General features: G+C 63.2%; 54 protein-coding genes and 1 riboswitch (1 of these 55 running past the window's edge). Of the genes, 22 read left to right on the forward strand and 32 right to left on the reverse strand.

The window, feature by feature from the left end:
• Nucleotides 1-168: 168 nt before the first annotated feature.
• Nucleotides 169-1,164 carry an aldo/keto reductase gene (locus AC0L24_RS15940; RefSeq protein ID WP_127808254.1) on the reverse strand — a complete coding sequence of 332 codons (996 nt, stop codon included), beginning with the start codon at nucleotides 1,162-1,164 and terminating at the stop codon, nucleotides 169-171.
• 96 nt (nucleotides 1,165-1,260) lie between these two features.
• Between AC0L24_RS15940 and AC0L24_RS15945 the strand changes: the two genes are divergently transcribed.
• From AC0L24_RS15945 to AC0L24_RS15965, 5 genes are all read left to right on the forward strand, one after another.
• A complete protein-coding gene (locus AC0L24_RS15945) occupies nucleotides 1,261-2,151 on the forward strand; it encodes a LysR family transcriptional regulator (RefSeq protein ID WP_127266811.1) in 891 nt (296 codons plus the stop codon).
• Between the two features lie 57 nt (nucleotides 2,152-2,208).
• The gene (locus AC0L24_RS15950) at nucleotides 2,209-2,781 is read left to right on the forward strand and encodes a cytochrome b (RefSeq protein WP_127319124.1); all 573 of its coding nucleotides are present in this window, start codon (nucleotides 2,209-2,211) and stop codon (nucleotides 2,779-2,781) included.
• Nucleotides 2,782-2,850: 69 nt separating this feature from the next.
• Nucleotides 2,851-3,426 carry a YceI family protein gene (locus AC0L24_RS15955; RefSeq protein WP_127808252.1) on the forward strand — a complete coding sequence of 192 codons (576 nt, stop codon included), beginning with the start codon at nucleotides 2,851-2,853 and terminating at the stop codon, nucleotides 3,424-3,426.
• Nucleotides 3,427-3,495: 69 nt separating this feature from the next.
• A complete protein-coding gene (locus AC0L24_RS15960; RefSeq protein WP_127321839.1) occupies nucleotides 3,496-4,482 on the forward strand; it encodes a Gfo/Idh/MocA family protein in 987 nt (328 codons plus the stop codon).
• A 41-nt stretch (nucleotides 4,483-4,523) separates the two neighbouring features.
• Nucleotides 4,524-6,182 (forward strand): FAD-binding dehydrogenase, encoded by a 1,659-nt coding sequence (locus AC0L24_RS15965; RefSeq protein WP_127808251.1) that lies wholly within the window; start codon nucleotides 4,524-4,526, stop codon nucleotides 6,180-6,182.
• Nucleotides 6,183-6,217: 35 nt separating this feature from the next.
• Here the strand turns inward: AC0L24_RS15965 and AC0L24_RS15970 are convergent, their stop codons facing one another.
• The 7 genes from AC0L24_RS15970 to bcoG form a co-directional block, all read right to left on the reverse strand.
• A complete protein-coding gene (locus AC0L24_RS15970) occupies nucleotides 6,218-7,156 on the reverse strand; it encodes an alpha/beta hydrolase (protein ID WP_127808250.1) in 939 nt (312 codons plus the stop codon).
• Nucleotides 7,157-7,373: 217 nt separating this feature from the next.
• Complete coding sequence (locus AC0L24_RS15975) at nucleotides 7,374-8,156, reverse strand: carnitinyl-CoA dehydratase (protein WP_127270028.1); 783 nt, start codon at nucleotides 8,154-8,156, stop codon at nucleotides 7,374-7,376.
• Nucleotides 8,149-10,227, reverse strand: coding sequence for an acetate--CoA ligase family protein (locus AC0L24_RS15980; protein WP_128363911.1), 2,079 nt, complete (start codon nucleotides 10,225-10,227; stop codon nucleotides 8,149-8,151). The genes AC0L24_RS15975 and AC0L24_RS15980 overlap by 8 nt, the downstream gene beginning before the upstream one ends.
• Before the next feature lie 3 nt (nucleotides 10,228-10,230).
• A complete protein-coding gene (locus tag AC0L24_RS15985) occupies nucleotides 10,231-11,394 on the reverse strand; it encodes an acyl-CoA dehydrogenase family protein (RefSeq protein WP_127398681.1) in 1,164 nt (387 codons plus the stop codon).
• A 4-nt stretch (nucleotides 11,395-11,398) separates the two neighbouring features.
• Nucleotides 11,399-12,502, reverse strand: a complete 1,104-nt coding sequence (locus AC0L24_RS15990; RefSeq protein WP_127269385.1) for a carnitine 3-dehydrogenase — start codon at nucleotides 12,500-12,502, stop codon at nucleotides 11,399-11,401.
• On the reverse strand, nucleotides 12,499-13,128 hold the full coding sequence (locus AC0L24_RS15995) for an HD domain-containing protein (protein ID WP_127269384.1): 630 nt from the start codon (nucleotides 13,126-13,128) through the stop codon (nucleotides 12,499-12,501). Before AC0L24_RS15995 ends, AC0L24_RS15990 begins: the two co-directional genes overlap by 4 nt.
• Before the next feature lie 22 nt (nucleotides 13,129-13,150).
• Nucleotides 13,151-14,068, reverse strand: a complete 918-nt coding sequence (bcoG, locus tag AC0L24_RS16000; protein ID WP_473563957.1) for a 3-dehydrocarnitine:acetyl-CoA trimethylamine transferase BcoG — start codon at nucleotides 14,066-14,068, stop codon at nucleotides 13,151-13,153.
• A gap of 128 nt (nucleotides 14,069-14,196) precedes the next feature.
• Here bcoG and AC0L24_RS16005 point away from each other — a divergent pair, with 128 nt between their 5' ends.
• A complete protein-coding gene (locus tag AC0L24_RS16005; RefSeq protein ID WP_127398053.1) occupies nucleotides 14,197-15,177 on the forward strand; it encodes a GlxA family transcriptional regulator in 981 nt (326 codons plus the stop codon).
• A gap of 14 nt (nucleotides 15,178-15,191) precedes the next feature.
• Here AC0L24_RS16005 and AC0L24_RS16010 read toward each other — a convergent pair whose 3' ends face one another.
• The 3 genes from AC0L24_RS16010 to xylA all read right to left on the reverse strand — a co-directional run bounded on the left by AC0L24_RS16010 (nucleotide 15,192) and on the right by xylA (nucleotide 17,628).
• Complete coding sequence (locus tag AC0L24_RS16010; protein ID WP_127398055.1) at nucleotides 15,192-15,395, reverse strand: hypothetical protein; 204 nt, start codon at nucleotides 15,393-15,395, stop codon at nucleotides 15,192-15,194.
• 160 nt (nucleotides 15,396-15,555) lie between these two features.
• Complete coding sequence (locus tag AC0L24_RS16015; RefSeq protein ID WP_164873729.1) at nucleotides 15,556-16,050, reverse strand: GNAT family N-acetyltransferase; 495 nt, start codon at nucleotides 16,048-16,050, stop codon at nucleotides 15,556-15,558.
• Between the two features lie 252 nt (nucleotides 16,051-16,302).
• Nucleotides 16,303-17,628 carry a xylose isomerase gene (gene xylA / locus AC0L24_RS16020; protein ID WP_127328551.1) on the reverse strand — a complete coding sequence of 442 codons (1,326 nt, stop codon included), beginning with the start codon at nucleotides 17,626-17,628 and terminating at the stop codon, nucleotides 16,303-16,305.
• Between the two features lie 112 nt (nucleotides 17,629-17,740).
• Between xylA and AC0L24_RS16025 the strand changes: the two genes are divergently transcribed.
• Nucleotides 17,741-18,103, forward strand: coding sequence for a nuclear transport factor 2 family protein (locus AC0L24_RS16025; RefSeq protein WP_127269938.1), 363 nt, complete (start codon nucleotides 17,741-17,743; stop codon nucleotides 18,101-18,103).
• Nucleotides 18,104-18,300: 197 nt separating this feature from the next.
• Here AC0L24_RS16025 and xylB read toward each other — a convergent pair whose 3' ends face one another.
• Together xylB and AC0L24_RS16035 are read right to left on the reverse strand one after the other, a co-directional pair.
• On the reverse strand, nucleotides 18,301-19,755 hold the full coding sequence (gene xylB / locus AC0L24_RS16030; RefSeq protein WP_127808247.1) for a xylulokinase: 1,455 nt from the start codon (nucleotides 19,753-19,755) through the stop codon (nucleotides 18,301-18,303).
• Nucleotides 19,756-19,837: 82 nt separating this feature from the next.
• Entirely contained in the window at nucleotides 19,838-21,160 is a 1,323-nt protein-coding gene (locus AC0L24_RS16035; protein WP_127396580.1) for a tetratricopeptide repeat protein, read from the reverse strand.
• A gap of 226 nt (nucleotides 21,161-21,386) precedes the next feature.
• Between AC0L24_RS16035 and AC0L24_RS16040 the strand changes: the two genes are divergently transcribed.
• Entirely contained in the window at nucleotides 21,387-24,176 is a 2,790-nt protein-coding gene (locus AC0L24_RS16040; protein ID WP_127808245.1) for an autotransporter family protein, read from the forward strand.
• A 49-nt stretch (nucleotides 24,177-24,225) separates the two neighbouring features.
• Here AC0L24_RS16040 and AC0L24_RS16045 read toward each other — a convergent pair whose 3' ends face one another.
• Nucleotides 24,226-24,849, reverse strand: a complete 624-nt coding sequence (locus AC0L24_RS16045; RefSeq protein ID WP_127270197.1) for a LysE family translocator — start codon at nucleotides 24,847-24,849, stop codon at nucleotides 24,226-24,228.
• Between the two features lie 96 nt (nucleotides 24,850-24,945).
• Complete coding sequence (locus AC0L24_RS16050) at nucleotides 24,946-25,068, reverse strand: hypothetical protein (protein ID WP_127270199.1); 123 nt, start codon at nucleotides 25,066-25,068, stop codon at nucleotides 24,946-24,948.
• Nucleotides 25,069-25,306: 238 nt separating this feature from the next.
• Between AC0L24_RS16050 and AC0L24_RS16055 the strand changes: the two genes are divergently transcribed.
• The 8 genes from AC0L24_RS16055 (at nucleotide 25,307) to AC0L24_RS16090 (ending at nucleotide 32,108) form a co-directional block, all read left to right on the forward strand.
• The gene (locus AC0L24_RS16055) at nucleotides 25,307-26,074 is read left to right on the forward strand and encodes a L,D-transpeptidase (protein WP_127322091.1); all 768 of its coding nucleotides are present in this window, start codon (nucleotides 25,307-25,309) and stop codon (nucleotides 26,072-26,074) included.
• A 100-nt stretch (nucleotides 26,075-26,174) separates the two neighbouring features.
• Nucleotides 26,175-27,341 (forward strand): diphosphate--fructose-6-phosphate 1-phosphotransferase, encoded by a 1,167-nt coding sequence (locus AC0L24_RS16060; protein WP_127808243.1) that lies wholly within the window; start codon nucleotides 26,175-26,177, stop codon nucleotides 27,339-27,341.
• 35 nt (nucleotides 27,342-27,376) lie between these two features.
• Nucleotides 27,377-28,096, forward strand: coding sequence for an MBL fold metallo-hydrolase (locus tag AC0L24_RS16065; RefSeq protein ID WP_127328591.1), 720 nt, complete (start codon nucleotides 27,377-27,379; stop codon nucleotides 28,094-28,096).
• A gap of 248 nt (nucleotides 28,097-28,344) precedes the next feature.
• Nucleotides 28,345-29,865, forward strand: a complete 1,521-nt coding sequence (locus AC0L24_RS16070; RefSeq protein WP_127395762.1) for a DegQ family serine endoprotease — start codon at nucleotides 28,345-28,347, stop codon at nucleotides 29,863-29,865.
• Nucleotides 29,866-30,015: 150 nt separating this feature from the next.
• Nucleotides 30,016-30,627 (forward strand): molybdopterin-dependent oxidoreductase, encoded by a 612-nt coding sequence (locus AC0L24_RS16075; protein ID WP_127395761.1) that lies wholly within the window; start codon nucleotides 30,016-30,018, stop codon nucleotides 30,625-30,627.
• Nucleotides 30,624-31,370 carry an FAD-binding oxidoreductase gene (locus tag AC0L24_RS16080; protein ID WP_127320468.1) on the forward strand — a complete coding sequence of 249 codons (747 nt, stop codon included), beginning with the start codon at nucleotides 30,624-30,626 and terminating at the stop codon, nucleotides 31,368-31,370. Before AC0L24_RS16075 ends, AC0L24_RS16080 begins: the two co-directional genes overlap by 4 nt.
• A gap of 100 nt (nucleotides 31,371-31,470) precedes the next feature.
• Nucleotides 31,471-31,704, forward strand: coding sequence for an AbrB/MazE/SpoVT family DNA-binding domain-containing protein (locus tag AC0L24_RS16085; protein ID WP_127267350.1), 234 nt, complete (start codon nucleotides 31,471-31,473; stop codon nucleotides 31,702-31,704).
• Nucleotides 31,701-32,108: a type II toxin-antitoxin system VapC family toxin gene (locus AC0L24_RS16090; RefSeq protein WP_127267349.1), complete on the forward strand. Its 408-nt coding sequence runs from the start codon at nucleotides 31,701-31,703 to the stop codon at nucleotides 32,106-32,108. Before AC0L24_RS16085 ends, AC0L24_RS16090 begins: the two co-directional genes overlap by 4 nt.
• Before the next feature lie 19 nt (nucleotides 32,109-32,127).
• On the opposite strand, the gene AC0L24_RS16095 is transcribed toward AC0L24_RS16090, so the two are convergent.
• From AC0L24_RS16095 to AC0L24_RS16130, 8 genes are all read right to left on the reverse strand, one after another.
• Complete coding sequence (locus AC0L24_RS16095) at nucleotides 32,128-33,603, reverse strand: nucleotidyltransferase family protein (protein WP_127808242.1); 1,476 nt, start codon at nucleotides 33,601-33,603, stop codon at nucleotides 32,128-32,130.
• Nucleotides 33,600-34,277 carry a glycosyltransferase family 2 protein gene (locus AC0L24_RS16100; RefSeq protein WP_127808241.1) on the reverse strand — a complete coding sequence of 226 codons (678 nt, stop codon included), beginning with the start codon at nucleotides 34,275-34,277 and terminating at the stop codon, nucleotides 33,600-33,602. Before AC0L24_RS16100 ends, AC0L24_RS16095 begins: the two co-directional genes overlap by 4 nt.
• The gene (locus AC0L24_RS16105; protein ID WP_127808240.1) at nucleotides 34,277-35,029 is read right to left on the reverse strand and encodes a glycosyltransferase family 2 protein; all 753 of its coding nucleotides are present in this window, start codon (nucleotides 35,027-35,029) and stop codon (nucleotides 34,277-34,279) included. Before AC0L24_RS16105 ends, AC0L24_RS16100 begins: the two co-directional genes overlap by 1 nt.
• 55 nt (nucleotides 35,030-35,084) lie before the next feature.
• Nucleotides 35,085-35,819 (reverse strand): glycosyltransferase family 2 protein, encoded by a 735-nt coding sequence (locus AC0L24_RS16110; RefSeq protein WP_127395755.1) that lies wholly within the window; start codon nucleotides 35,817-35,819, stop codon nucleotides 35,085-35,087.
• 14 nt (nucleotides 35,820-35,833) lie between these two features.
• Nucleotides 35,834-36,883, reverse strand: a complete 1,050-nt coding sequence (locus AC0L24_RS16115) for a serine kinase (RefSeq protein ID WP_473563958.1) — start codon at nucleotides 36,881-36,883, stop codon at nucleotides 35,834-35,836.
• A 49-nt stretch (nucleotides 36,884-36,932) separates the two neighbouring features.
• A complete protein-coding gene (locus AC0L24_RS16120) occupies nucleotides 36,933-37,364 on the reverse strand; it encodes a PqqD family protein (RefSeq protein ID WP_127808238.1) in 432 nt (143 codons plus the stop codon).
• A 129-nt stretch (nucleotides 37,365-37,493) separates the two neighbouring features.
• Entirely contained in the window at nucleotides 37,494-38,594 is a 1,101-nt protein-coding gene (locus AC0L24_RS16125; RefSeq protein ID WP_473563959.1) for an FAD-binding oxidoreductase, read from the reverse strand.
• Nucleotides 38,595-38,619: 25 nt separating this feature from the next.
• Entirely contained in the window at nucleotides 38,620-39,867 is a 1,248-nt protein-coding gene (locus AC0L24_RS16130) for an aromatic ring-hydroxylating oxygenase subunit alpha (protein WP_473563960.1), read from the reverse strand.
• 115 nt (nucleotides 39,868-39,982) lie between these two features.
• Nucleotides 39,983-40,184: riboswitch (cobalamin riboswitch) on the reverse strand.
• 508 nt (nucleotides 40,185-40,692) lie between these two features.
• Here AC0L24_RS16130 and AC0L24_RS16135 point away from each other — a divergent pair.
• From AC0L24_RS16135 to AC0L24_RS16145, 3 genes are all read left to right on the forward strand, one after another.
• The gene (locus AC0L24_RS16135) at nucleotides 40,693-40,890 is read left to right on the forward strand and encodes a DUF680 domain-containing protein (protein ID WP_027039902.1); all 198 of its coding nucleotides are present in this window, start codon (nucleotides 40,693-40,695) and stop codon (nucleotides 40,888-40,890) included.
• Between the two features lie 101 nt (nucleotides 40,891-40,991).
• A complete protein-coding gene (locus AC0L24_RS16140) occupies nucleotides 40,992-41,192 on the forward strand; it encodes a DUF680 domain-containing protein (RefSeq protein ID WP_128307302.1) in 201 nt (66 codons plus the stop codon).
• Nucleotides 41,193-41,259: 67 nt separating this feature from the next.
• Nucleotides 41,260-41,496, forward strand: a complete 237-nt coding sequence (locus tag AC0L24_RS16145) for a DUF680 domain-containing protein (RefSeq protein ID WP_128289142.1) — start codon at nucleotides 41,260-41,262, stop codon at nucleotides 41,494-41,496.
• A gap of 76 nt (nucleotides 41,497-41,572) precedes the next feature.
• Here the strand turns inward: AC0L24_RS16145 and AC0L24_RS16150 are convergent, their stop codons facing one another.
• The 5 genes from AC0L24_RS16150 to AC0L24_RS16170 form a co-directional block, all read right to left on the reverse strand.
• Nucleotides 41,573-42,685, reverse strand: coding sequence for an ABC transporter ATP-binding protein (locus tag AC0L24_RS16150; RefSeq protein ID WP_127267787.1), 1,113 nt, complete (start codon nucleotides 42,683-42,685; stop codon nucleotides 41,573-41,575).
• 24 nt (nucleotides 42,686-42,709) lie between these two features.
• A complete protein-coding gene (gene bglA / locus AC0L24_RS16155; protein WP_473563961.1) occupies nucleotides 42,710-44,374 on the reverse strand; it encodes a beta-galactosidase BglA in 1,665 nt (554 codons plus the stop codon).
• Between the two features lie 4 nt (nucleotides 44,375-44,378).
• Nucleotides 44,379-45,533 (reverse strand): carbohydrate ABC transporter permease, encoded by a 1,155-nt coding sequence (locus AC0L24_RS16160; RefSeq protein WP_127808233.1) that lies wholly within the window; start codon nucleotides 45,531-45,533, stop codon nucleotides 44,379-44,381.
• A 1-nt stretch (nucleotide 45,534) separates the two neighbouring features.
• Nucleotides 45,535-46,548, reverse strand: a complete 1,014-nt coding sequence (locus AC0L24_RS16165; protein ID WP_127808232.1) for a carbohydrate ABC transporter permease — start codon at nucleotides 46,546-46,548, stop codon at nucleotides 45,535-45,537.
• A 228-nt stretch (nucleotides 46,549-46,776) separates the two neighbouring features.
• On the reverse strand, nucleotides 46,777-48,132 hold the full coding sequence (locus tag AC0L24_RS16170) for an ABC transporter substrate-binding protein (RefSeq protein ID WP_127267791.1): 1,356 nt from the start codon (nucleotides 48,130-48,132) through the stop codon (nucleotides 46,777-46,779).
• Nucleotides 48,133-48,495: 363 nt separating this feature from the next.
• On the opposite strand from AC0L24_RS16170, the gene AC0L24_RS16175 reads away from it, so the two are divergent.
• From AC0L24_RS16175 to AC0L24_RS16185, 3 genes are all read left to right on the forward strand, one after another.
• Nucleotides 48,496-49,518, forward strand: coding sequence for a substrate-binding domain-containing protein (locus AC0L24_RS16175; protein WP_127808231.1), 1,023 nt, complete (start codon nucleotides 48,496-48,498; stop codon nucleotides 49,516-49,518).
• Nucleotides 49,519-49,732: 214 nt separating this feature from the next.
• Nucleotides 49,733-50,323, forward strand: a complete 591-nt coding sequence (locus tag AC0L24_RS16180; protein WP_127320823.1) for an ankyrin repeat domain-containing protein — start codon at nucleotides 49,733-49,735, stop codon at nucleotides 50,321-50,323.
• A gap of 13 nt (nucleotides 50,324-50,336) precedes the next feature.
• The gene (locus AC0L24_RS16185) at nucleotides 50,337-50,855 is read left to right on the forward strand and encodes a YHS domain-containing (seleno)protein (RefSeq protein ID WP_127320817.1); all 519 of its coding nucleotides are present in this window, start codon (nucleotides 50,337-50,339) and stop codon (nucleotides 50,853-50,855) included.
• 11 nt (nucleotides 50,856-50,866) lie between these two features.
• Here AC0L24_RS16185 and AC0L24_RS16190 read toward each other — a convergent pair whose 3' ends face one another.
• From AC0L24_RS16190 to AC0L24_RS16205, 4 genes are all read right to left on the reverse strand, one after another.
• The gene (locus tag AC0L24_RS16190; protein WP_127808230.1) at nucleotides 50,867-53,062 is read right to left on the reverse strand and encodes an adenylate/guanylate cyclase domain-containing protein; all 2,196 of its coding nucleotides are present in this window, start codon (nucleotides 53,060-53,062) and stop codon (nucleotides 50,867-50,869) included.
• A gap of 500 nt (nucleotides 53,063-53,562) precedes the next feature.
• Entirely contained in the window at nucleotides 53,563-54,993 is a 1,431-nt protein-coding gene (locus tag AC0L24_RS16195; protein ID WP_127808229.1) for a S8 family serine peptidase, read from the reverse strand.
• On the reverse strand, nucleotides 54,983-55,651 hold the full coding sequence (locus tag AC0L24_RS16200; RefSeq protein WP_127808228.1) for an anti-sigma factor: 669 nt from the start codon (nucleotides 55,649-55,651) through the stop codon (nucleotides 54,983-54,985). Before AC0L24_RS16200 ends, AC0L24_RS16195 begins: the two co-directional genes overlap by 11 nt.
• Nucleotides 55,648-55,742: the 3' end of a sigma-70 family RNA polymerase sigma factor gene (locus tag AC0L24_RS16205; RefSeq protein ID WP_127268161.1), read on the reverse strand. Its footprint extends 472 nt past the window's final position; the window shows 95 of its 567 coding nt (coding positions 473-567); the start codon falls outside the window, past its right edge; its stop codon occupies nucleotides 55,648-55,650. Before AC0L24_RS16205 ends, AC0L24_RS16200 begins: the two co-directional genes overlap by 4 nt.

Here is a 55,742-nt window from a genome sequence, read left to right on the forward strand (position 1 = left end):
GTCCTGGGGGGGGGGCGGGGGCCCCCCCCCCCCGCGGGGGGGGGGGGGCCCCCCCCCCCCCGGGGCGCGGGGTGGGGGTCTTCGTAGGGCGCTCCCCCACCCCGTCCCGCTGTCTCCGCTTCGCTGCGACAGCGAGCCGACCCTCCCCACAAGGGGGAGGGGGAAGACCTAGCGGTTCACCAGTGCCAGCAACTCTTCGGTGTAGCGCTTGCCCATAACCTTGTTGGGCGACAGCGCGTCACCAATAGCCTGCACCTCGGCCGCGCTTAGCGCGATGTCCGCCGCCGCCGTGTTCTGCTCCAGATGGCGTATCTTGCGCGCGCCGGGGATCGGTACGATGAAATCGCCCTGGTGCAGCACCCAGGCCAGCGCCAGCTGTGCCGAGGTCACGCCCTTTTCAACAGCCAGCTTTTCCAAGGTGGCGATGACAGCGGCGTTGGCTTCCATCGCCTCGGCCTGGAAGCGCGGCAAGGTCCGGCGCCAGTCGCCGTCGCTCAAGGCCTCGGGCTTGGCGATCGTGCCGGTCAGCAGCCCACGGCCGAGCGGGCTATAGGGAACGAAGCCGATGCCGAGCTCGCGGCAGACGGCGAACACCTCGTCTTCCGGGTCGCGGCTCCACAGCGAATATTCGCTCTGCACGGCCGATACCGGATGCACGGCATGGGCCCGGCGAATGGTCGCGGCACTCGCCTCGGACAGGCCAAGCGCGCGCACCTTGCCCTCGCGCACCAGTTCGGCCATGGCGCCGACCGTATCCTCGATTGGCACGTTGGGGTCGACACGGTGCTGGTAGTAGAGGTCGATCACATCGGTGCCCAGCCGCTTCAGCGAGGCCTCGGCGACCGCTTTGACGTGCTCGGGGCGGCTGTCGACGCCAGCCATGCGGTCGAGGCCTGTACCTTCCTCCAGAATCCGGAAGCCGAATTTTGTCGCGATCGTCAGATGATCGCGCACCGGCTTCAGCGCCTTGCCGAGCAGGATCTCGTTCTCGAAGGGGCCATAGACCTCCGCCGTGTCGAAGAAGTTGACGCCGATATCGACGGCGCGATGCAGCGTGGCGATCGCATCGGCTTCCGCTTGGCCGCCATAGGCGAAGCTCATGCCCATGCAGCCGAGGCCGACGGGGTAGACGTTCAATTCAGTTCCTAGCTTGCGGGTTTGCATAACGCGTCTCCTTGTTGCGATGTGGGAGAAATAGCGCCTTGCCTTGTGTTCGATAATCGGCTTCCATCCGCACGGGCTGTACTAAAAGATAGATCAATGAATCGCGCGCATCTTTCCCAATTGGCCGTGCTGGCAACTGTCGCTCAATGCGGCAGCTTTCGGGGCGCCGCCAGGGAATTGGCCATCGCGCCTTCGGCTGTCAGCCACGCGGTATCCAGCCTGGAGGCGCGGCTTGGCGTTCGGCTGCTGGCGCGCAGCACACGCAGCGTCGCGCCGACCGAAGAAGGTGCGCAGTTGCTGGAGCGGTTGCGGCCGGCGCTGTCGGAGATCGACCTGGCGCTGGAGACGGCAATCGAGACGCGCGACCGGCCGGCCGGCAATCTGCGCCTGACCGTGCCGCGCACGGCAGCGCATTTGGCGCTGACGCCACGGCTGGGCGCCTTTGCGTCGGCCTATCCCGACATCGTGCTGGAGATCGTCATCGAGGACCGCTTCACCGACGTGGTGGAAGGCGGCTTCGATGCTGGCGTCCGGCTTGGCGAGAGCCTGCAGCGCGACATGATCGCGGTGCGCATCGGGCCGGACCTTCGCGGCGCGGTGGTCGGCGCCCCGGTCTATTTCGAGGTCAACCCCAAGCCGCGCCACCCGCGCGACCTGGCCGGCCACCGCTGCATCCGCTTCCGCTTCTCCAGCGGCATCCTCTACCGCTGGGAGTTCGAGAAAGGCCGCGAGACGATCGAGATGGCGGTGGAGGGACCGCTGATCCTCGACGAGGACCATCTGATCGCCCAGGCGGCGGTCGACGGCGCCGGGCTCGCCTTCGTCTTTGAGGACTATGTCCGCGCACCGCTCGCCGACGGCAGGCTGATCCGCGTGCTGGAGGACTGGTGCCCGCCCTTCGACGGCTTCTTTGTCTATTATCCGAGCCGCCGTCAGATGCGGCCAGCGCTCAGGGCCTTTGTCGATTTCTTCAAGGTGAGTGGATAAAGCGGGCTCGCCCCCCCCTTGGTGGAAGATAACCGGCATCGCGGTCGTTCACCAACGATGCAAACATCGATCACCAACAGCACCACCCGCTATGGCTGGGGCGCGATCATTCTTCACTGGCTGATTGCGCTGATCTTCATCGGCCAGTTCGGACTCGGCTTCGTCATGGTGCGGGTGACCAGCCAGCGCACCGCCTTCGAACTGATCCAGCTGCACAAATCCTTCGGCTTCCTGCTGCTCGGCCTGATCATCCTGCGCATCGTCTGGCGCTGCGGCAATACAACGCCGGCGCTGCCGGGCTCGGTCGGGACTTTGGAACGTCGGGCGGCACCGTTGGCCCATTTTGCGCTCTACGCGTTTCAGCTTGCCTTGCCCTTGTCCGGCTGGGCGCTGGTGTCGGTCTCGATGCTGGAGATACCCAGCCTGCCGTTCAACCTGTTCGTCATGCCGAACCTGCCGCTGGCCGAATCGGATGGTGCCGAAAGCTTCTGGGCGGCGGCGCATTGGTATCTTGCCTATGCCGGCATGGCGCTTGTGGCTCTCCACGTTGCGGCGGCACTGCGGCATCATTTCCAGCTCAGGGATGGCGTGCTCATGCGCATGATCACGCCTTCGTCAGATCCGGAATAGAGCGAGCGGTTCATTCGTTCATGGAGTGAGGGCGCGAGAAATGCGCTGCCTCCAACAAGGAACATCCCCATGTACACGCGCATCCTCGGATTTGCGGCGGTCGCCGCTTGCCTCGCCATGCCTGTTTCAGCGGCCGTCGCGCTTGGTGACGCCGCCGGCAGCTATTCGATCAGCCCGGCCAACTCCAGCATCCGCTTCTCCATCGGCAAGGTCGGCGGCGGCGGCCTGAATGGCGCCTTCGCCCGCTTCAAGGGCTCGATCCGCATCGACAACAGCGATGTCGGGCACTCGCAGGTCAATTTCACCATCTTTCCCGAAAGCGTTGGCACCGGCCAGAGCCGTATCGATGCCTTCCTGCGCTCCGACGCGGTGTTTGATGCCGCCAACAACCCGGAGATCCAGTTCCGCTCTACCAGCGTGACCCGAACCAGCGACACCACGGCCCTCGTCAGCGGCCGGCTGACGGCGCGCGGCAAGACGTTTCCGGAAAAGTTCACGGCCGAGCTTGGCGGTCTCAAGGCCGGGACGATCAAATTCCATGTCACCGGCAAGGTGCTGAGGTCGCGCTACGGCATGGATGTCGGCACGCCAATCTATTCCAACATCGTCGACTTCGACATGACGCTGACCGGCAAAAGGGGCTGACCCTCGTCATTGGCTTTTCCGGCGATTTCGGGCAAACCTCGTTGCCTGTAATTGTGATGGAGAAGCCTGATGTTCCGATGGGGTGTGTTGTCGACGGCCAAGATCGGCCGCGAGCATTTGTTGCCGGCGATGGTCGAGGCGGAGAACGGCGTGCTGTCGGCGATCGCCAGCCGTGACCTGTCGAAGGCCAAGGCGCTGGCCGAGCGCTTCGGCGCGCGCCATGCCTTCGGCTCCTATGAGGAACTGCTTGCCTCCGACGAGGTCGATGGCGTCTACATCCCGTTGCCGACCTCGCAGCATGTCGAATGGGCGGCCAAGGCCATCGAAGCCGGCAAGCACGTGCTGGTCGAAAAGCCGCTGGCGCTCGACGCCAAGGACATCCTGCCGCTGATCAAGCTGCGCGACCAGAAAAAGGTGCTGGTCTGCGAGGCCTTCATGGTCATCTACCACCCGCAATGGATCAAAGTACGCGACCTCATCGCCAGCGGCGCCATCGGCCGGCTGCGCCATGTGCAGGGTGCCTTCTCCTACTACAATGTCGACCCCAGCAACATGCGCAACCAGCTCGACCTCGGCGGCGGCGCGCTGCCCGATATCGGCGTCTACCCGACCGTGTCGACGCGCTTTTCGACCGGCAAGGAGCCGCTGCGCGTGCAGGCGACGATCGAGCGCGACAAGACATTCGGCACCGACATCTACTCCTCGATCCGCGCCGATTTCGGCGACTTCGAGCTGTCCTTCTATCTGTCGACGCAGATGGCGGCGCGCCAGGTGATGGTGTTCCACGGCGAGAAGGGTTTCATCGAGTTGTTCTCGCCCTTCAATGCCGGGCTCTACGACCACCACCGCGTCGAACTGCACAACCAGAACCACACCGAGGCGCAGGTGTTCCGCTTTCCCGGCACGCAGCAATACCGGCTGGAGGTCGAGACCTTCGCGCGTGCAGCACAGGGCGGCAAGGAGCGCGTCTTCACGCTGGAGGAATCCGTGCTCAACCAGAAAGTCATCGATGCCATCTTCCGCGCCGGCGGCAAAGAAGGCTGGGAGACCGTCTGACCCCTTGCAATTGAAGTAGCCGGCTAATTCTGGGAGGAAAGATGGCTGACGATGCGGACGTGATCATTGTCGGCGCCGGCCTTGCAGGGCTGGTTGCCGCCGCCGAGCTTGCCGAGGCCGGCAAGAAAATCATCATCGTCGACCAGGAGCCCGAGCAGTCGCTGGGCGGCCAGGCATTCTGGTCGTTCGGCGGCCTTTTTCTCGTCGATTCGCCCGAGCAGCGGCGCATGCGCATCCGCGATTCGCATGACTTGGCGTTGGAAGACTGGTTGGGCACCGCGGCTTTCGATCGGCCGGAGGATTTCTGGCCGCGCAAATGGGCGGAAGCCTATGTCGGCTTCGCCGCCGGCGAGAAACGCTCCTGGCTGATGCAGCGCGGCCTGAAATTCTTTCCTGTGGTCGGCTGGGCCGAGCGGGGCGGCGGCAATGCCATCGGCCATGGCAATTCGGTGCCGCGCTTTCACATTACCTGGGGCACCGGCCCCGGTGTGCTCGAACCGTTCGCCCAGCGCGTGCGCGAGGCCCAAAAGCGCGGATTGATCAGTTTCAAATTCCGCCACCGCGTCAATGAACTGACGCGGACGGGTGCTGTTGTGACCGGTGTGCGTGGCGACATCCTGCAGCCCAGCGCTGTCGAGCGCGGCCACAAGAGTTCGCGCGAAATATCAGGCGATTTCGAGCTTCACGCGCAAGCGGTGATCGTCGCCTCCGGCGGCATCGGCGCCAACCATCAGCTTGTGCGGGAAAACTGGCCGCAGCGGCTGGGCGCGGCACCGAAGCGCATGATCACCGGCGTGCCCGATCATGTCGACGGCCGCATGCTGGCGATCACGGAACGGGCCGGCGGTTCGATCATCAACCGCGACCGCATGTGGCACTATGTCGAGGGCATCAAGAATTGGGCGCCGGTCTGGACCGATCATGCGATCCGCATCCTGCCCGGCCCGTCATCGCTGTGGCTCGATGCGCGCGGCAAGCGCCTGCCGGTGCCGCTCTATCCCGGTTTCGATACGCTGGGCACACTCAGCCACATCATGAGCACCGGCTTCGACTATTCCTGGTTCATCCTGACCAAGAAGATCATCCAGAAGGAGTTCGCGCTGTCGGGCTCCGAACAGAACCCGGACCTGACCGGCAAGAGTTGGCGCCAGGTGCTCGGTCGCGCCACATCGGGCATTCCGAGCCCGGTCAAGGCGTTCATGGAGAAGGGCGAGGATTTCATCGTCGAGGCCGACTTGCCGACGCTGGTCGCGCGCATGAACGCGCTTGCCGGCGGCGAGCCGCTTCTTGAGGTAGCCCAAGTCGAGCGCGAAATCCGCGCCCGCGACCGGCAGCTCGACAACCCGTTCTCCAAGGACATGCAAATCACCGCTCTGCGCGGGGCGCGCGCCTATCTCGGCGACCGGCTGATCCGCACGGCCAAGCCGCACAAGATGCTCGATCCGGCAAACGGCCCGCTGATAGCGGTGCGCCTCAACATCCTGACGCGCAAGACGCTGGGCGGCCTGCAGACCGATCTCGACAGCCGCGTGCTGGGTGCCGATGGCCAGCCGGTTGCGGGACTCTACGCCGTCGGCGAAGCCGCCGGTTTTGGCGGCGGCGGTGTGCATGGTTATGCGGCGCTTGAGGGCACCTTCCTCGGCGGCTGCATCTTTTCCGGCCGCAGCGCCGGCCGTGCGGCGGCCGCTTCGGTGGGATGAGCCGGGGCCGGTCGGTCCTCAGAGTCCAGCCGCGATCACCAGCGCCAATCGCCCTGTCCAAGCGCGGTCACCGCATCGACGATCCGGGTGAAGCTTGCGCGGGCGCGGCCGACCGTGTGCCGGCCTCGGAGATAACCATGCACCAGCCCCGTTTCCTCGAACCAGGTTGCGCGTCCGCCCGCCGCCACGACCAGGTCGTGATAGCTCTCGCCATCCGACGACAGCGGGTCGCACTCGGCGGTGATCAGTACTGTCGGCGGCAGGTTGGAGAAGTCGGTGTCGGCGAGCGGCGACAGCGTGATGTCCCCGGTCCTATCCACGCCGCTGGTGCGGATGTGCTTGTAGAATTCGAGATCGCGGATGGTCAGCATCGGCGCTTCGGCGTGCTTGACATAGGAGCCTTTCGCGCGGTCTCCGCCGAGGCCGGGATAGATCAGCACCTGGCCAACCGGCCTTTTCGAACGGTCACGCGTGGCGTGACTGACGGCGGCGCAGAGATTGCCGCCGGCGCTGTCGCCGCACAGCACGATAGGATGATCGCGATTGGCGGCGGCCCATTCGAAGGCGCTCATCGCATCGTCGAAGGCCGCCGGATGCAGATGCTCCGGCGCCAGCCGATAATCGACCGAGACCACCTCATAGCCGGTGCGGGCACAGAGCTCGGCGCAGACATCGTCGTGGCTGTCCAGCCCACCGAGGATGAAGCCGCCGCCATGGACATAGAGCACCGTCACCGCAGCTTTGTGTGTGCTTCGGTAGGTGCGGATCGGGATGTCGTGCGTGGGCGTCGCAATGGCTGAGGTTTCGACCGCCACGCCTTCGGGATAGCCGGCAAAGAATTCGCGGCACATGCGGTCATAGATCCCGCGCTGCTGCGCGATCGTGTAGTCGATCGTGTCGGGCGGATAGTAGGAATTGGTCCGCTCTATGAACGCCCAGGTCTCGGCGTCGATGAGGGTTTTGTAATCGGTCATGGGTGCTGGAAAGGCGCCCAAGGCTGAGCCAGGGCGCCCCCCTCTGTCCTGCCGGACATCTCCCCCTCAAGGGGGGAGATCGGATGTTGCGAAGGCTTTCGCCAACCTTCTGCGTCGCAAGAAGAGCGCAGAGATCGAAGCTGCCAATCTCCCCCCTTGAGGGGGAGATGTCCGGCAGGACAGAGGGGGGTGAGCGCTGTCATTTCGGCAACAATCCTCATTTCCCCTTCCACACCGGCTCACGCTTCTCCGCAAAAGCGCGAAAACCCTCCATGCCGTCTTCGGAGCCGTAGAGGGCATCGACCGTCGGCAGCTGGCGCCGCGTCACCTTGTTCATTGCATCCTGGAAGGTCAGCGCCTCGGCCACACGCGCGGTCTCCTTGATCGCTGCAAAGACCAGCGGCGGGCCGCCTGCGAGCAGCCGGGCGATCTCCCAGACACGGTCCTCGAGCTTCTCCTTGGGCAGCACTTCGTTGACCAGGCCCCAGCGATGCGCCTCGGCCACATCCATCCAGCGGCCGGTCAGCAGAAGGTCCATGGCGACATGGTAGGGGATGCGCTTCGGCAGTTTGATCGTTGCCGCGTCGGCCAGCGTGCCGGCGCGGATTTCGGGGAGCGCGAAGGAGGAATGATCGGAGGCATAGATGAGGTCGCAGGACAGCGCCAGCTCGAAGCCGCCGCCGACCGCCATGCCGTTGACGCAAGCGATCACCGGCTTGTTGAGGTCGCGCAATTCTTGCAGCCCGGCAAAGCCGCCGACGCCATAGTCGCCATCGACGGCATCGCCGCCGGCAGCGGCTTTGAGGTCCCAGCCGGCACAGAAGAACTTGTCGCCGGCGGTCTTGACGATGGCGACGCGCAATTCCGGATCGTCTCGGAATGCCTTGAAGGTCTCGCCCATCAGCCGAGAGGTCTTCAGGTCGATGGCGTTGGCTTTGGGCCGGTCGAGGGTGACCTCGAGGATGGTGCCCTCGCGGCGGGTCGAAATGACGTCAGACATTCTTGTTCTCTCCCAGCACCAGCAGTGCGTCGGCGATCCAGGCGCCCTTGCCTTCGCTGCAGACGATCAGCGGGTTGATGTCGAGTTCCTCGATCTCACCGGCATTCTGCTGCACGAAGGCGGCAATGCCCGAAATGGCATCGATGGCAGCCGCGACATCGGCTTTTGGCCGGCCGCGATAGCCCTCGAGCAGCGGGAACAGTTTCAGGCCGCGCAGCGCCGCCTCGATATCGTCGCGCGTCGCCGGCAGCATCAGCGTGACGCTGTCGCGCAACAGTTCGACCAGCACGCCGCCGGTGCCCAAGGTCATCACCGCGCCGAACATCGGGTCGCGGGTGAAGCCGACGATCAGTTCCGCGACACCGTCGCGCACCATGCGCTCGACATAGAGCCCGGTGCCGAGCGGCAAGAGGTCATGCGCCGCGGTGCTGACGGATTCGGCATCCCTGAGGTTGAGCCTGACGGCGCCAACTTCGGATTTGTGGCTGACGCCGAGCGCCTTCAGTGCGACGGGAAAGCCGAGCGCCATCGACGAAATCACCGCCTCGACCGCATTGGCGGCCCGTTCGCCTTTCGGCACCGGCAGGCCGGCCTTGATCAGCCGCGATTTTGCTTCGGCCTCGTCGGGCGTGACATGGTCGCCACCAGGCGCACCGGCAGCAGAAGTGTCGATCGGCTGCGCCTGCGGTTCGGCCCAAGCCCAGCCGATGAAGGCCGCCGCCCCGGCGGCATCCATGGCTTCCGAAATGCCGAACAACGGCACCATGCCGCGCGCCATCAGTTCGGCGGTGTACTCCTCCGGCAGGTTTTCCGGCAGCGACGAGACGATCGCGCCATGCGCCTTGTTGGTCTTCAGCGCCGATTCGAAGGCGCGCAACGTCGCCCACCAATCGGTGACCGAACAACGATCAGGTCGCGGAAAATCCAGCACCAGCATGTTGAGGTCGAAGCCGCCCGACACCATGGCGGTGAAGGTGGCGGTCATCGCCGGCTCGTTGTTCCAGATGAAGGTGTGATAGTCCAAGGGATTGGCGACCGCGACCAGCGGCCCGAGCGTCGATTTGACATGGGCGCGGTGGCTGTCGGTCAGCACAGGGAAATTGACCCAGCGCCCTTCGGCGCTGTCGGCCATGACGGAGGCCTCGCCGCCGGAGCAGCTCATCGACGACAGCCTGTAGCCGGGCAAAGGTCCGGTGATGTGCAGCAGCTTCAGCGCCTCGATAAAGGCGGGGATCGAATCGACACGCGCAATGCCGAGCCGCCGCAGGAACGCACCCGAGGCCGCGTCCGAGCCGGCCAGCGAGGCGGTGTGCGAGACGGTCGCCTGCCTGGCCTGTTCGGAACGGCCGACCTTCATGGCGATGATCGGCTTTTTCAGCTCGCGCGCCCGTGCCGCCAGCCTCTCGAAGCCGGCTACCGAATCGAAGGCCTCGATATGCAGGCCGAGCGACGTGACCCGCTCGTCCTCGATCAGGCCGAGCGCCATTTCGGACAGACCGGTCTGCGCCTGGTTGCCGGCGGTCATCAGGAAGGCGATCGGCAGGCCGCGCCTCTGCATGGTCATGTTGATGGCGATGTTGGAGGACTGGGTGATGATGGCGACGCCCTTGCCGCCCTCGGCCAATCTTATGCCGCCATGCTGGTCGGGCCACAGCAGCGCGCCGTCGGCATAATTGATCAGACCGTAGCAATTCGGCCCGATGATCGGCATCGAGCCGGCTGCGGCGACCAGCTCGGCCTGCAGCCGCTCGCCATCATCGTCATAGGCCTCGGTTTCGAGGAAGCCGGCGGCAAAGCAGACGGCGCCGCCGGCGCCGCGCTCGGCCAGCGCCTTGATCACCTCGATGGTCAAATGCCGGTTGACGCCGACAAAGGCAGCATCGGGCGCGCCCGGCAGGTCAGCCACCGAACGATAGGCCTTGCGACCGGCGACCTCGTCCTTGGTCGGATGCACCGGCCAGATCTCGCCGGCAAAGCCCATCTTGATCGATTGCGCGACGACGGCCGCGGCCTGCGCACCGCCGAAGACGGCGATCGATTTCGGCCGCAGGAGACGCTCAAGTTTATGCATATGTTATGCCCCGAACGGACGCAGCAGCGCCCTTGAAATAATGTGGCGCTGGATCTCTGACGTGCCTTCCCAGATGCGCTCGACGCGCGCGTCGCGCCAGATGCGCTCCAGTGGCAAATCGTCCATCAGTCCCATGCCGCCATGAATCTGGATCGCCTCATCGGCAACGTATGCAAGCATCTCGGTGGCCTTCAGCTTGGCCATGGCCATGTCCTGATCGGTGACAGTGCCCTGATCGTACTTCCAGCCGGCTTCGAACACCATCAGGTCGGCGGCCTTCAATTCGGTCGCCATGTCGGCAAGCTTGAACGACACGCCCTGGAACTTGCCGATCTGCTGGCCGAACTGCTGGCGCTGCGCGGCATACTCGATGGCATGGCCAAGCGCCCGCTCGGCGCGGCCGAGGCAGGTGGCGCCGACCTGCAGCCGGGTGGCGCCGAGCCATGAATTGGCGACGTCGAACCCCTTGTGGACTTCGCCCAACACTTGGGCGGCGGGAAGCCGGCAATCGTCGAATTCGAGGATGGCGTTGGTGTAGCCGCGATGCGAGACGTTGCGGTAGCCATCGCGGACGGTGAAGCCCTTCGTCCCTTTGTCGACGAAGAATGCGGTGATCTTCTTGCGCCTGCCGCGCGGCGAATCCTCTTCGCCTGAGGCCATGAAAACGATGGCAAAGTCGGCGAGGTCGGCGTGGGAGATAAAATGCTTGGTGCCGTTCAGCACCCAGTCGTCGCCGTCCTGTACGGCGGTCGCCTTCATGCCGCGCAAATCGGAGCCTGCGCCCGGCTCGGTCATCGCCAGGCAGTCCCATTTCTCGCCGCGGATGCAGGGGAACAGATATTTCTCGCGCTGCTCCGGCGTGCCGGCCAGGAGGATGTTGGAGGGCCGCGCCACGCAAGTCCAGTGCAGCGCGTAATTGGCGCGGCCAAGCTCCTTTTCGTAGAGCAGCCAAGTCACCGTATCGAGGCCAGCACCGCCGACATCGGCCGGCATGTTGGCGGCATAGAGCCCAGCTTCGATCGCCTTGACCTTGATCTCCTCGATCAGGTCGCGGCGCAGCACGCCGGTGCGCTCGACCTCGCGCTCATGCGGGTAAAGCTCGTTCTCGACGAACGCACGCGTCGTCTCGACGATGAGCCTCTGTTCCTCCGACAGCCCGAAATCCATGCTCTCAGCCTTTCTTCTTGCCGGGCTTTTTCTTCGGCTTTTCGGCTTTCTTGACCGGTTTCAAGGCTTTGGCCTTCTCGGCAGCCTTGGAGGCTGTGGGCTTCTTCGCCGCCAGCTTGGCCAGCTGCCTGGTATAGTCCTTGTGCAGGGCGCCGGCGCCCCAGCCCTTGCCTTTGTTCTGCTTCGACAGCGCATCCATGATGGCGACCAGATTGTCGTCGCGGATTTTTTCCAGTTCGCGGATCGACAGCCCATGTGCCTGGTCGTCCGATTGCGTGGCGATCAGGTCGACCAGTTCGTCGTTGAACTCCGGCACATCCATCAGCTTGGTCCATGGCCATTTCAGGCAGGGCCCGAACTGCGCCATGAAGTGGCGCATGCCGGCCTCGCCACCGGCGACGCGATAGACCTGGAACATGCCCATCTGCGCCCAGCGCAGGCCGAAGCCGTAGCGCATGATGTCGTCGAGTTCCTCGACCGTGCAGATGCCGTCCTTGATCAGCCACAGCGCCTCGCGCCATGCCGCTTCGAGCAGGCGGTCGCCGACGAAGGCCTCGATCTCCTTGCGGATGACGACCGGCTTCATGCCGATCGAGGCATACATCTCCTTGGCGACCTCGATCGCCTCGGGAAAGGTCTGCTCGCCGCCCACGATCTCGACCAGCGGCAGGAGATAGACCGGGTTGAACGGATGGCCGACGACCAGCCGCTCCGGATGCTTCTTCATCGCCACCTGCATGTCGGTTGGCTTGATGCCGGAGGTCGAGGAACCGACAATCGCATTGGCCGGCGCGTGGGTATCGATCTCGGCGAGCACCCGGTGCTTGAGGTCGAGCCGTTCCGGCACGCTTTCCTGAATGAAATCGGCATCGGCCACTGCCTCGGCGATGGTCTTGGCAAAGGTCAGCTTGCCCTCTTTTGGCAAACCGCCGGGTACCATCTGCTTGTAGGCGCGGCGCGCGCCCTTCATCACTTCGCCGACCTTGCGCGACGCCTCGGGATCGGGATCGAAGATCGACACGTCGATGCCGTTGAGCAGCAGCCGCGCCACCCAGCCGGCGCCGATGACGCCGCCACCGATGGCGGCTGCCTTGTTGATGATGCTCATGCGGAAGCTCCGGTTCTGGTCATGGCGGTTGTGGGATCTATGAGCGGCACGCGTTCGCCGGCGCGGATCACGGACGGGTCGTATGCCTTGCGGGCAAAGACTTCGAGGACGAAGGGCCGGAAGAATTCGATCGGCAGCGTGTCATAATCGGGGTCGAAGCTGGACTGGTCCCAGCGTTCGCAAAACTGGTCGCAATCGTCGAAATAGGCGTGGCCGGCAAAGCGGTCGCGCGCATGGCGGTTACCGCCGAGGTGATGGGCATAGTAGAGCCGCTGGAAGTCGCCATGTTTCTCCACCACCCAAGTGCATTGTTCGCGCACGAAGGGTTTCAGGATCGAAGCGGCATATTCGTCGTGATTGTAAGGCGCATAGATGTCGCCGATGTCGTGCAGTAGCGCGCAGGCGATCCAGTCGGTGTCGGCGCCGTCGCGCCAGGCACGCGTCGCCGCCTGCAGCGAATGGCCGAGCCGGGTGATCTTGTAGCCCGAAAGGCCCGCGTCGAGCTGCACCAGCGCATCGAGCAGCCGCTCGCCGGTCCTGGCGGCATAGTCGATCTCATGCGCGGTCAGGAACTCGTAGTCGTCCCGGTCGCCATCCTTCATTGCGGTGAATTTTACGGTAGTCATGCCGACCCTCCCGACGAATAATTTATGCCGCGATCGGCGCCCGCTTGGTGAGGTTGAGCTTCTGCCGTACCTCTTCCGGCCCAAGGATCCTGGCGCCGAGATTGGTGACGATGCTGGCGGCGCGCTCGACCAACTGCGCATTGGTCGCCAGTACGCCCTTGTCGAGCCAGAGATTGTCTTCGAGACCGACGCGGACATTGCCGCCGGCCAGCACCGCCGCAGCAGCATAGGCCATCTGGTTGCGGCCGATGGCAAAGGCCGACCAGTTCCAGGTCGACGGCACATTGTTGACCATCGCCATGAAGGTGTTGAGGTCGTCGGGCGCGCCCCACGGCACGCCCATGCAGAGCTGCACCAGTGCATCCGGATTGAGCACCTTTTCCTCGACCAGCTGCTTGGCGAACCACAGATGACCGGTGTCGAAGGCCTCGATCTCCGGCTTGACGCCGAGCGCCGTCATCATGCCGCCCATGGCGCGCAGCATGCCGGGCGTGTTGGTCATGACATAGTCGGCCTCGGCGAAATTCATGGTGCCGCAGTCGAGCGTGCAGATTTCCGGCAGGCATTGGCGCACATGTTCCATGCGGTTGGTGGCGCCGCCCATGTCTGTGCCTTTTTCGTTGAGCGGCAGCGGCGCTTCCGGCGATCCGAACACCATGTCGCCGCCCATGCCGGCGGTCAGGTTGAGGATGACGTCGACTTCTGCCTCGCGGATGCGCTCGGTCACTTCGCGGTAGAGATGCACATCGCGCCTGGGCTTGCCGGTTTCGGGGTCGCGGACGTGGCAGTGCACGATTGCGGCGCCAGCCTTGGCCGCGTCGATGGCCGAATCGGCGATCTGCTTTGGCGAGCGCGGCACATGAGGGCTGCGGTCCTGCGACCCGCCGGACCCAGTCATGGCACAGGTAATGAAGACCTCGCGGTTCATCGCAAGCGGCATGGAATTCTCCTCCAATAGTATGCATGTCGCCCAAAAGTGGGAACCGGTTTTGGGATAACGACATGCACAAAGATGACCACAACAATGCCCGACTTGCCGGAAACTGTTTTGCGTTTTACGAAGCTTCCATGACGAAAAGCGAAAAACCGACGATCTTTCGCGCCGAGCGCTCGCCGCTCAAGGTGACGCTGCTGGTGTTTTCCGGCTCGTCCATCATGTGCGTCGCATCCGCCGTCGATCCACTGCGGGCCGCCAACCGCATCTCCGGCGAGACCCTGTTCGATTTTCGGCTGGTCTCGGTGACCGGCGAGGCTCCGGTCACCACATGCGGCCTGCCGGTGGCGGTCAGTGGCCGTTTCGACGCGGGCGAGCCAACCGACGTCCTTGTCGTCGTCGCCGGCTTCGGCACCCAGAATTATGCAACGTCGGCTCTGTTGTCCGGACTGCGCCGGGCGGCACGCACGGCGCGTGCTTGCGGCGGTGTCGAGGCGGGCACCTGGCTGGTGGCTCGCGCCGGCCTGCTGGAAGGGCGCAGCGCCACCACCCACTGGGAGGACATGGAGGATTTTTCCTCGGCCTTTCCCGGCGTCGATGTCCGCCCTGACCGCTATGTCATCGACGGGCCGGTGTTCACGTCGGGTGGCGCGTCGCCGACCTTCGACCTGATGCTGCATCTCATCCGTACGCGGCTCGGCATGGCCGTCGCACTCGATGTCGCCAGCGTCTTCATCTACGACCAGGCGCGCGCCGCCACCGACGCACAGCCGCTGGTCTCGCTCGGCCGGCTCGACGGCTACGACCCGCGCCTTGCGCAAGCCATCCGGCTGATGGAAGCGCATGTCGACCAGCCGCTGACCATAGAAGCAGTGGCAAAGCGCGCCGGGGTGACGGCGCGGACATTGGAGAGCATCTTTCGCAAGTCGATCGGCGAGACGCCGGGCGCCTATTATCTCAGGCTGCGCCTCGGTGCCGCGCGCCGGCTGGTGGTCGATACAAGGGTTGCCATGGCCGACATTGCCGGGCGGACCGGGTTCTCGTCCGCCGCGGCATTTTCGAGGGCGTTTTCAAAGACTTTCGGCGAAGCGCCGGTCAGGTTGCGGAGGGGGTAGGTTTCAACGCGCGATCAGGCCGCGTTCTGGCGGTCGCCGTCGATTTGCGAGCGCATCTGTCTGGCCAGACGGGTCTCGAAGCGGCTGGCCACGGCGCGATCCCATTCATTCGAAATCTTGGCGTCGTCCGTTTTCCGCGGCATCGCCATCAGCCGGTCGATGATCGATCCAGCCTCGCCAGGTGAGAGCAGGGCGTCGATTTCACGTTCGTTCTGCATATCGGTTCGCCTCCTTCTTCCTCTCCCGCCACGAGCCAGTCTTATACGAGATTCGTGACGGCTGTTTGAAGGCAAGAGCGAGGTCATTGAAGGGCGTCGAAGGGCAAAACCGTGTCGCGGGACCGGGCCATGCGCAAAGCTGTTCCTGCGCCTTGGCAGGTCAGGTCAAGGAGAGATCTACAGCCGCTTTTCGAACAGCACTCGTGGTAAAGCCACTGTCCCATTCGTCGTCTGGATAGCGGTTTTTCTCGACATAGCCGACCGCCTTGTAGAGGGCTTGTGCCGGCAGGTTGAACGTGTCGGTTTCCAGCCGCGCCTGCGCCAACCCGGCGGTGCCGATTGCCTGTTCGGCATGGGAAAGCAGCTTGCGGCCGACACCTTGGCCTTGACGGGATGCCATGACGTGCAGGGCCTCGATGAAATCCGCGCGCCAATGGATCAGGCCGGCGACCTCGCCATCGATCTCGGCAACGGCGAACTCAGGCCAGCTCCGGTCGACATAGCGCCCGCCAATATCCGTCTCGACATAGCACCGCGCCGCTGCTTCGGTGATGTTCGGCAGCCATGTGCCTTCGAACGTTTCCTGCAGCACCTGCTTCAACGCCGGAATATCGCTCGCCTGCGCCGGGCGCACGATGATTCGATCCTCTGCCATTTTCCGTCTCCCGCCAATGCATGTCGCCCAAAAGTGCCAGCGGTTTTGGGATGACGACATGCATAAAAATAAAGGCTGCCGCACGGGCTCTCTTTCGGCGACACGCGTGGCATCTTGATCTCACGCTGGCTGCCGAAGATCTGTGCGATCCTCGGCAGCCTCTCGCGAAGTGGGCTGACTAGCAGATAGCGATGGCGGCGGCTTTCATCCAGTGGTGCCGGATGTCGGTCCAGAGATGGAGCGGCGCGCGCCTTACACGTAGCGGTTGACGATATTTTCCAGCAGTTCCTGGCGGCCGGACCTCGGCTGCGGCTCGATCTTCTTCTTGACGACACGCTCGGCGATATCCTCAAGCGTGCGCTTGCCGGCGAGCATCGCCTTGCCCTCGGCCGTGTTCCAGCCGGCATAACGTTCGGCCAGCGGCGCCGATAGCGCCTTGTCCTCAACCATGCGGGCCGCGGCTTTCAGGCCACGTGCGCAAGAGTCCATGCCGCCGATATGGCCGATCAGCAGGTCCTGCGGATCGAGCGACTGGCGGCGCAGCTTGGCGTCGAAATTGGTGCCGCCGGTCTTGAAGCCGCCGGCCTGCAGGACCTGGTAGTAGGCCAGTGCCATTTCCGGCACGTTGTTGGGGAACTGGTCGGTGTCCCATCCCGACTGATAGTCGTTGCGGTTCATATCGATCGAACCGAAAATGCCGAGCGCATTGGCCAGAGCCAGTTCGTGCTCGAAGGAATGGCCGGCCAGGATGGCGTGGCCCTGCTCGATATTGACCTTGACCTCCTTCTCCAGCCCGAAGCGCTTGAGGAAGCCGTAGACCGTGGCGACATCGTAATCATACTGATGCTTGGTCGGCTCCTGCGGCTTCGGCTCGATCAGGATCGCGCCCTTGAAGCCGATTTTGTGCTTGTAGTCGACGACCATGCTGAGGAACCGGCCGGCCTGTTCCTGCTCGCGCGCGAGGTCGGTGTTGAGCAGCGTCTCATAGCCTTCGCGCCCGCCCCACAGCACGTAGTTTTCGCCCTTCAGCCGCTTGGTGACGTCGATGCAGCTTTTTACCGTCGCCGCTGCGTAGGCAAAGACATCCGGATCGGGATTGGTGGCCGCCCCCGACATGAAGCGGCGATTGGAGAACAGATTGGCGGTGCCCCAAAGCAGCTTGACGCCGGTCTGCTTCATCTTCCCCGCGAAGTAATCGGCGATCTCGTCGAGGCGCGCGGCACTTTCGGAAAAATCCTTGCCTTCCGGCCGCACATCGGCGTCGTGGAAGCAGAAATAGGGCGCGCCGAGCAGCGAGAACATCTCGAAGGCGACGTCCGCTTTCAGCTTTGCCAGCTCCATCGTGTCGGTGCCACCTGCCTTGGGGAACCACGGCCGGTCGAAGGTCTGGCCGCCGAACGGATCGCCGCCCGGCCAGGCAAAGGAGTGCCAGTAGGCGACGGCGAAGCGCAGATGGTCTTCCAGCCGTTTGCCGGCGACGAGCTCGTCGGGATTGTAGAACCTATAGGCCAGCGGATTGGTCGAATCCGGCCCTTCATATTTGATTTTCTTGATGTCGCCGAAAAATCCGCTGCTCATGATTTCTGTCCTCTCACAAAGTTCTGCCGCCATTACCTCAGGCGTAATTGGTTTCAGGCCAGCGCCGGTTGAAAAGGGTCATGTCAAAACCGTCAAATGAAGGAGACAGACCATGACCGACCTCACCAAGATCGCTGAAAACTACATCACCGCCTGGAACGAAAGCGATGCCGTCCGCCGGACCGAATTGCTCAAGGCGACCTTCACGGAAGACGTCAGCTATCGTGATCCGCTCATGCAGGGCGACGGCCATGAAGGCGTCGCGGCTCTGATCGACGGCGTGCAGCAGCGCTTTGCCGGCTTCCGGTTCTCGCTGAAGGGCACGCCGGACGGTTTTGCCGACAAGATCCGCTTCTCGTGGAATCTCGGGCCTGAGGGGACGCCATCGGTGATCGAAGGTACCGACATCGGAATCATCGAGAACGGCCGCCTGAAGAGCGTCACCGGCTTTCTCGACAAGGTGCCTGCGCAGTAAGGACTTCTGGGCGAGGCGGGTGCGAAGCGCCCCCCTCTGGCCTGCCGGCCATCTCCCCCTCAAGGGGGGAGATTGGCTGTCTTTCCCGCCATCGCTAATTATCAACCTTGCAAGACGAGTAAAGCCGTCAACGCTGCCGATCTCCCCCCTAGAGGGGGAGATGCCCGGCAGGGCAGAGGGGGGCGCCTCGCACTGAATCACGCGGTTACAGCCCTGATCGCCGGGTACAGCTCCCGGTAGCGCTGATAGGCATCGGCATAGACGCCGCCAAGCGCCGCGTCCGGTTCGATCGTGGCATCCGTCCTCGGTGCCGTACAGACTTCCAGGGGATCGGCACCAGTCGCAGCGATCAGGCCGAGCCGTGCGGCGCCAAAGGCGGCGCCGAAGTCGCCGTCGGCGGGAATGTCGACAGGCAGTTGAAGCGCGGTGGCAATCGCCTTCAGCCAGTAGCGCGAGCGGGAACCGCCGCCGATCGCCGTCACCCGCGTCAAACTCGTGCCGGCCTTCGCCAGGGCGTCGAGGCTGTCGCGGAAGGCAAAGGCCACACCCTCCAGCACGGCCTGGGTCAGCACGGCACGGCTCGATTCATGCGCCAGCCCGGCGAACGCGCCGCGAATGGCGGCATCATTGTAGGGTGTGCGCTCACCCGAGAGATAAGGCAGGAAGGACACGCCGCTGGGCGCCTCCAATGTGTCGCCGAGTTCAGCGGTCAATTCGCCGGCGCTCTTCCCGGTGATTTCGGACAGCCAATTGAGCGAATCCGTTGCCGACAGGATGACCCCCATCTGGTGCCAGGTGTTCGGCAGGGCGTGGCAGAAGGTGTGAACCGCGCTAGCCGGGTTGGGCAGGTAGGAAGCGTTGGCGGCAAACAGCACGCCCGATGTGCCGAGCGAGACGAAAGCGTGGCCGGCGCCGACCGTGCCCATGCCGCAGGCCGAGGCCGCATTGTCGCCGGCGCCGCCGGCGATTGGAATGCCGGCCTGGACGCCCCATTTCGAGGCCAATTCACTGCGCAGTGCGCCTGCCTTGTGCGTACCCTCGACCAGCGACGGCATCTGCTCCTCGTCGAGCGACGTCGCTGCGAGCAGGTCCGTACTCCAGCGCCGGTTGCCGACATCGAGCCAGGAGGTACCGGCAGAATCCGACATCTCCGAAATGTGTTCGCCCGAAAGCCAGAGCCGCAGGAAATCCTTGGGCAGCAGCACTTTTGCGACCTTGGCGAAGAGAGCGGGTTCGTTGTTTTTCACCCAGGCAAGTTTCGGCGCGGTGAAACCGGGAAAGACGATGTTGCCGGTCAGAGCGCGGAAGCGCGGATCGGCATCGAGGACAGCCGCCTCGGCATGGCTGCGCGTGTCGTTCCACAGGATGCAGGGACGCAGCACCTTGTCGGCGGCGTCGAGCAGCGTGGCGCCATGCATCTGCCCGGACAGGCCAATGCCCTTGACTGCCGCGAGTTCATCCGGATGGGAGGATTTGAGCTCGGCAATTGCGTCTTCGCAGGCCCGGATCCAGTGCTCGGGATTCTGTTCCGACCAGCCGGGATGCGGCCGTGAAACATCAAGCGAACCATGGCCGGAACCGACGACGGTTTGCCCGGCAACGATCAGCAGCGCCTTGACGCCCGACGTCCCGAGATCGAGGCCCAGATACATGTCTTCCTCCCACGCCAGTTAATTTTTTCGGGTCTCGAAAAAATCTGGCTTGGCCAGTTTTTAAAACAAGATCCGCTTCGGGTCAATTCTCCGACAAATCGGCGGCGCGTCGCACAAACAGCGCTGACAGCGGACTGTCGGGCCGCGCCATCGAACGCTCGGCCGTGAGCGCCCTGGCCAGCGCACCGTCACCGGCGCGCAACGCTGCCTCGATCAGCGTCAGGTCGATAACATCGCGCTGGGCGTGGCTGCCGCCGAAGCGATGGGAGATCGATCGGATCGGCCGGATCAGGCGCACGGTCTCGGCGTAACTGCCCTCACCGAATGCCTTGATGGCGAGCGTCAGCGGATGGCCGACATCCCGCGTGAAAGCCGCATTGTCGTCGCTGCCACGCATGGCCTCGCGCTGAGCCTCAAGCAAAGCGAGGGCCGGCGCATCTAACCCTGCACCGACAAAGGCCATCATCGCGTGGGCATCGTTGAAGGCATAATTGCCGGCGCCGGCCTTATGCCAATTGGCGGCGAGCGCCGCCCAGCGGTCGCCGACATCGACGCCGCCGAGGGCGAGCCGCCACAGGACTGCCGAGGCATCGACCATGTTGAGCGCCATCGTCGATTGCACGATGTAGATGGGGCCGTCATAGAGGGCCAGCACCGCGTCGGTCTCGCCGAGATCATAGTGGAACAGCGCCAGGTGCCACCAATTGTGGACCTGCAGGAAACTCTCCCTTGTCCACGCTTCCGGGTTGGTCAGCATCCAGGCGATGCCATCCCTTTGCCGGCTCTGCATTTCCATGACATGGGCGACGGCATGCTGCGCCCAGCCGTCGCGCGGCTCGAAGTCGACCGCCGCGCGGCCAAGCTGCTCGGCCCTGACATAGTCACCCATTTCCTCCAGCCCGAAGGCGTGCATGCCGAGCATGGCGTGGTAGCCGGGCATGCCGCTTTGCCAGGACGGCAGGGCGCGTGCGATGCGGTCGCGCAGCATGCGTGCATTGCCGGTGAAGAAATCGATCTGGTGGCCGACCTGCAGCGCCAGCCCGTCGCGCGGGGTCTCGATGGTGATGTCCTCGAGAATGCGGCTGGCTTGATGCCAGCGTCCGTTGGCGAGATGACCCAGGGCTGTGACATGCGCCCGCTCGCGCGTGGTCGCGGCAAGCGGCAGTGACGCCTCATGGCAAGCCTTGGCCACCGCTGTCGCCTCCCGCTCGGTGGCGAGGCCGAACAGATAGCCCTTGAAGACATGCGCCATGACGAAGCCGGGATCTTCCGCGATGGCGTGGTCGATGGACGCCACGGGATCGCCGATGAAGCACTGCAGTTCGCGCACTGCCTGGCTGTAGGGGGCGAACCCCGCCTCCGTTGCACCCGAAAGCGTCAGGCCGAATGCGTCCCTGGTTGCCATGCGATGTCCTTTCATCGATCCGTGACAGGGCCTCGATCCTTCGGCCCAAACCGATCCTAAAGCATGGGCCACGGACACGCCAACCGCGCGCTACGCCAGATCATTTCAGTAGTCTTTGCAGTTTAGCAACCATGCGGGGCAGATTAGGCTTTGTAAAATCGAATGAATTGTGTCTTCATTACGGCGACTGGCGGGGGCTGGAAATCGCGAATCGAGAGGGGACGCGATGTGGCATATGAAGAACTCGCTTCCGAACAGTCGTTCGGAGGATGCGCAGGTGACAGTTGCTTCGCCACGGCGAAAGCCGCATCCGCTACACCCTTGGCTTATTAGCATCCTCTCAACTACGGCCTTTGCGTTGCTGCCCAATTCAGCTGCGTTTGCCGCATGCGTGCTGGGCCCAATCGCCGGAAATACCGTCTACACCTGCGATAGCGGCGACTCGGGCGGCAGCCTCACCGATGCCGATGGCGATAACACGCTGAATTTTCCCGCCGGCGGCACCGGGCAGATATCAGGCAACGTGACCTTTGGTGTCGGCACGGACCGCATCGACATGCAGTCCGGCACCATCACCGGCACCGTCGATCAGGGCGGCGGTACGGATTTCTTCACCATTGGCGCGGGGACCGTCGGCGGCAATGTCCAGCAGGGCGCCGGCATCGACGACTTCAACATGAGCGGCGGCCAGATCGGCTCGCTCAACCAGGGCGACGGCCTCGACACCTTCACCATGACCGGCGGACGCATCGTCGATTTCTTCGACGATGGCGACCGCGCCGTGATGACCGGTGGCCGCATCGGCCGCGTCAACATGAAGCTCGACCAGAACTATTTCAACATGTCCGGCGGCACCATCGACCGCAACCTCGTCACCGGCTTCGACAAGGACACGATCATCCTATCGGGCGGCACCATCGGCGGCAACATCAGCGTCAGCGGCGGCAATGACAGCGTCACGGTCACCGGCGGCACGGTCGGTGGCGATATACTGATGAGCTTTGGCGCCGACGATTTCGTCTGGAACGGTGGCGGCATCATCTATGGCGCCGTCGATCTCGGCGGCGACAACGACACCGCCAGGCTCAGCAACCTCACCAACGCCAATCTCGGTGCCACGGATGCCATATCAGGCGGCCTCGGTACCGACGCGCTGACACTGGACAACGTCAAACTGGATGGGGTCAGCCGGCTCCAGAACTGGGAAAGCATCGACGCCACCAACGACACCGAACTGACGATGGACAGCAATCTGGTGCTCGGCGATAGCGGCACCGGCACAGGTTCGCTCAGTGTCGATGCCGCAAGCACGCTCTATGGCGGCGGCTTCAATGCGGCGATCCAGGCGTTTACGGCAGGCCAGTTGGCGCAGGTCACCAATGCCGGCCGCATCGACCTGACCAATGGCAGCACCGGCGCCACCGACAGCCTGACGATTTCGGGCAATTATGTCGGGCTGGGGGGCCTGCTGCTTATCCAGACCGAGCTCGGTGACGATTCCTCCGCATCCGACAAGTTGGTCCTGTCGAGCGGAACGGCTTCCGGTTCGACCGGGATCTCCGTGGTCAATCTCGGCGGCGCGGGGGCTGCGACCACGCAGGACGGCATCATGGTCGTCCAGGCAATCAACGGCGCCACCTCGGGCGCCACGACATTCGCGCTCGACGCCCCGGTCGCCGCCGGTGCCTTTGAATATTATCTGTTCAAGGGCGGCGTCAGCGCCGGCAGCGAGGAGAACTGGTACCTGCGCTCGACGCTGAACACGCCGGCCCCTCCGGCCGCCGCCCCGCCGGCGCTGGAACCTACTGCGCCGCCGGAACCAGAGCCGCCGGCGGCCGAACCGCCGCCGCCGCCGCCTTCCGAGCTGCCGCCGACGCCGCCTCCGACCGAGGGCGACATCAACAACCCGCCGGTCGATCCGACACCGCCGGTGCAGGCCGCCGATCCGGAGCCCGAGCCGCCGCCGGCACCACCGCCGGCACCAGTTGCGGATCCGCCCCCGCCGCCGCCGGTTGTGCCAACGGATGTGCCTGACCTGCCGACACCGGCGGCGGGCGAGGAGATCCTGCTCTATCGCATCGAGGTTCCGGTCTATTCCGCCTTGCCCCCGGTCGCCGAACATCTGGCGATGACGACGCTCGGCACCTTCCACGAACGGCGCGGCGAGCAGAGCCTGTTGTCGAACACCGAGCTGTCGCCGGTCTGGGGCCGCATCTTCGGCCAGGACAGCAAGATGGCGTATTCAGGAACCGTATCGCCGTCCTTCGACGGCACCCTGTTCGGCCTCCAGGCGGGCTTCGATCTGTTCGGCCGCGAAACCGCGTCGGGCCAGACCGATCGCGCCGGCCTGTTCGTCGCCTATGCCAGCATGAATGGCGACGTGCGCGGCCAGGCGCTGGGCTGGGACAATCTGTCCGTCGGCAGCATGGATATCAACGGCACCAGCGTCGGCGGCTACTGGACCCGGATCGGTCAGGGTGGCTGGTACCTGGACGGCGTCCTCATGGCCACCTTCTTCGGCGGAGACGCAACATCGTCGCGCGGCATCGGCATCGACGTCGGCGGGACCGGTGTCACCGCTTCGCTGGAAGGCGGCTATCCCATCGCGCTGGGGCAAGGCTGGACGCTTGAACCGCAGGCGCAACTGGTCTGGCAGCAACTGTCGCTCGACGATGCATCGGACCGCTTTGCTTCGGTTTCCTTCGATACCGACGGCAACGTGACCGGCCGGCTCGGCGCACGGCTGCAAGGCGAAACAACGATCAATGGCATGGCGCTGCAGCCGTACCTAAAGGCCAACATCTGGCACGATTTCGGCGGCACGAGCCATGTCAATTTCGACACCACCGATATCTCCACCGAGGGCAGATCGACCTCGTTCGAATTCGGTGGCGGTGTGATCGCCAAGGTGACGGACAAGGTCAGCATCTTCGCCACCGGCGACTACACCACCAATCTCGGCGGCGACGAGCGTCGGATACTCGAAGGCAATCTTGGGTTCAGCGTCAAATGGTAAGGTTGATCATGACCCGAAAACAATTTCGGGGTCATGAGCAAAAAGACAGCTAATTGCTGGAACGCATCGCCACCGTGGCGATGCCGGCGCCGACCAGCAGCGTGCCGCCGGTGCGGTTGAAGATCCGGATCGCCTTGGGATTGCGCACCACGTTGCGTGCGCGTGAGGCGATCAGCGCATAGCCAAAGGCATTGGCGAAGGCGAGCGCCAGGAAGGTCGTCTCGAAGATCAGCATCTGCGTCCAGAAATCGGCGTGCCGGTCGAGGAACTGCGGCAGAAAGGCGACGAAGAAGGTGATGCTTTTCGGGTTGAGCGCGGTGACCAGCCAGGCGTGCGCCATCATCTTGGCCGAGGAGACCGCGTCGGTGCGCGGTTCGGCTTTCAGCGCGCCGCCGGCGCGAAACAGTTTCACGCCGAGATAGATCAGATAGCCGGCGCCGATCAGCTTCAGGATGGTGAAGACACCAGCCGAAGCTGCCAGCAGCGCGCCGATGCCCAGCATCGACAAGGTCATCGCGGTGAAGTCGCCCAGCGCCACGCCGATTGCCATAGGCAGAGCGGTGCGCCAGCCCTGGCCCAACGCGTAGGACACGACGAGAAGGATGGTCGGACCCGGAATGATGAGGAGGATCGTCGACGCGGCGGCGAAGGCGGCCCAGTTTTCGAAGGACATGCTCGTCTCCCTTGAGCTTAAAGAAGAGGATAAATCCTCAGGCCCAGGAGAATGTAAAGAGGCGATTTCCCTGACTGCGCCAGCGGCAGATCGGTGTCAGTTCGCGCCGCTCAGCGTGCTCACGATATCGGCCAGGCTGACATTGGCACCGAGAACGGTTGCCGCCGCGACAATGGCAGCGGCAAAAAGCTTGATGTCGGTTTTTAAGATCTTGCACATGGAGGCCCCTCGCTGATGGTTCGAGGAGTAGGAAACGCCGGCGCCGGGAATATGACCCGGCCGAGGTCTTTTTGTGCAGCAGCCTTCGTTCAAGCCCAGGCAAGAAGGTCGGACATCGTCAAGGCCATGCGCAAATGCAGGCTGTGCAACGTCTTCACGCTTTATCAACCATGAATGATGAAAATGCCCGCTATCCGGCCGGACCGTGCTTCCCGCCGACAGCGTAGGGTCTGGGTATATGCGTGAGTTGCCGCAAGGTCTGACGCCGCCGCGAAATGGCGACGCAATCGAAACCGATCATCATCTTTCCCGCCGCGCCATCCTGTCCGGGGCAGGGGCGCTCGCGCTGCTGAGCGCCGCCGGTTGCTCGACCTCGGGCTTGGGTCTGCCGGCGCTCGAGCTCGACGACGTCACCACGGGTTCCGTGCGGCCGATCCGGCCAAGCATCAGCGTCGACAAGAACATCACCAGCCCCGGCGTCATGTATGCCGGGCTGACCGACGGCGGCTTCAACGTGCCGGAAGTGCCATATCTGAAGGTCAAGCCGGAATTCCGTCGCCAGATCGTCGTCGACACGACAGGCGAGGCGCCCGGCACCATCGTCGTCCATCTCAAGGAGCGCATGCTCTATCTCGTCCAGCCGGGTGGCGACGCCATTCGCTACGGCGTCGGCATCGGCAAGGATGGCTTCCGCTGGTCGGGTCGCGCCAACATCCAGTACGGCAGGGAATGGCCGACCTGGACGCCGCCGCCGGAGATGATTGCCCGCAAGCCTGAACTGGTGAAATGGCAAGCCGGACAGCCCGGCGGCCTCACCAATCCGCTCGGCGCGCGTGCCCTCTACATCTACCAGGACGGCAAGGACACCGGCTATCGCATCCACGGCTCGCCCGAATGGTGGAGCATCGGCCAGGCGATGTCGTCGGGCTGCGTGCGCCTGATCAACCAGGACATCATCGACCTCTACAGCCGCGTCTCCAAAAAAAATCCGGTCGTCGTCGTCTGACGCTTATGCGGCGTGTTGGCGCCGCTCGAAACTCCCGTTGCGCGATGCGGCAAGACAGGCCAAGGTGCCTTGAAAACCATCGCGCCGGGAGAAATCAAGCATGGCTGGAACGTTTGTCATCGCGCAGGGCGGCGGCCCAACCGCCGTCATCAACCAGACGGTTGTCGGGGCGACACTGGAGGTCCGCAAGCGGCATCCCGGTGCCAAGGTGCTGGGCTCCATCCATGGTGTGCGCGGCATCCGTGACGGCAATTATATCGACCTTTCCGCCATCCCCGAGGACCGGCTGCGGCTGATTGCCGGCACGCCGAGCGCCGCCCTCGGCTCGACCCGCGACAAGCCCGACGCCGCCTATTGCGATGTCATCCTCAACGGCCTGAAGAAGGCCGGCGCCGACGCCTTCATCTATATCGGCGGCAACGACACGTCGGGTACCCAGCAGATCCTGACCGATGCCGCCGGCGGCTCAATTGCCTTCGTCCATGCGCCAAAAACCATCGACAATGATCTCGAGGAAAACGACCACACGCCGGGCTTCATTTCGGCGGCCGAGTTCGTCGCCGGCGCCTTCCTGTCCGTCGATCTCGATTTTCGTGCGCTGCCCGGCATCTATGTCGGCATCGTCATGGGCCGGCATGCGGGCTTCCTGACCGCGGCCGCGGCCGCCTGGCAGCTCGACCCCGACAGCGGCCCGCACCTCGTCTACGTGCCCGAGCGCCCATTCTCGGCCGCCGGCTTTATCGACGACGTGCGTGCCACGCTCGATCGCCACAAGCGCTGCATCGTCGCCGTTTCGGAAGGCGTCAGCACCGCCGACGGCAAGGCGCTGGTCGAAAGCCTGGTGCCGCCGGACAAGCTTGAGCGCGACGCGCATGGCAACGTCAAGCTGTCGGGCAGCGACCTGCCGGCCGCACTCGAGCGCGCGTTGGCGGAAGGCCTGCCGGGCAAGCGGGCCCGCGTCGATGCGCTCGGCTACATGCCGCGCGGCTATATCGGCGCCATCAGCGCGGTCGACGCGCAGGAGGCGTTCGATGCCGGCGCTTTCGCCGTCACCGTCGCCGAACAGGGCGGCGGCTCGGTGGCGTTGCAATATGACGGCACCAGAACGGTGCTGAAGAAAGTGCCGCTCAAGAACGTCGCCGGCAAGACACGCCACATGCCGGACGATTTCATGAAGCCCGATGTCAATCAGCTGTCGGATGCCGGCATGGCCTATCTCAAGCGGCTGGTGCCGGAAAAGTACAAGGTCGGGAAGCCCTTCGTCTGATGCCGGGCTCACACTTGATGCCCGGCTCACAGGTGATGCCCGACTGGTTCAGCAGGAGCGTCGTCGACGACAAGACGACGATGCTGACCGAGCCCTTCGTCCATGCCTATGTTCGGGCCAATATCTGGCATCTGCGCGGTCGCGATGCCGACCTGCTCGTCGACACCGGCATGGGCATCTGTCCGCTGGCGCCGCAGATCGAGACGGCGGAAGGCAAGCCGCTGCTGGTCGTTGCCACCCACATCCATCTCGACCATGTCGGCTCGCTGCATGAATTCCCGTTGCGGGCCGGGCCAAGGATGAGCGCGGCCCGGTTCGAGACCATGGATGAGGCCGCGACCTACGCCTACATGTTCCATGACCTCGACGGTGCCGTCTCGAAACTGCCGGCGCCCGGATGGAAGTCGGCCGACTACAGGATCCCGCCCGCGCCGTTGACGCGAACCCTGGACGAGGGCGATGTCGTCGATCTTGGCGACCGGCAATTTCGCGTGCTGCATTTGCCGGGCCATTCACCGGATTCGATCGCGCTGTTCGACGAGGTCGACGGCCTGTTCTTCAGCGGCGATGCCATCTACGACGCCATGCTGATCGACGACCTGCCGGATTCCGACCGAGCCGCCTATGTCAGCACGATGCGGCGCCTGCTCGACCTGCCGATCCGCATCGGTCATGGTGGACACGGACCGAGCTTCGACGGCAAGCGCATGCGCGAGATTGCCACGGCCTATCTCGAGCGAAGCGCCGGTGGCTGAGGCTCCAGCGAGACAGCAAGGTGCCGCCCAACGACTTTGCGGCCCTGCCGCCGTGCGGATATTAAATCTTCGTAAGGTCGCCCTAAAACCCTAAATCGGGCGAATCCGCGCCCTAGATGCAAGGCCGTCGATCCGGTTGGCTGCCATGTAGGCGAGACGGGCAATTGCGACCTCGACACGCCGATGACCGATTTCCCCGCACGGGAGAGGCCACGGCGCTGGATCAACTCTCGCCCGGACAAACGACCATGTCAGATATCCTTCGTAGGCATCGCGTCGCGGCCTTGCTGGGCGCTGCGCTGATCATATCCCCCTTCGTCATGTCTTTCGCCCAAGGCGAGGGCAACACCATTCCGACAACCCAGACGCCTGTCGCCGGCATCACCGCGCCCAATGGCTCGTTCGCACCCATCGTTGCCGCCGACAAGCCGGCGGTGGTGACGGTCACCACCGTCATGAAGGCACAGCCTGAAACGATGAGCGATGCATCTCCTTTCGACGGCGGCTCGCCTTTCGATGACTATTTCCGCCAGTTCTTCGGTGACCAGGGCATGCCGACGCCGAAGACGCCGCCACAACAGCAACCGCAGCGCGCCGAGGCGCTGGGTTCCGGCTTCATCGTCGGCGCGGATGGCACCGTCGTCACCAACAATCACGTCATCGATGGTGCCTCTTCGATCAAGGTGACGCTCGACGACGGCACCGAACTTCCGGCCAAGCTTGTCGGCCGCGATGCCAAGAACGATCTCGCCGTACTCAAGGTCAAGTCGGACAAACCCCTGCCGACCGTCAAATGGGGCGATTCCGACAAGCTCATGCCAGGCGACCAGGTGCTGGCCTTCGGCAATCCGTTCGGCATCGGCACCACCGTCACGGCAGGTATCGTCTCAGCGCGCGGCCGTGACCTGCATAGTGGCCCGTTCGACGATTTCATCCAGATCGACGCGCCGATCAACCACGGCAATTCCGGCGGTCCGCTGGTGGATGTCGCCGGCAATGTCGTCGGCATCAACACGGCGATCTATTCACCCAATGGCGGCAGCGTCGGCGTCGGCTTTGCCATTCCGTCGGATCAGGCCCAGAAGGTGGTCGCCAAGCTGATGAAGGGCGGCTCCATCCAATACGGCTATCTCGGCGTTCAGATCCAGGAGGTGACACCCGATGTCGCGAGCGCCATCGGGCTCGGCCATTCCGGCGGCGCGCTGGTTTCAGAGGTCAACGACGGTTCGCCGGCGGCCAAGGCCGGCGTCGAGACGGGTGACGTCATCACCAGCTTTGCCGGGCAGGACGTGAAGGATCCCAAGGACCTGTCGCGGGCGGTCGCCGATGTCGCGCCGGGCGCCAGGGAAACGGTGGATGTCTGGCGCAAAGGCAAGCCGATGCGGATTTCCGTCGATGTCGGCCAAAACAGCGCCGATGCGAAGACCGCGTCGCTGGACGACGGGTCCGACGCGCCGAGCGCCGGGCGCGCTCCCGCGATAGGACTCGGCTTGATGGATATAACGCCCGACATTCGCCAGCAGATGAACCTAGCCGGCAAGCAGCACGGCGCGGTGGTTGCCAGCGTCAACCCCGACAAAGCGGCCGCCGCTTCCGGAATACAGGCCGGCGACATCATCGTTGCCGTCAATCAGGTGCCGGTCAAGAACGCCAGGCAGGTAACCCAGGCGATCGCCTTGGCCGGCAAGTCCGGCAGGAAATCGGTGCTGTTGCTGGTCGAGCGTGGCGACGCTCAAATGTACATCGCGGTGCCTTTCGCCAATGGCTGAGAAATGGCGTTGACGTGAACATGGGACCGGCAGGTCCATCGGTGACGATCCCGCCGGTCTCCGCCCGTCAAGATTTCGGTTGCCCGTCAGGGCATCTTCGAGAACATTGCGTCAGGCCGATAGTGGCCTGATTGCATGGGGATTGCCGCTATGGTCACCCGAGGTTTCTCTTCAGGACGGCGCCCGCCAACCGATGGCGATGCCCGCATCCCGCCGGGCCAATATCTGGAACAGGGTTTTCCGGTGCTGTCGGCCGGTCCGACGCCGCGCGTGCGTACCGAGGATTGGTCTTTCACGCTGAAACATGGGCCACGCCCGATCAAGAAATGGAACTGGGCCGAGTTCAACGCCCTGCCACTGAACAAGATGACGCGCGACATCCATTGCGTGACCGCATGGACCAAGTTCGACACGCCGTGGCAAGGCGTGCTGGTCGACGATATCCTTGCCGATGCCGGTTTGGAGCCGCCGACCGGCTTCACGCTGGCGCACGCGTTCGACGGCTACACCACCAACGTGCCGGTCAAGGACCTCACCGCCGGCAAGGCCATGGTGGCGCTGCTCTACGAAGGCAAGCCGATCACACCGGACCATGGCGGCCCGGCAAGGCTGCTGGTGCCGCATCTTTATTTCTGGAAGTCGGCCAAATGGTTGAACGGCCTGCAATTCACCACGCGAGACGAGCCCGGTTTCTGGGAATTGCGCGGCTACCATATCTATGGCGACCCATGGCGCGAGCAGCGCTACACGGACGATCCATGAGCGATGCGGCGGCAGTGCAGTCGCCCTGGCAAACAGCCGGCATCGTCCGCATCGAAAAGCGCACGCCGCGTGTCACCAGCTTCTTTTTCCAGCCGTCTCGGCCCTTCGCCTATCGCGCCGGGCAGCATGTCGACGTCAGGCTGACGGCGCCGGACGGCTATCAGGCGCGCCGCTCCTATTCCATCGCCTCCGCGCCCGAAACGAGCGGCGCAATCGAACTGGCGATCGAAAAACTCGACGATGGCGAGGTCTCGCCCTTCTTCCACGAGGTCGCGGCAGTGGGCGATGAAATCGAACTGCGCGGGCCGCTTGGCGGGCATTTCGTCTGGCCGGAGGATGAGAGTGGACCGCTTGTTCTGGTCGGCGGCGGTTCGGGCGTCGTGCCCTTGATGTCGATGCTCCGCCACCGCGCCGCGCGTAATTCAGCGGTGCCCGTCGTCCTGGTCTTTTCGGTCCGGGTCTGGGACGAAGTGATCTTTCGTCACGAGTTGATCGCCCTCGACGAACGCCAGGACGGCTTCGACCTGATGCTGACACTGACGCGCGAAGCCGCACGCCGTCCAGCCGACTATGCGCGGCGGGTAGACGTCGCGATGATGGTTCAAGCCATGACGCGGCTGCCGGAGCCGCCTGGCATCGCCTTCGTCTGCGGCTCCAACGCCTTCGTTTCCGCGGCCGCCCAAGCGCTGATCGATGCCGGCGTTGCAGCGGAAATCATTCGCACCGAACGCTACGGAGTTTGAACGGACTCTGGCGGTTCGGTCGAGACACGATGCTTCAAGCCTTGAAAATCGACCGATGAGGTAATACCTTGTCGGAATATGGTATTACCAAGGAGTGAAGATGGCCACCACCGTCACGGCAAAGGGACAAGTGACCATTCCCAAACCCGTCCGCGACCTCCTGGGGATCGTCCCGGGCAGCAGAGTCGATTTCCGGCGCGCCGCCGATGGCAGCGTGGTGTTGGCTCGGGTTGACAGAAAGCCGCCTGCGAGCCGCTTCGCCAATCTGCGCGGCCATGCCGGCGAGGGGCTCACGACCGAGGCTATCATGGCGCTGACGCGTGGCGGAGCGTGACGTTCGTCGACACCAACGTTCTGCTCGACCTTGTTACGGACGATCCCAATTGGGCGGGCTGGTCGATCGCGCAACTCGAGGCGGCAAGCCTCGATGGGCCATTGTTGATCAATGATGCGGTCTATGCAGAACTTGCCGTTCGCTACATCAGAATCGAGGATCTTGAGGCATTTCTGGATGCGGCCGGTCTCGAAATGGCTCCGATGCCAAGAGCCGCCCTTTTCCTTGCTGGAAAGGTATTCACGCAATACCGCCGATCAGGAGGATCGAGGACCGGCGTCTTGCCTGACTTCTTCATCGGCGCACATGCCGCCGTCACCAAGCTTCCGCTTCTGACCCGTGATGTCGGCCGCTACCAGACCTATTTCCCATCCTTGAGGCTGATCACTCCCGACGCCTTATAGCTGCCGGGTGGGCCTTCCTTCAGCCGACCGGAAAGAAATCCGCCGACAGCAACTGGAAAGGCAAGGCGCCATAGGCGGCCACCGTGGCCGCGTCGTTCCACTCGCGAAACTGTCGCGATGGTCGCGCCTCGAGCGTCAAGGCAACTCGCGCGCCGTCGAGAGTCACCTTGCCGCGAAAATGCAGCACGCGTTCCCTGCCGGACCGGCTGATGGCCATGGCGCGCAGGCGGGCAATATGCTCGCCACCGTCATTGATCTCCATCTCGATGCGGCGCCGGACCGGCGGAACGCCGATCCTGACGATGATTTCGAGCATCATGTCGCCGGTCGTTTGCGGACAGGCGATGGCCTGCGAAAACACCAAAGGCGCCGATGCTGCTTGAGGCTTGCGCGCGGCCGATCTGCCGCGCCAAGGTGTGGCGGGCGGCTCCTGCTGCAACCGGCCCTTCTTCCGCTTCAGGCGCAACTGCTTGGCAAGCCCGCGCGATAGCCAGACCAGGCCGCCGAAATCCGTGCGCGGCTTGGCTTGCAGAACCGACGACCAACGCGACAGGCCAACCCCGTCGGCCATGTCCAAGATTCTGGCCATTGTCGGTTCCGGCACCGGAATGCCGATCTCGAACGTTAGATAGGATAACGCCACCGCCGCTGGAACCGCCAGGCCGCGTCTGCCGACGATGTCGAGGAACGTGTCCCAATCGACGTCTTCGCCATGAATGGCGACCGCGCAGTCGACAAGCCAGTCGCTGTGGGTATGGGCGTCGAGGCCGCCATGGGCGATGGCCAGGGCCATGCGATCGGCCGGCGACGGCACGAAGACCGCGACGCCGCTGAATTGTGCCGGGACCGCCCGTTGCCAGATCGCCAGGTCGTCTTCCGCGCTCGTCTGCGACCCGTCATAGCCGAGCTGGTGCAGGTCGATGTCACCGAAACGGCCCTTGAAGAAGTTCATCGACCGCAGCGACGCCAACCGGGTTCGCAAATATTGCGCGCTGACGCCCGAGGCGATCTGCCAGTCGCGATCGCGCAAGATGTCGAAGACGGCAGCCATGTCGCGCGGGCGCACCAATATGTCGATATCATGCGCCACCCGGCCACGCTGCGCCGACGCGTTCAAGGCAATGCGGCTGGCGCCCTTTATCAGCATGATGTCGGCGCCGCCGTCGGCCATCGCCTTCAGCGCCGGCTCGGCCTCGCGCATCGCCATGCGCGACTTCGTCCACAGCATCTTCTGCAGGCCGACGAGGCGCGGATGGGCGGCATGCCCGGCCAGCTTCCTGCCGAACCTGTCGGAGATGGCGGCGAGCAGGCGATGTTCTCGAAACGAGACGAGATCGATGTCGTTCTCGTCCAGCCAGCGCGCGGCACAGGCAGCGGCTGCGTCCTCATCGGAGAGCAGCGCCGCCTTCAGCAACAGGTCCAGCTGGCCGGTGGGCCACGACCAGCCATAGTCCGGGAAGCGGCGGCCGATGCGGCGAACGGGCGTGGCGTTCAACTGGAACCTGCCTTGTTCTGGGCTCGCCGCTGCATGGCGAGCCTTGCGACCTGGAGGTAGCCCCGGTCGCGTGCCGGATCGCGGCCGTAGGAAAGGCTGCCCGGACGGATGCGGCGCAATGCAAGCACGTCGTCGAGCATGGCAAGGGCAAAGCCTGCCTCACGAACCCGGGCGATCCAGTCGATCATCTCGCCGCGACCGCCTGGTGGGTCGATGATGGGACCGACGCTCTGCACCACCTCTTGGCGGATCATCATCGTCGTGCGCGACCAGCCAGCTCCACTGGTCGCATCGGGCAAATCGGGGCTGTCGCCGCGAAACGTCCGCCAATGCGTAAAGACGCCCGTTGTCCCGGGATGACGGTCGAGATGGACCAGCTGCTTTTCGATCTTGTCCGCCAACCACAAATCGTCGGCATCGAGCGTCGCGATGAGCGGCGTCGAGAGTGCCGCAATGCCACGGGTCGTTGCGCTGCCAGGTCCGGCATTGTCCTGTCGCAGCACCGTCACCGGCAAGTTCATCGCATTGATCACCGCAACCGTATCGTCGGTCGAACCGTCATCGACCACGACGACGGCCTCCGCCCTTGCCGTCTGGGCCAGGACGGAGTTCAGGGCCGCGCCGATGGTGGCGGCCGCGTTGAAAGCCGGAATGACGACGCCGTAGGCTGCCATCAAAGGAACCGCCACTGCGCGAGATCCTTGAAGTCGAAGATTCCCTCCACTCGGCGCAAGTTGGGGTCGGCCTTACGACGCTTCATCGACTTGTGAAGGGCGCGCATGAACTCGCGAAAGGGCACATCGGCTTCCTTGGTCATGTTGCCGGGATGACGCCTGTAGTAGAGAGCCACCGTATCGGGCATAACGTATTTTGTCTGGCTCTCAAAGATACGCAACAGATAGTCGGTGTCCTCGGCCTGTTTGAAATCCTCGTCGAAACCACCGGTGCGCTCGATGAGGTTTCGCGCAAAGATCCCGGCGGACAGGTGGATCCCTCGCACGGTGATGGAGTGGCTGTCGGCGGCCGGTTCCAGCGTCTCGCCATCTATCTTGTCGACCAGCGTCATGCGCGAATAGGTCAGGTCGAGGCCAGGATTCTCTCCGAAACAAGCGAGATCCGCCTTGAAGCGCCCAGTCGGGGAGATGTCGTCCGAATCGAGAAACGACACCAGATGGGTCTGCGGCAGCAACTGCTTCAGCCCGGCATTGCGCGCTTTGGTGACCCCGCCATTGATCTGCTGGAAAAGACGAATGCACGGGGCCTCGTCGATCAACGACCGTACGACGGCTGCCGAACCATCGGTCGACCCATCGTCGATGACGATGATGTCGAGATCGATGTCTTCGCGCTGCCTGAGCAGCGAGCGCAGCGCGAGGCCAACGAATTGTTCGCGATTGTAGACGGGCATGATGACGCTCAGCTTCATGGGCGTCTCCGGCAGCGTTGCGGGCTTGGCTGATCCGACTTGATTGTGTCGAGCATCATAGCATCCGCCAATCGGTGGGACTCTTCAATTCGAAGATGCCCTGGACCTCTCGCCGTGACGGATCGGCCTTGCGCCGCCGCATCGACTTGTGGATTGCACGCAAGTGGTTGCGGACCCTGCCGCTATGTTCCTTGGTGACATTTCCGGCATGGCGTCGGTAGTAGATCGCGACCGCGTCCAACAATTCGTAGTTCGGTCCCGCCTCGAAAACGCGCAGCAGATAGTCGGTATCCTCAGCCTGCTCGAAATCCTCATCGAACTCGCCCGTCCTGTCGACAAGCCCTCTGCTGAACACGGCGGCGCTCAGCGAAATTCCCCGAAGCGTCATCGTGCGGCTGTCGGCTGCCGGTTTCAGCCGCTCATCGTCAATCCGCTCGACCAGCGTCATCAGCGAATAGGTCAGCTCGAGTCCGGGGTCTGCTCTGAAGCGTGCAAGGTCCTTCTTGAACCGTCCGGCCAGCGAGATGTCGTCAGAATCCAGAAACGAAACGAACTCCGCATCCGGCGGCAGTTGCCGCAGCCCGGCGTTGCGCGCCTTGGCCACGCCCATGTTGGATTGCTGGGACAGTCGGATGCAGGGGTTTTCGCGCATCATCGAGCGCACGGCCTCAGCAGAGCCGTCGGTCGAGCCGTCGTCGATGACGATGATGTCGAGATCGGCGGCGTCCCGCTGCCGCACCAGCGAGCGCAATGCCGAAACGACATAGCGCTCACGGTTGTAGACGGGCATTATCACGCTCAGTTTCACGAAGCGCCCCGCGTGAGAAAGTCGGCAATCGTACCGGCTATCTCCTGTGGCTGCGTCCCCAGCGACAGACGATAGCACGGCAGCAGGCGGGTCAGGTCGCTGAAGAAGCGAAAGCCGCTCTCCCGCTCGCCCGGCATCTGCGCTATGCCCGACGGCGCCAAGGCAATCATGGCATCCCTGCGCGACACCGGCACGATCGAACTTGCCTCGCCTCCGCCGATATGTGGCACCAGCAGCGCGATGATGTCCAGAGTTTCGGGCACCGGCCGAGGCGCGATGTCATCAATGTGAAAAGCATGCTTGCCTTGCCAGTTGAGCGGACCATGCGCTTTCAGCCGATGCTTCAGCCCAAGCCGAACGAACCCCTGGGGATCCTGTTTGAGTGTTGAAAACAGTGGGCGGGCAGTCACCCCGTTGGAGAGGTCGACCAGCACATAGTCGTCGCCGACGCTGTCCAGTCCGTTGAGGAGGCCGGCGGCGACGGTTCCGGATTTCCCGGCCCCGCCCGCGCCGGCCAACAGCACGCCCTTGCCATTGGCCCCGAGCGTGCCGGCATGGGCAAGGCGCATGCCGCGCGCCGCATATTCCCAATGGAGGAAGGGGCGCAGCGGCGCTCCCGGCTCCCACGGTGGAAAGGCATCGGCCGAAGCCATCAACTGCACCCCAACGCGACGTTGCGGATCATAGAACTGCCAGAAATCCAGGTCGTGAAAATGGTTGCCGCGCAATCCGGCCTCCGCCAGCCGGGTGGCGAAGCCATGCTGCGTGAAGGGCCCCTGGCCCCAACTGACCGGTGCCGCGATGCCGTCTATGCCGGGATGTGCGACGAAGACGCGGCAGATATCGGCAGGCGTTCGGTTGCCCGGAGCAGGGACAAAGCCATGAGCGATGGCATCCGCCAATGCGCCGGCGCTGACATGCGCGGTCAGATCCAGATGCGGCAAGCCCACCTTGCAGGTCAGCGGATAATGCGCGGCGCTGCTCTCTGCTTGCGCCAGGACATGGCGTGCGTAGTCAACCAAGTTTTCGAGAGTGACGTTCGGCATGGGTCTGCCTGTTCCGGAGCTGTCCGGCAACGAGAACCTGATGGGCGCTTCAGTTGGCCTGCTTCACCGCGGGCCAGCCGAGGGGCTCCTCGACCTCGTGGATGGGATCGACGACAATGAGATCGGCGAGATCGTCATGGATGTCGACCTTGAGGGGCTCTCTGGCAGCGGCGAGCTGAGCCAGCAATTCGCTTGGAGCCGGTCTTGCCACGCCATCGGTTACGGCCGCCAGCAAACCGAATTCGAGCAATTGTGAAACAAAGCCGTCAATCGCGGCGGCATCGAGGGCGCCAATGCCGGTCGTGGCGCCGACCAGTTCGGAGGCAGGCACGCCGGACGACAGTGCATCCCAAAGTCTGCTGCCTGAATCAGAGAAGCCGAAATATTTGCCCGTGGTCAGGTCAAGAACGACGGCTTCGCCGTCGAAGGATTCAAAGACGATATCCTTGCTGGCAATGGCATAGATGCCGGATTGTCGCATGTTTGCTCCCCGCCGAGCAGGCCGCGGAGATGATCTTCGGGCCTTACGGTCAACCCCACCGTTGCAGGCGTCTAACCATTTGCAGGGTTTTTGGCAAGATGGCGCAGGCTTGGGGGCGAGCGCAGCCGGTCACGCTTCGATTTCAAGCGCAGAAAGCGGCTTCGAGCAACAGGCGAGGATAAAGCCGTCCTCGATTTCGTGATCGAGGATGCCGCCATTGTGACTCATCTCGACATCGCCGGCGACCTTCCTTACCTTGCAGGTGCCGCACAGGCCGAACTCGCAGGCGGCGGGAATCCGCACCCCAGAGGCGCGTGCCGTCTGCAGCACGGTCTGGCCGGCGACGCATTCGGCATCGACATCGGAAAGCGAGAACCGGATTGGTGTGACGGCCTCGACAGCAGCAGCCACGCCGTCTTCCGCCGGCGGCGAGAACGGCGCCGGGATTTCCTCCACGGCAGGCGCAGCAAAGCTTTCCTGATGGTATTTCGCCATGTCGAAGCCGGCGGCGTCCAGCATGCCGCGCACGGCGCGCATGAAGGGATCGGGGCCGCAGCAGAAAATCTCGCGCTCGCGGAAATCGGGCGCCAGCAATGGCAGCCGGATCGCGTCGATGCGGCCCATATGGCCGAACCAGCCCTCGCGGCTCGACCGCTCTTCGATCATGAAGCCGAGCGACAGGCCGGGCATGCGGCTGCCGAGCAGCTCGAGTTCCTTGCGGAAAATGATCTCTTCCGGGCGGCGCGCACAGTTGACGAAGCCGACATCTGTCCATGGCGCACAGTCGTTCAACCAGCGCAGCATCGACATCATCGGCGTCACGCCGGAGCCCGCCGAAATGAACAGATATTTGGCCGCCGGGTGGCTATGCAGCGAGAAGTCGCCGGTCGGCCCGTAGGCCTTGACGTGCGAACCGGGCGTCAGATGGTCGAACATCCAGCGCGTACCGGTGCTGCCCGCCTGTGCCTTGACCGTCACCGCGATCGAGAACGGCCGCGACGGCGAGGACGACAGCGTGTAGGTGCGCATCAGCGGCCCGTCCGATGTCGGCAGTTCCAGCGTCACGAACTGGCCCGGCTTGTAGCGGAACCAGGTCTGGTTGTCGGAGCGGAAGGTGAAGGTCTTCACGTCCGGCGCTTCGTCGCTGACGCCGATCACTTCCAGCACCTGCAGCCGGTCGTTCCAGGGCGTCATCTGGTCGAGATGGCGATAGAGGCCAAGGTCCGTCATCGCATTCATCCTCTTGTCCCCTGAGCTAGGCGACGCTGCGCAGGGCCGGCCGGCCGCCTTCGGCAAGGCGCGGCCCGATGAACGACGCGTACCACTCGACGAACTGGATCACGCCGCCCTCATGCAGCTCCGAATAGGGGCCTGGTTCGTAGGCCGGCGACAGGATGCCGAAGGCGTTTTCCTCGACGATGCGGCGGTCCTGGTCGTTGGTCTCGGTCCAGACATGGGTGAGCTCAGCGAGGTCGTAGTCGACGCCTTCGACCGCATCCTTGTGGACGAGCCATTTCGTCGTCACCGCGGTTTCCGTGGCACTGATCGGCAGCACGCGGAAGGTGACGGCATGGTCGCCGAGGATATGGTTCCAGGTTGTCGGATAATGATAAAGCAGCAAGGAGCCGATGCGGTCGGTTGAAACGCTGTCGGACAGGTTCTTCTTCACCGCCCGTTTTCCCGTCATGGTGTAGCTGACGGCATCGCGCAGCAGCGGCGCGCGGGTGGCGCGGTACTGCCCTGCCGGATCGATGCGGAATTTGCTCGGCAAGCCTGATGCCTCGCATCTGGCCCAGTGCGCGACCATTTCAGGGTCGCTGTCGGCGCCTTGGACGCCGGTCACGGTCGGAGCCTCGGGGAAGGTCTTGCACAGTTCGGGGTGATTGGCGACGCAGTGGTAGCACTCGCGGTTGTTTTCCCAGACCAGCTTCCAGTTGCCCTTCTCGATGATCGTGCTCTCAAAGGCGATCTTTGCCTCACGCAAACGGTGCGGCAAAAGATAAGGTTCGATCATCGCCCGCATCGGCGCGAAATCCGCCGGCTCCTTGGCCAGGCAGATGAAGATGTAGCCGCCGACGCTCTCGCAGGCGACCGGCTTCAGGCCGAAATCACTCTTGTCGAAACCGTCGGCCATCTGGCGGGCAAACAGCAGGCGGCCGTCCAGCTCATAGGTCCACTGATGATAGGGGCAGACGAGCTTTGCCGCCGTACCCTTTTCCGCGTTGCACACGCGGCTGCCGCGATGGCGGCAGGAATTGTGGAAGGCGTTGATCTTGCCTTGCTGGTCGCGGACAAGGACGACCGGATAGTCGCCGATCTGCACGGTGATGTAGCTGCCCGGCTTCGGCAGTTCGCAATCATGGCCGATGAACAGCCAGTCGCGATACCAGATCAGCTCCATGTCGAGCTTGAAGTAGTCTGGATCGGTGTAGAAGGGCTGCTCCAGCGAAAAGCCTTGCCGGCGCCCCTTCAGGAGCCTCAGCATGTCGTTGCGGGTATCCATGTCCTGTCCTCGTTTCTAAGGACTGAACTGGTGGTGATGGAGGAAGGATTGAAACCCAGGCCGGCTAGGTGCCGGACATGCGCTATCCACCTCTTGACCGCCCACCGCGATCAGTCGAGTCTAAAAATCTCGGGCTGGTTTCCGGGCTCTGGAGTTGTCCTTGCGGACCATCGCGACACCTTCCCAGGCAGTTGCCCAGTGGTCTCCCGTTGCGACTTGAACTCCACCACCGTTGCGGGGGCAGCGCCGGATTCTGACCGGCTTCCCAATTCTCCGCCTCGTCGTCACGAAGCGGCACCTGAGATGGGTATGATCTAACCACGATCGCTGGCGCGCCGTCGGCATGAAAACGACATCGTATCCATGCGGCGCGACACGGCATGCGAAACGTCACCGCAGATCGTCTGGGGCCGAAATCCCGCCTCCCGGGCGGCCACTTGCCGGCTGCGATCTTCCCGAATCCGACCCTTGGCGGGGTCAAAAAAGGTTAACGGTTTCGAAAAGTGACTATTAGCTTGACCTAAAATCGAACCGAACGGTTCGTTTCTGTTGACGGTGCGTGCAGGACGGTGTGAACGCCGGGCCTTTGAAACAGTCAGTGATCCATCGGATGGTTAAACTTAACATGCTGATATAGAGAGGAAAAATGCCTCTCTAGATTCCCCTGGCACAATTTCAAGGTGTGGATTCATGGTCCACACGGAACAACTTCGTGATTGGAAAAGGCGGGGTTGCCCTCCCACATCGGGGCTGTCCGAACGACGCGATTTCATTTCCAAGACACGCCGCTAGACGGACGGAAAAAGACGATACTGGAGTACAAAAATGAAAAAGATCATTCTCACTGCCGCAGCCCTTCTGGCCATTTCCGGCAGCGCCTTCGCTGGTAGCGACCACTACGGTTCGAACGCCGCGGCAGCCACTGCTGTCGACAGCTCGTACACCGCTTCGACCAAGAAGTCGGAACCGGCTGCTCAGGCGCCTGCCCAGGGTGCTGACCACAACCTCTTCGGCAACAACTAACAGCCGATTCCCAGTCGACGGCGGGCTCGCCCGCTGCCCTGGCGAAATTCAGACATTCGAAATTCAGACATTCGAAATTCAGACATTCAGGAGTATTTAAGATGAACAAGATCCTCATTGCTGCCGCCGCCGTTCTGGCCATCTCCGGCAGCGCTTTCGCGGGCAGCGACAACTACGGTTCGAACGGCGCCAACCAGCCTGCCGCCGCTGTGGACCAGTCGTACACGGCTTCCACCAAGACCTCGGAACCGGCTGCCCAGACACCCGCTCAGGGCAGCGACCGTAACCTCTTCGGTCGCTAAAACCAATTTCGCAAGCGACGGCAGCTGTGTCTGCCGTCTGGCGAAATCCAGAATTCAGGAGACTAAAATGAACAAGATCCTTATTGCTGCCGCCGCCGTTCTGGCCATCACCGGCAGTGCCTTCGCCGGCAGCGACAACTTTGGCTCCAACGGCGCCAACCAGCCTGCGGTTACTTCGGTTGACAGCGCGCATACGAACTCGGTCCGCAACAGCGGTGGCCTCGTCGAGAAGCTGCTCAATTCGTCGGGCGACGTAGAGAAGTCCGCTCCTCAGGGCAGCGACCGGAATCTCTTCGGCCGTTAACAGTCGAAGCTGATCTTCAAAAAAAGAGCGGCGGGCCTGGCCCGCTGCTCTTTTTTGTCCAAGACGCGGTTCTGCCTCAGGCCGCCTTCGCTTCAGCCTCATGAAGGGCAAACGACCGTCCGTCAGCGTCGAAGAGATGCAGGTCCTCGCCATTGGCGCTCAGCCGCAATGTCGAACCGCGCTTGACCTCAACATTGCCGGGCAGCTTGGTCACCAGCGGGAGGTCGGCGCGACCGATGTCGACATAGACCAGCTGAACCTCGCCGAGCTGCTCGACATAGTCGACCGTCCCCTCGAACAGATAGTCCGCGCCGCTGGCGATGATCAGGTCCTCCGGCCGCACGCCGAAACTAACCGCAGCGCCCTTCGCCGAAGCCGGCGTCGCGATCGGCACGGTTGCCTTGCGTCCGCCGACATGGCTGACGACGGTCGGATTGCCTGATTTGTCGATGGTTGCGGGCAGGATATTCATGGCCGGCGAGCCGATGAATTGCGCAACGAACAGATTGCCGGGCTTCTTGTAGAGGTCCATCGGCGTGCCGACCTGCTCGATATGGCCGTCCTTGAGCACCACGATGCGGTCGGCGAGCGTCATCGCCTCGACCTGGTCGTGGGTGACGTAGATCATGGTCGTGTTGGGCATCGATTCCTTGAGCTTGGCGATTTCGATGCGGGTGGCGACTCGCAGCGCCGCATCAAGGTTCGAAAGCGGCTCGTCGAACAGGAACACCTTCGGATTGCGCACGATGGCCCGGCCGATGGCGACGCGCTGGCGCTGGCCGCCCGACATCGCCTTGGGCAGGCGGTCGAGATATTTGGTCAGCTGCAGGATCTCGGCGGCCTGACGCACGCGGCGGTCGATCTCGGCCTTGTTCTCTTTGCCGATCTTCATCGAGAACGCCATGTTGTCGTAGACGGTCATGTGCGGGTAGAGCGCGTAGGACTGGAACACCATGGCGATGCCGCGCTTCGACGGCGGCACGTCGTTCACCACTTCGCCGGCTATTCTAAGCTCGCCGGAGGTGATTTCCTCGAGCCCGGCGATCGATCTCAGCAATGTCGACTTGCCGCAGCCCGACGGGCCGACGAAGACGATGAACTCGCCCGATTTAATATCGAGGTCGATGCCGTGGAGAATGTTCAGATTGCCGTAGGACTTCTTCACTTGTCTTAGCGTGACATCGGCCATTTGGTTTCCTCCAGTGATTGGAATTCAGTCGAGACGCCCGAACCAGGCGCCGTAGCCGCCAAGCTCGATGGAACCGCTGTTCGCCTGCCCCGAAAATCCGTGCCCGGGCAGAGGTTGCAGCGATCGGCCGCCAAGGTCAACCTTGGCCGGCCCGGCTCCCAGATTGAAGACGCAGACGATCTGCTCGTTGCCTGCGCGGCGCGTGAAGGCGACGGTGTCGTCCTCACTTTCGATGAAGGTGATGTCGCCCTTGGCGAGCGCCGGATGGGCACGCCGGAAGGTGAGAAAGCGCCGGTAGTGCTCGAGCAGCGAAGCCTCGTCGCCCTGCTGGACATTGACCGCTTGCGCCAGATGCTTGGCCGGCACCGGCAGCCAGGGCTTTGCCTGGGAGAAGCCGCCATTCTTGGCGCTGCCATCCCACACCATTGGCGTGCGGCAGCCGTCGCGGCCCTTGAATTCCGGCCAGAAGCGGATGCCATAGGGATCCTGCAGATCCTCGAACCGCAGCTCTGCCTCACCGAGCCCAAGCTCCTCGCCCTGGTAGATGCAGACCGAACCGCGCAACGACATCAGCAGCGCCGAGATGACCTTGAGGTAGGCGGTCGGGTCGGCCTCATTGGCGGCCCAGCGCGAGGCCGGGCGCATCACGTCGTGGTTGGAGAAGGCCCAGCACGACCAGCCGTCGCTGGCGACTTTGCCGAAGGATTCCAGCACCGAGCGGACCTTGCCCGCGCTGATCTTTTCCGGCGCCAGGAAATCGAAGGAGTAGCACATGTGCACGCGCTTGCCGCCTGCGGTGTAGGCGGCAACCACTTCAAGCCCGCGCTGCGAATCGCCGACCTCGCCGACCGCTGCGGTTGCCGGATACTCATCGAGCAGGGCACGGAACCGTTCGAGGAAGCCGAGGTTCTCGGGCCGGCTCTTGTCGTAGAGATGGTCCTGGTAGTTGTAGGGGTTGACCGCCGGCGCGGTCTGGTCGTTGCGCTCTTCCGGCGGCAGCGGCGGATTGTTTTCCAGGCCCTGGCTGTGGAAATAGAAATTGATGGTATCGAGCCGGAAACCATCGACGCCGCGCTCCAGCCAGAAGCGGGTGACGTCGAGCAACGCGTCCTGGACCTCGTGGTTGTGAAAGTTGAGGTCGGGCTGTTCGGCCAGGAAATTGTGCATGTAATATTGCTGGCGGCTGGTGTCCCATTGCCACGCCGAGCCGCCGAAGATCGACAGCCAGTTGTTGGGCGGCGTGCCGTCCGGCCTGGCGTCTGCCCAGACGTACCAATCGGCTTTCGGGTTGCTGCGGCTCGACCGGCTTTCCTTGAACCATGGGTGGTTATCGGCGGTGTGCGACAACACCTCGTCGATCATCACCTTCAAGCCCAGCCTGTGTGCCTCGGCGGTCAGCGCGTCGAAGTCGGCCAGCGTGCCGAACATCGGATCGACATCGCAGTAATCCGTCACGTCATAGCCGAAATCCTTCATCGGCGACTTGAAGAACGGTGAAATCCAGATGGCATCCGCGCCGAGTGCGGCGATGTAGGGGAGGCGGCCTATGATGCCCTTGAGATCGCCGATGCCGTCGCCGTTCGAGTCCTGGTAGCTGCGCGGATAGATCTGGTAGATCACGGCGCCTCGCCACCAGTCGCGATCGATGGCGAGGTCAGGCTTCGAGCTGGCCTTCAAAGCGGATTGCATCGTCTCAGCCTCCTTTCACCGAGCCGGCAAGCAGCCCGCGGACAAAATAGCGCTGCAGCGAAAAGAACACGATCAGCGGCACAATGATGGTCACGAAAGCCGATGTCGTCAGAATCTCCCAGTCGCCGCCGCGTGAGCCCAACAGCGCGTTGAGCTTGGCGGTCAGCACGATCTGGTCTGCCTCTGTACCGAGGAAAACCATCGCCACCAGCAGATCGTTCCATACCCACAGGAACTGGAAGATGGCAAACGAAGCCAGCACCGGGAACGACAGCGGCAAGACGATCTTGACGAAGATCTCGAAATCGCTGGCGCCGTCGATGCGCGCCGATTCCATGATTTCGCGCGGCAGGCCCGCAATGTAGCTGCGCAGCAGGTAGATGGCGAAGGGCAGGCCGAAGCCGGTATGCGCCAGCCAGATGCCGAGATAGGTCTTCGACGGCATGCCGAAGAAAGCGCCGACACCATTATAGAGTTTCAACAACGGGATCAGCGACATCTGCAACGGCACCACCAGCAGGCCGATGATGACCGCGATCAGCAACGCCCGGCCGGGAAACCGCATCCAGGCCAGCGCATAAGCGGCAAAGGCGGCGATCAGGATCGGGATGACGGTAGCCGGAATGGTGACGGTCAGAGAATTCATGAATGACCGTCCGATGCCTTCGGAGAACAGCACGGTTCTGTAATTGTCGGTGGTGAATTTCGGCGGCGCCGACGAAGCATAATAGACGCGCTGGCCGCGATCGCCTTCGAACGCTTTCGGGGACTGCATGATGAAGCTGCCGTCGGCATTGAGCTGCAAGGTCATGCCGTCGCCGAGATCGGCTGTGGTGCCGGCGGGATATTGCGTCGGTGCCGCCGATTTGACTCCGAAGGCGCTGATGTCGCGCTTGGCGCCGTCGCCGAAGATATTGCCTTCGAGGACGAACTTGCCGTCCTTCTCGACTTGCGCCGAGGCGGGCGGCAGCCGGCCGGCTTCCGTCTGGGTGGAACTGGCGAACGAGTTCCACCAGCCCGAGGCGATGATCTGGTTCTTGTCGCGCAGCGACGAAACCAGGATGCCGAGCGTCGGTATGGTCCAGATTGCGACGAAGATGAGCACGGCGATGTGGACGCCAAAGCGGCTGGCGAAGGAATTTCCGGTCGCGACGGCCATCTCAATGTTCTCCCGTCTCTTTGTTCGCCTGGCGGATGTTCCAGACCATGATCGGGATGACGGCAATCATGATGATGATGGCGATGGTGGCGCCGCGGCCGAAATCGCCGCCGCCGCGGAACATCCAGTCGAACATCAGATTGGCCAGCACCTGGCTGTTCCACTGGCCGTTGGTCATGGTCAGCACGATGTCGAACACTTTGAGCACCAGAATGGTGATCGTGGTCCAGACCACGGCGATGGTGCCCCAGATCTGCGGCACCATGATCTTCCAGAAGATCTGGAACGGATTGGCGCCGTCGATGACGGCGGCTTCCAGCGTTTCTTCGGGAATGCCGCGCAGGGCGGAAGACAGGATGACCATGGCAAAGCCGGTCTGAATCCAGATCAGGATGATCATCAGGAAGAAATTGTTCCAAAACGGCAGCGATATCCAGACCTGCGGTTGGCCGCCGAAATGCTGGATGATGGCGTTGAGGATGCCGATCTGGGTCTGGCCCTCGCCCCGATACTCGTAGATGAATTTCCAGATCACGCTGGCGCCGACGAAGGAGATCGCCAGCGGCAGGAAGATCAGGCTCTTGGCGATCGTGCCCCACCAGATCTTGTCGGTGAGCACGGCGATGATCAGCCCTAGGAACGTGCAGGCGGCGGGCACGACCGCCAGCCAGATGATGTTGTTGAGGATCGAGTTGCGGAACTCGCGATCGCCGAACGCCCATTCATAGTTCGCCAGGCCGACGAAATTGATGCCGCCGCGATCGAGGAACGACAGCCGCAGCGTCTCGACCACCGGGTAGATCAGGTAGATGGTGAGGATAATCATCGCCGGACCGACGAACAGCCATGGCCTGACCAGCCCTTGCCGGCGCAGATTGTCGATGGCCGCGGCACCGGCGACGCCGCGTGACGGGAATATCAGGTCGACCAGTTTGTTGGCGCCCCAGAAATAGGCGACGCAACCGCCGACGCCGACGATGATGACTGTTATGGCCGAGAAAATCTGAGCCGCCATGGGTCCCTCTCCCCCTGCGCATGACCCGACAAGGAATGACCTTGGTGACGGGGACCAGGCGCCGATTCAGTTGTTTGGAGCGCGTCATCGGCGGCTTGCGCACATTGCCGATCGCGCTTCATGTCAATGCGCTCATGACGAAAGGCTGCGGCACGGGCCGCCGTCGGATCCGGGCCAGTACGGTCCGGATCCAGTGCGAGAATGGTTGGTCGTCTACGTGCCAGCCGTCTACTTGATGGCGTCCCAGCTCTTCTGGATGTCGGTGGCGACGTCCTGCGCCGACTTGCCGCCGACCAGGTCGATCATGCCGGTCCAGAAGGCGCCGGCGCCGATCTTGCCCGGCATCAGGTCGGAACCGTCGAAGCGGAAAGTCGAGGCATTGGCGAGGATTTCGCCCTGCTTCTTCAGCGCGTCGCTGGCATAGGCATCCTTGTTGACCGACTTGAGCGGCGTCACGAAGCCGCCTTCGGCCATCCAGATCTCGTGGGCGAGCGGCATCTTCAGGAATTCGATGAACGCGCGCGCACTCTTGCTGTCCTTGGTGATCATCGCCAGCGTACCGGCGCCGAGCACGGGCGTGCCCAGTTCAGGCTTGGAGGCATAGGGGGGGAAGTAGAAGAAGTCCGCGTCCTGGCCGACCTTGGTGCCTTCCGGGAAGAAGGTCGGAATGAACGATGCCTGGTGGTGCAGGTAGCATTTCGGCGGCACCGAAAAGAGGCCCTTCGGGCTGTCGCGGAAGTCGGTCGCCGCAACCGCCTTGGCGCCGCCGTCGACCATCTTGTCGTCGGTCGCGATCTTGCCGAAAATGTCGATGGCGTTGACCACCGCCGGATCGTTGAACGGGATCTCGTTCTTCACCCATTTGTCGTAGACCTCCGGAGGCTGGGTGCGCAGCATCAGGTCTTCGACCCAGTCAGTCGCCGGCCAGCCGGTGGCGCCGCCGGAGCCGAGGCCGATGCACCACGGCTTGCCGCCATCGGCGATGATCTTCTTTTCGAGATCGGCGAGTTCTTCCTGCGTCTTCGGCACCTTGTAGCCGGCTTCCTCGAAATTGTCCGGCGAGTACCAGACCAGCGACTTCACGTCGGCCTTGTAAGGGAAGGCGAAGAAGCCCGGCTTGCCGTCCTTGTCCTTGAAGGTGCCGAGATCGACCCATGACTGGCCGGCACCGTAATTGTCCTTGACCCATTTGGCGGTGTCGTCACCGAGCGGCGTCAAAAGGCCCTTCGACGCCAGGTCCTGAATGAGGCCCGGCTGCGGCAGCACGGCGATGTTCGGCGGGCTGCCGGCCTGCGTATCGATGACGATCTGCTGCTCGTAATTCTCCGAGGAGGAGTATTTGATCTCGACGCCGGTGGCTTCCGAGAAATAGTCGAGAACGCCGCGCACCAGGCCTTCGTCCTCGCCGCGCCACGGTCCGAAGATCGACAGCGTCTCACCCTTGAGGTCGACTTTCTTGAGCTCTTCGTAGTTCGCCCAGTTGAAGCGCTTGTCTTCGCCGGGCTTGAACTTCAGTTCGGCCTGCGCGGGCGCGTTCAGGGCGAACGTGGCAAACGCAGCACCCAGCAAAAGCATTTTCTTCATCGGTATTCCTCCCAGTGGGTCTCACACACCGGACGGAACCTCCATTCCGCCCGCCGACGCCGCAGGACTGTGACTCAGTCGGAAAGGAACCGCAACCTTTCGAAGAGTCTTCCAAAGCGCTTTGGCTTTTTCGATCACGCCATTGAATTGCTGGGAAGTCAAGAGGCCGGCGGATTAATCGATTTAGGTTCGCGCATTTGCGCCCCCGAAAGTGCGCTGCAACATACTATTATGGCGATGCAGCAGCAGTTTTTGTTTCAAACACGCCCGAACCGCGTCTATGGTTCGGCTTGGTATGGCTCGGCCCCGCTGGCACTTGGGTCGATTCAATTTAAAAGCGCTTTGAGGGAATGGAGACCTTTCGTGAACCTCAAGCAGCTCGCCCATATGCTGGCACTTTCGCAAACCACGGTAAGCCGTGCGCTGAACGGCTATCCCGAGGTCAACGAGGAGACGCGCAGGCGTGTCATGGATGCCGCCAAGCGCCATGGCTATCGTCCCAATCCGAGCGCGCGCCGGCTGGCGACCGGCAAGACCGGCATGATCGGCTATGTCCTGCCGACCGGTGCGTCGGTCGACATCGATCCGCATTTCGTCGAGTTCCTGTCCGGCCTTGGTGACTATGCCCGCTCGCACGAGCTTGACCTTGTGCTGTCGCCGGCCGACGCCGACGACCAGGAGACGACCTACCGGCGCATCGTCGCCAACCGGCAGGTCGACGCTGTTTATATCTCCTCTCCAAGGCCCGTTGACCGACGCGTGGCGCTGGTCAACACGCTCGGCATTCCCTTCATCGTCCATGGCCGCAGTGAGGGCTTCGACTTCGACTATGCTTTTACCGACATCGACAATGAGGGCGCCTTCCACGAGGCGGCCAGGCTGCTGATCCAGCTCGGTCATCGGCGGCTGGCGCTGATCAACGGTGACGACCGCGAGACCTTCGCCATCCATCGCGAACGCGGCGTGCGCCGGGCGCTCGCCGCGAGCGGACTGTCATTGAGCGAACGCCATGTCTGCTCGGTCGATATGACCGAGGAGAACGGCTATCGCGCCACCAGGCGTTTGCTGGAAGAGGACGACGCGCCGACGGCGATCGCCTGCTCCAGCCTGATCATGGCGCTGGGCGTCGTGCGCGCGGTGCGCGACCTCGGCCTGAGCATTCCCGGCGATGTCTCGCTGATCGCCCATGACGACGTCTTCCCCTGGCTGAGGCCGGAGAATTTCTCGGTGCCGCTGTCGACGACGCGTTCATCGATCCGTCTCGCCGGCGCCCGTGTCGCCGAGCGGCTGGCGGCGCGGATTTCAGGACTGGAGGAGGGGGCGCGAGGCGAGGTCTGGCCGGTCGACCTGGTGGTCCGGGGATCGGTGGCAGGGGCGCCTGGCTGAGGTCCGAACTTAATCACCTGTAGCGATCGCGCTCGACCCAAAGCCTACGTCCGTCTTCCACGACGCTAGTGGCCGCTACGCGCCTCAAGCCAGCCGTTGAAGTGGGCCACGTGACCGACCGGAAGCAGACATCCGGCCGCGCTGTCCCCCGGCATTTGCCCCGACGAGCCTAATGCAGCTTGAATAAGTCGAAGCTAATATGCTATTCTACATGATGCGCGGACTGCTGGCACTTACTATGCTGGTATTGGCGGCTACAAGAGTAGTCGCAGGTGAGCCGTTGTTCGACTCCATCACCGCCGGCGACAAGAATGCCGTGGAGCAAGCCTTGGCGGGCGGTGCCGACGTCGACAGCCGGGCACGCGACCAGGCAACGCTCCTCATCGCTGCTGCTCTCGACGATCAGCTTCCCATTGCGGAATTCCTGCTGAGCAAGGGCGCCGACGTCATGGCGCGCAATTCCGGTGGGTTTACCCCCCTCCACGCGGCTGCCTTTTCTGGAAGTCTCCCAGTCGCCAAGCTGTTGCTCGAACAGGGGGCGGTGCTCGAAGACTCGGCTAACAAGTCTGGGGTCACACCCTTGGTGATAGCGGGTGAGGAAAACCATGTAGAACTCGCAGAATTCCTCATTGCGCAAGGTGCGGATGTGAACCATGCCGAGGGTCATGGCTACATGCCGATTACCCGCGCGTTCTGGAAAGGCAATACCGACATCATAAAACTATTCAAACGGCATGGCGCGACGTGCCAGGCGAACGTCCTTGGCGAAGCGAACGCTGCGAAGTGCGAAGCTATCCACGATTGAACGGAGAACGCAGATGAACAGATCGACTAGACTGGTTTCCAATTCGGCGTCGGCAGTCATATGTGCGCTCACCTTGATGGCCGGTGCAGGCTCTGCCTTGGCCGACTCGGTGAATACCGGCTACTTCGGCGGAGTGGCGATCATGGGCTACGACACGGTCGCTTATTTCACCGATGGCAAGGCCGTGAAGGGTTCCGAAGACTTTTCCTATGAGTGGCTTGGCACGCCGTGGCATTTCGCCAGCAAGGAACACAAGGAAATGTTCATGAGCGAACCTGCCAAATACGCTCCTCAATACGGTGGTTACTGCGCGGGCGAGGTCGCACTCCACGAATCCGTCACCGTCAATGTCGATCCGGAAGCATTCAAGATCATCGATGGCAAGCTCTACTTGATCTACGACGAAGGGAACGCGGCCGCCTTTGCGGACAATGCCGATGATCTTGTTCCGAAGGGCGATGCAAAATGGCCGATCGTCGAAGCAAAGTTGGCAGTCGATGTGCCGGATTGGAACTTGATCAATAACCCCTGAGTCTTGCGAGCTCAATTCACTGTCACGAAGTGAAACACCATACCTGTATTGACATACGAATACCCGTTGCCGGCAGCGTCCCTGCGTCTGTAGACGGGACCACAGATGGGCCGCCCAAACATATTTTCGCTATGCTCACATAAGAGGTCGCGATCGACGTAGACCCTCTCGGTGAGCATTCGTGTCATCGTTCGGAAGACTGCCGTGCCGTCCTGTTCTATCTGCATAATGGCTGGAAGCCCGTCCGGTTCGAGGTTGCCTTTCAAGGTCTTGCCAACAACAAAAGATGCGATTTCCGCACCGTTCAACCGGTCCTGTTCGTCGGCGGTGAAGCCGAACGGCCATTCGGGAAGTCCTGCCAGACGGAGGGCGTCGATGAGCGGTGCCAAATCTTCAGCGTTGCGAAGATGGGCATAGTGATTCCGAAACGCGTCCAACGACCGCAGTCGAGCCAAGGATTCGGTCTTCGTCACCAGCCGGAGGCCGTCCGCAATCGCCGCTTTGGCGTCCTCTGTGCGGCCGGCGCGGGCATAGGCCGCTGCGAGCAGAATCCTCAGGCTGCCCGCCTCTGGAGCATCGTCGCGAGCGCGCTCGAGAGTCTCAATGGCTTTCCTGATGTCCCCGAGCAAAAGCAAGACAACCCCGACAACCTCCCGGTCTATCGGAGCCAGATTGGGATCAAGTTTCAATGCCGTCTCGACCGCCAATGCCGCTTTGTTATGGTTGCCGGCGAACAGCTGGATATAACCAACGGCAATTTCCGTCGCAGCGTCTCCGGAGCCTAATGCGACAGCACGCTCCGCCGAGGTGATCGCATCTTCATAGCGGCGATCCATGACCTGCATAATCCCGAGAACGGCGTAGGGCGATGAAAAATCCGAATCGAGCTCCAAAGCACGGCTTGCCTTCTCATATGCTCTCTTTCGCGCAAGCGCGCTCTGAATGATATCATCGGAGGCAGTCCGCCAAAGATAGACACTCAGCCGTGCGTCGGCGGCAAAGGCCTCGGCGAAGGTGGGGTCGAGCTTCTGCGCCTTCTCATACAGCGCAAGCGCCTCGCGCAATCCGTCGCCTCGACCGGTGCGCGCCTCCCGCTCCGCACGGAGGTAGGTATCATAGGCTTCGAGATTTGCAGTCGGCGGGCGTGCCATTCGCTCTCTCTCGGCTGCCGAAGCTTGGACGCCAAGCGCCTTGGCGATTTCCCGGCTCATCTCGTCCTGGACCGCAAACACGTCCGCGATGCCGCGATTGAACCGATTAGCCCATAGATTGTCGCCAGTGGCGATATCGATGAGCTGCGCGTTGAGGCGGATTTGATCGCCGGTCCGCCTCACGCTGCCGTCAACGACAAATTGCACGCCAAGGTCACGCCCAATATCTGCCAAAACGGGGGAGGTTCCTTTGTAGGCGAAGACGGAGTTACGGGCGATCACATCGAGCCCGGAAAGCTTCGCAAGATCGGTGATCAAATCTTCAGTGATGCCGTCGGCAAAATAGTCCTGGCCAGGATCGCCGCTCAGGTTCGTAAACGGCAGTACTGCAATGGAGGGCTTTTCGAGCGCGGAGAGTTTTTGCCATTGCCATGCAAAAATGCCTGCAAGCAAGACGACGAGCAGCGCTGCTACTCCTGCCAAAATCATGATGGGGGAACCTGGCCGGCTTGGCGCCGCTAAGATCTTCCCCGCGTCTCCGGGATCGAGCAGAACCCGATAGGCGCGAACCGAATCGGCGATATTTTTGAGGCGCTGCCCTCCGAGATCCGCAAAGCCGACATCCACTTTGTGCACCGCGTGATCGAACGCCGTCCCGGAGATGCAAACACCGCCTGGCTCGGCCATCGCTTCCAGGCGCGCCGCGATATTCACGCCATCTCCATAGATGTCGTCGCCCTCTACGATGACGTCGCCGAGATTGACGCCGATGCGAAACCGGAGCTGCCGGGCTTCGGGGATACCCTTGTTGCGGTCGACCATCCGGCGCTGGATCACAGCAGCACACTGGACGGCATCGACGACGCTGGCGAACTCGACGAGCGCGCCGTCGCCCATTAGCTTGATTATGCGGCCGTGGTGTTTCTTGATCTCGGGGTCGATCAGTTCGCGACGGCAGCTCTTCAGTCCCTCAAGCGTTCCTACCTCGTCCTCGCCCATGAGGCGGCTGTAACCAACCACGTCGGCAGCAAGTATTGCTGTAAGCCGTCGCTCCATACGTGCCCTGCGCCTTCCCTGGTCGGTCCAAGCGGCTTTGGCTCCAGCCTATTCTAGTCCTGCTTCGGACGCGAGTGTGCGCGACCGTGTTACGGCACAGCTAGAGGGGCGGTGTTACTCGGAATGGCAACGCGCCGGACCTTCCACCCACGAATCTGAACGGAATGCTCTCTCGACAAGATGTCCGCTTAGGTCATCAGCGCCGGCTTGGTTTGAGTGTCCGCTTTGGAGACGCCGAAATGCTCTGGGAATGACCGGAATGGGTCAGATCGCGTCGATGCTCCCCAAGTTCTGAAAGTCCGCTTCCACCCCTTTAACAGTTGAAAGCCGACCGTCAGTTTCCGGCCTCATCCCGGTCATTCGACAACGGTGGCGGATGACTGTTTCTGGTTAATGTAGTTGCTGCTCGGTGCCAGCCTCGGGCTTCCGCTGCCCACCCATCTCAGCCATTGACGGCAGTCACTTGATAGAGTTTTGACCCAAACCCACTTTGACTGACCTTATTCCCTCGCCGCCGCCCTGATGTCCAGCAGACCGTAGCCGAAATCATCGTCGCGTCCCTTGGGGCCGAGATCCCTGGCCGTCGCCGCGAGCGCCTTCTCGATGTCGTCGGCCGAGCGATCGGGCGCGGCATGGATGAGATTGGCGATGGCGCCGCTCACGATCGCCGCCGCAAACGAGGTGCCGGTGACCACGTCCGAACCGCCGCCGCTCGGCGCCACCATCTCGACGCCGGGCGCCGAGATGAAGACATAGGCGCCGCGATTGGCCTGCGGCATCAGCCCGTCCTTGGCATCAGTGGCGGTGACTGCGATGACACCATCGAAAGCCGCCGGATAGCCATAGGGCGCCTTCGGCCCGTTGTTGCCGGCTGCGGCGACCAGCACCATGCCGAGTGCGCGGGCATTGCGGCAGGCGACGCCGAGCAAATCGTTCTTCGGCCCGACGAAGCTCATATTGATGATGCGCACGTCCTGTTCCGCCGCCCAGTCGAGCGCCGACAGGATGACGTCCATGGTCGACTTGCCGCCCTCGAAGGCGCGGGCGTGATAGATCTTTGCGCCCGGCGCCATGCCTTCCAGCACGCCGACGCCGGCGATCAGCCCGTCGATCGACGTGCCGTGATCGCGCTTTTCGATCGGCACGTCGGGCATGGCGTCGAACTGCCCGGCAATGACGCCCGACAGCGCCGGGTTGGTGTCGTCGATGCCAGTGTCGATCACCGCGATGCGGACGTTTTCGCCGCTCGCCTGCTTGGCATCGAGCGCGATACGATCGAACGCATAGTTGACGATGCCGGCGGCCTGCTGCAGCGAATAGACATGGTTGGGCTCGCGCCGCTGGGTGCGGCCGTCGGCGGCCAGTTGCGCCAGCACGACGCCGACGGGCCGGCCGTCGGGAATGCCGAAGCGCACCAGCGTGGTGCCAAGCAGAAGCGACTGGCGCTGCGAGCGCACCTGCAGGCCGAAGGAGGCGGCGATCTGCTGGACAGCGCCGGCATCGCCGTCGACGGTCACCAGCACCTCGTCGGGCACGAAATCGCCAACCACCGCGCGCGGCGGCTGAACGGCAATAAGATCGGTCGGCGAGACGATCGGGCCACCGGGCGGGGGGCCGGCTTGAGTATCGGCCGGCGGCGTTGCGGGCGCCGGCCGGGGCGTCGGTACCGGTGTTGGAGACGCCGCCGGGTTGGGAAACAGGTCGACGATCAGCGCCGGCAGGAAGACCGCGCCGGATTGGCCTGCGTCCGATCCGCTCTTTGTGTCATTGCCATCCTTGGCGCAATCGGCGCCCGCCGCGTTGGTCCCGTTGCGGCAGTCGATTTTCGTCTGGTCTGGATTGGGGTCGTTGGTCTGCGCCGACGCGGGCACGACGATTGCCATCGCCGTCGCAAGCACTGCCGCAAATCGAATGACCGCCTCAGCCGCCATCAACGGGTTTCCTTCCCTCGATCACAGTTTCCGTGAAAGCCTGGGCGGCAACAAGGCCGATTTGCTTGTTGTAGTCGGCAGCTGTCGCGGCCGGAATGCCAAGCCGGAACACGCCGTCGGCGGTCGGTCCGCCGATGATCTTCAGCCCGTTGCTGCCGAGGAAGGCGGAAATGTCCGACATCTTGGCATCCGGCTTGAACTTGACCAGGGCGAACGGCATTTTCGCCGGATCGTCTTGCGCGCCGGCAATCTCGAAATCATTGCCCTTGCCGCCGGGTTCGACAAACGACTGCACCATGACCAGAGCCAGCAGAACCGCGGCTGCCGCCCAGGCGACACCGACCGGCACCGCCATGAAGCGGCCCCAGGCCTGCGCCAGCCAGGACGATCCTGCCGGCTTGCGCGCAGGCCCGGCCTCGGCGTCGAGTGCCTTGGCAAAGCGGCTGAGCGCATCGGCCGGCGGCCGGATTGCTTCGTTGGCGGCCGTGGCGCCGGAGAATTCGGCTTCAGCCTCGCCAAGGGCGGCAAGTGCGGCCGGATCGCTGGCCAGCCACTCCTCGACCGCTTCCAGGTCGGAACCTTCCAGCGAGCCGTTCAGGTAGAATGGCAGCAGCGTTTCCATTTCGTCGCGGCGCGACATCTTTTCAGCGGCGCTCATGGCCACCCCCTGTCGTAACCGGCGGCCTTGAGGGCCTCGCCGAGTTTCTTGCGGGCGTAGAACATCCGGGTCTTGACGGTGGCGACCGGAA

It is taken from the genome of Mesorhizobium sp. WSM4809 (assembly GCF_055811655.1).

Bases quoted from the DNA above. Each gene is read 5' to 3' on its own strand.
- bcoG (WP_473563957.1), bottom strand. From the start codon at position 14,068: ATGCCGCTTGCGATGAACCGCGAGGTCTTCATTACCTGTGCCATGACT.
- xylB (WP_127808247.1), bottom strand. From the start codon at position 19,755: ATGTATCTGGGCCTCGATCTCGGGACGTCGGGCGTCAAGGCGCTGCTG.
- AC0L24_RS16025 (WP_127269938.1), top strand. From the start codon at position 17,741: ATGACCGACCTCACCAAGATCGCTGAAAACTACATCACCGCCTGGAAC.
- AC0L24_RS15960 (WP_127321839.1), top strand. From the start codon at position 3,496: ATGTTCCGATGGGGTGTGTTGTCGACGGCCAAGATCGGCCGCGAGCAT.
- AC0L24_RS16135 (WP_027039902.1), top strand. From the start codon at position 40,693: ATGAAAAAGATCATTCTCACTGCCGCAGCCCTTCTGGCCATTTCCGGC.
- AC0L24_RS16050 (WP_127270199.1), bottom strand. From the start codon at position 25,068: ATGTGCAAGATCTTAAAAACCGACATCAAGCTTTTTGCCGCTGCCATT.
- AC0L24_RS15990 (WP_127269385.1), bottom strand. From the start codon at position 12,502: ATGAGCATCATCAACAAGGCAGCCGCCATCGGTGGCGGCGTCATCGGC.
- AC0L24_RS16035 (WP_127396580.1), bottom strand. From the start codon at position 21,160: ATGGCAACCAGGGACGCATTCGGCCTGACGCTTTCGGGTGCAACGGAG.
- AC0L24_RS15950 (WP_127319124.1), top strand. From the start codon at position 2,209: ATGCAAACATCGATCACCAACAGCACCACCCGCTATGGCTGGGGCGCG.
- AC0L24_RS16200 (WP_127808228.1), bottom strand. From the start codon at position 55,651: ATGAGCGCCGCTGAAAAGATGTCGCGCCGCGACGAAATGGAAACGCTG.
- AC0L24_RS15980 (WP_128363911.1), bottom strand. From the start codon at position 10,227: ATGCATAAACTTGAGCGTCTCCTGCGGCCGAAATCGATCGCCGTCTTC.
- AC0L24_RS16170 (WP_127267791.1), bottom strand. From the start codon at position 48,132: ATGAAGAAAATGCTTTTGCTGGGTGCTGCGTTTGCCACGTTCGCCCTG.
- AC0L24_RS16080 (WP_127320468.1), top strand. From the start codon at position 30,624: ATGAGCGATGCGGCGGCAGTGCAGTCGCCCTGGCAAACAGCCGGCATC.
- AC0L24_RS16165 (WP_127808232.1), bottom strand. From the start codon at position 46,548: ATGGCGGCTCAGATTTTCTCGGCCATAACAGTCATCATCGTCGGCGTC.
- bglA (WP_473563961.1), bottom strand. From the start codon at position 44,374: ATGCAATCCGCTTTGAAGGCCAGCTCGAAGCCTGACCTCGCCATCGAT.
- AC0L24_RS16055 (WP_127322091.1), top strand. From the start codon at position 25,307: ATGCGTGAGTTGCCGCAAGGTCTGACGCCGCCGCGAAATGGCGACGCA.
- AC0L24_RS16010 (WP_127398055.1), bottom strand. From the start codon at position 15,395: ATGCAGAACGAACGTGAAATCGACGCCCTGCTCTCACCTGGCGAGGCT.
- AC0L24_RS16185 (WP_127320817.1), top strand. From the start codon at position 50,337: ATGAACAGATCGACTAGACTGGTTTCCAATTCGGCGTCGGCAGTCATA.
- AC0L24_RS15995 (WP_127269384.1), bottom strand. From the start codon at position 13,128: ATGACTACCGTAAAATTCACCGCAATGAAGGATGGCGACCGGGACGAC.
- AC0L24_RS16110 (WP_127395755.1), bottom strand. From the start codon at position 35,819: ATGCCCGTCTACAACCGTGAGCGCTATGTCGTTTCGGCATTGCGCTCG.
- AC0L24_RS16130 (WP_473563960.1), bottom strand. From the start codon at position 39,867: ATGGATACCCGCAACGACATGCTGAGGCTCCTGAAGGGGCGCCGGCAA.
- AC0L24_RS15955 (WP_127808252.1), top strand. From the start codon at position 2,851: ATGTACACGCGCATCCTCGGATTTGCGGCGGTCGCCGCTTGCCTCGCC.
- AC0L24_RS16075 (WP_127395761.1), top strand. From the start codon at position 30,016: ATGGTCACCCGAGGTTTCTCTTCAGGACGGCGCCCGCCAACCGATGGC.
- AC0L24_RS16100 (WP_127808241.1), bottom strand. From the start codon at position 34,277: ATGGCAGCCTACGGCGTCGTCATTCCGGCTTTCAACGCGGCCGCCACC.
- AC0L24_RS16145 (WP_128289142.1), top strand. From the start codon at position 41,260: ATGAACAAGATCCTTATTGCTGCCGCCGCCGTTCTGGCCATCACCGGC.
- AC0L24_RS16180 (WP_127320823.1), top strand. From the start codon at position 49,733: ATGCGCGGACTGCTGGCACTTACTATGCTGGTATTGGCGGCTACAAGA.
- AC0L24_RS16065 (WP_127328591.1), top strand. From the start codon at position 27,377: ATGCCCGACTGGTTCAGCAGGAGCGTCGTCGACGACAAGACGACGATG.
- AC0L24_RS15985 (WP_127398681.1), bottom strand. From the start codon at position 11,394: ATGGATTTCGGGCTGTCGGAGGAACAGAGGCTCATCGTCGAGACGACG.
- AC0L24_RS16040 (WP_127808245.1), top strand. From the start codon at position 21,387: ATGTGGCATATGAAGAACTCGCTTCCGAACAGTCGTTCGGAGGATGCG.
- AC0L24_RS16190 (WP_127808230.1), bottom strand. From the start codon at position 53,062: ATGGAGCGACGGCTTACAGCAATACTTGCTGCCGACGTGGTTGGTTAC.
- AC0L24_RS16140 (WP_128307302.1), top strand. From the start codon at position 40,992: ATGAACAAGATCCTCATTGCTGCCGCCGCCGTTCTGGCCATCTCCGGC.
- AC0L24_RS16070 (WP_127395762.1), top strand. From the start codon at position 28,345: ATGTCAGATATCCTTCGTAGGCATCGCGTCGCGGCCTTGCTGGGCGCT.
- AC0L24_RS16005 (WP_127398053.1), top strand. From the start codon at position 14,197: ATGACGAAAAGCGAAAAACCGACGATCTTTCGCGCCGAGCGCTCGCCG.
- AC0L24_RS16160 (WP_127808233.1), bottom strand. From the start codon at position 45,533: ATGGCCGTCGCGACCGGAAATTCCTTCGCCAGCCGCTTTGGCGTCCAC.
- AC0L24_RS16060 (WP_127808243.1), top strand. From the start codon at position 26,175: ATGGCTGGAACGTTTGTCATCGCGCAGGGCGGCGGCCCAACCGCCGTC.
- AC0L24_RS16105 (WP_127808240.1), bottom strand. From the start codon at position 35,029: ATGAAGCTGAGCGTCATCATGCCCGTCTACAATCGCGAACAATTCGTT.
- AC0L24_RS15945 (WP_127266811.1), top strand. From the start codon at position 1,261: ATGAATCGCGCGCATCTTTCCCAATTGGCCGTGCTGGCAACTGTCGCT.
- AC0L24_RS16150 (WP_127267787.1), bottom strand. From the start codon at position 42,685: ATGGCCGATGTCACGCTAAGACAAGTGAAGAAGTCCTACGGCAATCTG.
- AC0L24_RS16085 (WP_127267350.1), top strand. From the start codon at position 31,471: ATGGCCACCACCGTCACGGCAAAGGGACAAGTGACCATTCCCAAACCC.
- AC0L24_RS15975 (WP_127270028.1), bottom strand. From the start codon at position 8,156: ATGTCTGACGTCATTTCGACCCGCCGCGAGGGCACCATCCTCGAGGTC.
- AC0L24_RS16120 (WP_127808238.1), bottom strand. From the start codon at position 37,364: ATGCGACAATCCGGCATCTATGCCATTGCCAGCAAGGATATCGTCTTT.
- AC0L24_RS15940 (WP_127808254.1), bottom strand. From the start codon at position 1,164: ATGCAAACCCGCAAGCTAGGAACTGAATTGAACGTCTACCCCGTCGGC.
- AC0L24_RS15965 (WP_127808251.1), top strand. From the start codon at position 4,524: ATGGCTGACGATGCGGACGTGATCATTGTCGGCGCCGGCCTTGCAGGG.
- xylA (WP_127328551.1), bottom strand. From the start codon at position 17,628: ATGAGCAGCGGATTTTTCGGCGACATCAAGAAAATCAAATATGAAGGG.
- AC0L24_RS16125 (WP_473563959.1), bottom strand. From the start codon at position 38,594: ATGACGGACCTTGGCCTCTATCGCCATCTCGACCAGATGACGCCCTGG.
- AC0L24_RS16015 (WP_164873729.1), bottom strand. From the start codon at position 16,050: ATGGCAGAGGATCGAATCATCGTGCGCCCGGCGCAGGCGAGCGATATT.
- AC0L24_RS15970 (WP_127808250.1), bottom strand. From the start codon at position 7,156: ATGACCGATTACAAAACCCTCATCGACGCCGAGACCTGGGCGTTCATA.
- AC0L24_RS16045 (WP_127270197.1), bottom strand. From the start codon at position 24,849: ATGTCCTTCGAAAACTGGGCCGCCTTCGCCGCCGCGTCGACGATCCTC.
- AC0L24_RS16115 (WP_473563958.1), bottom strand. From the start codon at position 36,883: ATGCCGAACGTCACTCTCGAAAACTTGGTTGACTACGCACGCCATGTC.
- AC0L24_RS16195 (WP_127808229.1), bottom strand. From the start codon at position 54,993: ATGGCGGCTGAGGCGGTCATTCGATTTGCGGCAGTGCTTGCGACGGCG.